This window comes from Amycolatopsis echigonensis (assembly GCF_014174495.1).
GTDB lineage: Bacteria > Actinomycetota > Actinomycetes > Mycobacteriales > Pseudonocardiaceae > Amycolatopsis > Amycolatopsis echigonensis.
In genome coordinates this window covers 57,672-114,846 of sequence record NZ_JACJHR010000003.1, presented here as the reverse complement: position 1 = coordinate 114,846, position 57,175 = coordinate 57,672, and the positions used below count along the sequence as shown (strand labels likewise).

At 70.0% G+C, this 57,175-nt stretch carries 54 protein-coding genes (2 of these 54 only partly in view); 26 read left to right on the top strand and 28 right to left on the bottom strand.

Features of this window, described 5'->3' with window-relative positions; all coding sequences use genetic code 11:
- From H5411_RS03455 to H5411_RS03440, 4 genes are all read left to right on the top strand, one after another.
- On the top strand, positions 1–1,020 hold the 3' portion of the coding sequence (locus H5411_RS03455) for a sugar ABC transporter substrate-binding protein (protein WP_101434701.1). 117 nt of this gene lie to the left of the window's left edge; 1,020 of the gene's 1,137 nt are visible here — the last part of the coding sequence; its start codon lies off the left edge, out of view; the stop codon is at positions 1,018–1,020.
- 91 nt (positions 1,021–1,111) lie between these two features.
- A complete protein-coding gene (locus tag H5411_RS03450; protein ID WP_183122926.1) occupies positions 1,112–1,885 on the top strand; it encodes an ATP-binding cassette domain-containing protein in 774 nt (257 codons plus the stop codon).
- Between the two features lie 20 nt (positions 1,886–1,905).
- Entirely contained in the window at positions 1,906–3,339 is a 1,434-nt protein-coding gene (locus H5411_RS03445; RefSeq protein WP_183122925.1) for a sugar ABC transporter permease, read from the top strand.
- 22 nt (positions 3,340–3,361) lie between these two features.
- Entirely contained in the window at positions 3,362–4,531 is a 1,170-nt protein-coding gene (locus H5411_RS03440) for an ROK family protein (RefSeq protein WP_183122924.1), read from the top strand.
- Positions 4,532–4,996: 465 nt separating this feature from the next.
- Here the strand turns inward: H5411_RS03440 and H5411_RS03435 are convergent, their stop codons facing one another.
- Positions 4,997–5,176, bottom strand: a complete 180-nt coding sequence (locus H5411_RS03435; RefSeq protein ID WP_037358805.1) for a DUF7455 domain-containing protein — start codon at positions 5,174–5,176, stop codon at positions 4,997–4,999.
- A 341-nt stretch (positions 5,177–5,517) separates the two neighbouring features.
- On the opposite strand from H5411_RS03435, the gene H5411_RS03430 reads away from it, so the two are divergent.
- The 3 genes from H5411_RS03430 (at position 5,518) to H5411_RS03420 (ending at position 8,481) form a co-directional block, all read left to right on the top strand.
- Positions 5,518–6,318, top strand: a complete 801-nt coding sequence (locus tag H5411_RS03430; protein ID WP_183122990.1) for an EamA family transporter — start codon at positions 5,518–5,520, stop codon at positions 6,316–6,318.
- Between the two features lie 64 nt (positions 6,319–6,382).
- Positions 6,383–7,735, top strand: a complete 1,353-nt coding sequence (locus tag H5411_RS03425; protein WP_183122923.1) for a type I glutamate--ammonia ligase — start codon at positions 6,383–6,385, stop codon at positions 7,733–7,735.
- Positions 7,723–8,481 carry a DUF6885 family protein gene (locus H5411_RS03420; RefSeq protein WP_183122922.1) on the top strand — a complete coding sequence of 253 codons (759 nt, stop codon included), beginning with the start codon at positions 7,723–7,725 and terminating at the stop codon, positions 8,479–8,481. Before H5411_RS03425 ends, H5411_RS03420 begins: the two co-directional genes overlap by 13 nt.
- On the opposite strand, the gene H5411_RS03415 is transcribed toward H5411_RS03420, so the two are convergent.
- Positions 8,448–8,837 (bottom strand): winged helix-turn-helix transcriptional regulator, encoded by a 390-nt coding sequence (locus H5411_RS03415; protein WP_183122921.1) that lies wholly within the window; start codon positions 8,835–8,837, stop codon positions 8,448–8,450. The two genes, H5411_RS03420 and H5411_RS03415, sit on opposite strands and share 34 nt — an antisense overlap.
- Before the next feature lie 83 nt (positions 8,838–8,920).
- Between H5411_RS03415 and H5411_RS03410 the strand changes: the two genes are divergently transcribed.
- Positions 8,921–9,541 (top strand): NAD(P)-dependent oxidoreductase, encoded by a 621-nt coding sequence (locus H5411_RS03410; protein ID WP_101434696.1) that lies wholly within the window; start codon positions 8,921–8,923, stop codon positions 9,539–9,541.
- A gap of 2 nt (positions 9,542–9,543) precedes the next feature.
- Here the strand turns inward: H5411_RS03410 and H5411_RS03405 are convergent, their stop codons facing one another.
- Genes H5411_RS03405 through H5411_RS03395 form a run of 3 tightly spaced genes read right to left on the bottom strand, consistent with a single transcriptional unit; the run spans position 9,544 to position 12,849 of the window.
- Positions 9,544–10,977 (bottom strand): APC family permease, encoded by a 1,434-nt coding sequence (locus tag H5411_RS03405; RefSeq protein ID WP_183122920.1) that lies wholly within the window; start codon positions 10,975–10,977, stop codon positions 9,544–9,546.
- Positions 10,978–11,017: 40 nt separating this feature from the next.
- On the bottom strand, positions 11,018–11,671 hold the full coding sequence (locus tag H5411_RS03400; protein WP_101434694.1) for a response regulator: 654 nt from the start codon (positions 11,669–11,671) through the stop codon (positions 11,018–11,020).
- Positions 11,668–12,849 carry a sensor histidine kinase gene (locus H5411_RS03395; protein ID WP_183122989.1) on the bottom strand — a complete coding sequence of 394 codons (1,182 nt, stop codon included), beginning with the start codon at positions 12,847–12,849 and terminating at the stop codon, positions 11,668–11,670. The genes H5411_RS03400 and H5411_RS03395 overlap by 4 nt, the downstream gene beginning before the upstream one ends.
- A gap of 124 nt (positions 12,850–12,973) precedes the next feature.
- Here H5411_RS03395 and H5411_RS03390 point away from each other — a divergent pair, with 124 nt between their 5' ends.
- From H5411_RS03390 to H5411_RS03375, 4 genes are read left to right on the top strand one after another with little or no spacing between them, the layout of a single operon-like run.
- Complete coding sequence (locus H5411_RS03390) at positions 12,974–13,540, top strand: hypothetical protein (protein WP_183122919.1); 567 nt, start codon at positions 12,974–12,976, stop codon at positions 13,538–13,540.
- Positions 13,537–13,743: a hypothetical protein gene (locus tag H5411_RS03385; RefSeq protein WP_183122918.1), complete on the top strand. Its 207-nt coding sequence runs from the start codon at positions 13,537–13,539 to the stop codon at positions 13,741–13,743. Before H5411_RS03390 ends, H5411_RS03385 begins: the two co-directional genes overlap by 4 nt.
- Before the next feature lie 10 nt (positions 13,744–13,753).
- Positions 13,754–14,131: a hypothetical protein gene (locus H5411_RS03380; RefSeq protein WP_183122917.1), complete on the top strand. Its 378-nt coding sequence runs from the start codon at positions 13,754–13,756 to the stop codon at positions 14,129–14,131.
- Positions 14,132–14,152: 21 nt separating this feature from the next.
- A complete protein-coding gene (locus tag H5411_RS03375; protein WP_183122916.1) occupies positions 14,153–15,127 on the top strand; it encodes a phosphotransferase family protein in 975 nt (324 codons plus the stop codon).
- Here H5411_RS03375 and H5411_RS03370 read toward each other — a convergent pair.
- From H5411_RS03370 to ppgK, 7 genes are all read right to left on the bottom strand, one after another.
- Positions 15,119–16,054: a hypothetical protein gene (locus tag H5411_RS03370; RefSeq protein ID WP_312877459.1), complete on the bottom strand. Its 936-nt coding sequence runs from the start codon at positions 16,052–16,054 to the stop codon at positions 15,119–15,121. The genes H5411_RS03375 and H5411_RS03370 overlap by 9 nt on opposite strands.
- Positions 16,055–16,134: 80 nt before the next feature.
- Complete coding sequence (locus tag H5411_RS03365; protein ID WP_183122914.1) at positions 16,135–17,823, bottom strand: ABC transporter family substrate-binding protein; 1,689 nt, start codon at positions 17,821–17,823, stop codon at positions 16,135–16,137.
- A gap of 40 nt (positions 17,824–17,863) precedes the next feature.
- Entirely contained in the window at positions 17,864–19,996 is a 2,133-nt protein-coding gene (locus H5411_RS03360) for an ABC transporter ATP-binding protein (protein ID WP_183122913.1), read from the bottom strand.
- Between the two features lie 34 nt (positions 19,997–20,030).
- Positions 20,031–21,047, bottom strand: a complete 1,017-nt coding sequence (locus H5411_RS03355) for an ABC transporter permease (RefSeq protein ID WP_101434686.1) — start codon at positions 21,045–21,047, stop codon at positions 20,031–20,033.
- Positions 21,047–22,024 carry an ABC transporter permease gene (locus H5411_RS03350; protein ID WP_101434685.1) on the bottom strand — a complete coding sequence of 326 codons (978 nt, stop codon included), beginning with the start codon at positions 22,022–22,024 and terminating at the stop codon, positions 21,047–21,049. The genes H5411_RS03355 and H5411_RS03350 overlap by 1 nt, the downstream gene beginning before the upstream one ends.
- Positions 22,025–22,625: 601 nt before the next feature.
- Positions 22,626–24,047 carry an RNA polymerase sigma factor gene (locus H5411_RS03345; protein ID WP_101434684.1) on the bottom strand — a complete coding sequence of 474 codons (1,422 nt, stop codon included), beginning with the start codon at positions 24,045–24,047 and terminating at the stop codon, positions 22,626–22,628.
- A gap of 222 nt (positions 24,048–24,269) precedes the next feature.
- Positions 24,270–25,031 (bottom strand): polyphosphate--glucose phosphotransferase, encoded by a 762-nt coding sequence (gene ppgK / locus H5411_RS03340; protein WP_101434683.1) that lies wholly within the window; start codon positions 25,029–25,031, stop codon positions 24,270–24,272.
- A 64-nt stretch (positions 25,032–25,095) separates the two neighbouring features.
- Here ppgK and H5411_RS03335 point away from each other — a divergent pair, with 64 nt between their 5' ends.
- Positions 25,096–25,932, top strand: coding sequence for an inositol monophosphatase family protein (locus tag H5411_RS03335; protein ID WP_101434682.1), 837 nt, complete (start codon positions 25,096–25,098; stop codon positions 25,930–25,932).
- A gap of 33 nt (positions 25,933–25,965) precedes the next feature.
- On the opposite strand, the gene cei is transcribed toward H5411_RS03335, so the two are convergent.
- The gene (gene cei / locus H5411_RS03330) at positions 25,966–26,649 is read right to left on the bottom strand and encodes an envelope integrity protein Cei (protein ID WP_183122912.1); all 684 of its coding nucleotides are present in this window, start codon (positions 26,647–26,649) and stop codon (positions 25,966–25,968) included.
- A 507-nt stretch (positions 26,650–27,156) separates the two neighbouring features.
- Here cei and H5411_RS03325 point away from each other — a divergent pair.
- Positions 27,157–27,465: a DUF4193 domain-containing protein gene (locus tag H5411_RS03325; RefSeq protein WP_013224476.1), complete on the top strand. Its 309-nt coding sequence runs from the start codon at positions 27,157–27,159 to the stop codon at positions 27,463–27,465.
- Between the two features lie 326 nt (positions 27,466–27,791).
- On the opposite strand, the gene H5411_RS03320 is transcribed toward H5411_RS03325, so the two are convergent.
- The gene (locus H5411_RS03320; protein ID WP_183122911.1) at positions 27,792–28,277 is read right to left on the bottom strand and encodes a DUF3093 domain-containing protein; all 486 of its coding nucleotides are present in this window, start codon (positions 28,275–28,277) and stop codon (positions 27,792–27,794) included.
- A gap of 24 nt (positions 28,278–28,301) precedes the next feature.
- On the opposite strand from H5411_RS03320, the gene dut reads away from it, so the two are divergent.
- Both dut and H5411_RS03310 read left to right on the top strand, forming a co-directional pair.
- Positions 28,302–28,805 carry a dUTP diphosphatase gene (gene dut / locus H5411_RS03315; RefSeq protein ID WP_101434679.1) on the top strand — a complete coding sequence of 168 codons (504 nt, stop codon included), beginning with the start codon at positions 28,302–28,304 and terminating at the stop codon, positions 28,803–28,805.
- Positions 28,805–29,467 (top strand): DUF3710 domain-containing protein, encoded by a 663-nt coding sequence (locus H5411_RS03310; protein ID WP_101434678.1) that lies wholly within the window; start codon positions 28,805–28,807, stop codon positions 29,465–29,467. The genes dut and H5411_RS03310 overlap by 1 nt, the downstream gene beginning before the upstream one ends.
- Positions 29,468–29,692: 225 nt before the next feature.
- Here the strand turns inward: H5411_RS03310 and H5411_RS03305 are convergent, their stop codons facing one another.
- Entirely contained in the window at positions 29,693–30,448 is a 756-nt protein-coding gene (locus H5411_RS03305; RefSeq protein ID WP_183122910.1) for an alpha/beta hydrolase, read from the bottom strand.
- A 104-nt stretch (positions 30,449–30,552) separates the two neighbouring features.
- On the opposite strand from H5411_RS03305, the gene H5411_RS03300 reads away from it, so the two are divergent.
- Positions 30,553–30,933, top strand: coding sequence for an OB-fold nucleic acid binding domain-containing protein (locus tag H5411_RS03300; RefSeq protein ID WP_009075573.1), 381 nt, complete (start codon positions 30,553–30,555; stop codon positions 30,931–30,933).
- 9 nt (positions 30,934–30,942) lie between these two features.
- Positions 30,943–31,689 (top strand): DUF3159 domain-containing protein, encoded by a 747-nt coding sequence (locus H5411_RS03295; protein ID WP_376772086.1) that lies wholly within the window; start codon positions 30,943–30,945, stop codon positions 31,687–31,689.
- A 60-nt stretch (positions 31,690–31,749) separates the two neighbouring features.
- Here H5411_RS03295 and H5411_RS03290 read toward each other — a convergent pair whose 3' ends face one another.
- Together H5411_RS03290 and H5411_RS03285 are read right to left on the bottom strand one after the other, a co-directional pair.
- Positions 31,750–32,406 carry a potassium channel family protein gene (locus H5411_RS03290; RefSeq protein WP_101434676.1) on the bottom strand — a complete coding sequence of 219 codons (657 nt, stop codon included), beginning with the start codon at positions 32,404–32,406 and terminating at the stop codon, positions 31,750–31,752.
- Complete coding sequence (locus H5411_RS03285; protein ID WP_101434675.1) at positions 32,406–33,071, bottom strand: potassium channel family protein; 666 nt, start codon at positions 33,069–33,071, stop codon at positions 32,406–32,408. Before H5411_RS03285 ends, H5411_RS03290 begins: the two co-directional genes overlap by 1 nt.
- Before the next feature lie 151 nt (positions 33,072–33,222).
- Between H5411_RS03285 and H5411_RS03280 the strand changes: the two genes are divergently transcribed.
- Together H5411_RS03280 and H5411_RS03275 are read left to right on the top strand one after the other, a co-directional pair.
- Complete coding sequence (locus tag H5411_RS03280; RefSeq protein WP_183122909.1) at positions 33,223–35,271, top strand: APC family permease; 2,049 nt, start codon at positions 33,223–33,225, stop codon at positions 35,269–35,271.
- Positions 35,268–36,458 (top strand): class I SAM-dependent RNA methyltransferase, encoded by a 1,191-nt coding sequence (locus H5411_RS03275; RefSeq protein ID WP_183122908.1) that lies wholly within the window; start codon positions 35,268–35,270, stop codon positions 36,456–36,458. Before H5411_RS03280 ends, H5411_RS03275 begins: the two co-directional genes overlap by 4 nt.
- Position 36,459: 1 nt before the next feature.
- On the opposite strand, the gene H5411_RS03270 is transcribed toward H5411_RS03275, so the two are convergent.
- From H5411_RS03270 to H5411_RS03255, 4 genes are all read right to left on the bottom strand, one after another.
- Complete coding sequence (locus H5411_RS03270; protein WP_183122907.1) at positions 36,460–36,879, bottom strand: hypothetical protein; 420 nt, start codon at positions 36,877–36,879, stop codon at positions 36,460–36,462.
- A gap of 458 nt (positions 36,880–37,337) precedes the next feature.
- The gene (locus H5411_RS03265; RefSeq protein WP_183122906.1) at positions 37,338–38,891 is read right to left on the bottom strand and encodes a GMC family oxidoreductase; all 1,554 of its coding nucleotides are present in this window, start codon (positions 38,889–38,891) and stop codon (positions 37,338–37,340) included.
- Entirely contained in the window at positions 38,888–40,414 is a 1,527-nt protein-coding gene (locus H5411_RS03260; protein ID WP_220816451.1) for an APC family permease, read from the bottom strand. The genes H5411_RS03265 and H5411_RS03260 overlap by 4 nt, the downstream gene beginning before the upstream one ends.
- Positions 40,415–40,446: 32 nt before the next feature.
- On the bottom strand, positions 40,447–41,916 hold the full coding sequence (locus H5411_RS03255) for an aldehyde dehydrogenase family protein (RefSeq protein ID WP_183122904.1): 1,470 nt from the start codon (positions 41,914–41,916) through the stop codon (positions 40,447–40,449).
- Positions 41,917–42,125: 209 nt separating this feature from the next.
- On the opposite strand from H5411_RS03255, the gene dxs reads away from it, so the two are divergent.
- Positions 42,126–44,042: a 1-deoxy-D-xylulose-5-phosphate synthase gene (dxs, locus tag H5411_RS03250; RefSeq protein WP_183122903.1), complete on the top strand. Its 1,917-nt coding sequence runs from the start codon at positions 42,126–42,128 to the stop codon at positions 44,040–44,042.
- Between the two features lie 345 nt (positions 44,043–44,387).
- Here the strand turns inward: dxs and H5411_RS03245 are convergent, their stop codons facing one another.
- From H5411_RS03245 to H5411_RS03220, 6 genes are all read right to left on the bottom strand, one after another.
- On the bottom strand, positions 44,388–45,014 hold the full coding sequence (locus H5411_RS03245) for a hypothetical protein (RefSeq protein ID WP_312877458.1): 627 nt from the start codon (positions 45,012–45,014) through the stop codon (positions 44,388–44,390).
- A gap of 106 nt (positions 45,015–45,120) precedes the next feature.
- Complete coding sequence (locus H5411_RS03240) at positions 45,121–46,569, bottom strand: purine-cytosine permease family protein (RefSeq protein WP_183122901.1); 1,449 nt, start codon at positions 46,567–46,569, stop codon at positions 45,121–45,123.
- A complete protein-coding gene (locus tag H5411_RS03235; RefSeq protein WP_183122900.1) occupies positions 46,569–47,966 on the bottom strand; it encodes an aminobutyraldehyde dehydrogenase in 1,398 nt (465 codons plus the stop codon). Before H5411_RS03235 ends, H5411_RS03240 begins: the two co-directional genes overlap by 1 nt.
- Positions 47,963–49,606 carry a thiamine pyrophosphate-binding protein gene (locus H5411_RS03230; protein ID WP_183122899.1) on the bottom strand — a complete coding sequence of 548 codons (1,644 nt, stop codon included), beginning with the start codon at positions 49,604–49,606 and terminating at the stop codon, positions 47,963–47,965. Before H5411_RS03230 ends, H5411_RS03235 begins: the two co-directional genes overlap by 4 nt.
- The gene (gene speB / locus H5411_RS03225) at positions 49,603–50,556 is read right to left on the bottom strand and encodes an agmatinase (protein ID WP_101434664.1); all 954 of its coding nucleotides are present in this window, start codon (positions 50,554–50,556) and stop codon (positions 49,603–49,605) included. The genes H5411_RS03230 and speB overlap by 4 nt, the downstream gene beginning before the upstream one ends.
- Positions 50,553–52,013, bottom strand: coding sequence for a sodium:solute symporter family protein (locus H5411_RS03220; RefSeq protein WP_183122898.1), 1,461 nt, complete (start codon positions 52,011–52,013; stop codon positions 50,553–50,555). Before H5411_RS03220 ends, speB begins: the two co-directional genes overlap by 4 nt.
- A 106-nt stretch (positions 52,014–52,119) precedes the next feature.
- Here H5411_RS03220 and H5411_RS03215 point away from each other — a divergent pair, with 106 nt between their 5' ends.
- The 5 genes from H5411_RS03215 to H5411_RS03195 are packed head-to-tail and all read left to right on the top strand — an operon-like array spanning position 52,120 to position 55,873.
- The gene (locus tag H5411_RS03215; RefSeq protein WP_183122897.1) at positions 52,120–53,604 is read left to right on the top strand and encodes a PucR family transcriptional regulator; all 1,485 of its coding nucleotides are present in this window, start codon (positions 52,120–52,122) and stop codon (positions 53,602–53,604) included.
- Between the two features lie 59 nt (positions 53,605–53,663).
- On the top strand, positions 53,664–54,335 hold the full coding sequence (locus tag H5411_RS03210; protein ID WP_009075614.1) for a response regulator transcription factor: 672 nt from the start codon (positions 53,664–53,666) through the stop codon (positions 54,333–54,335).
- The gene (locus H5411_RS03205; RefSeq protein ID WP_183122896.1) at positions 54,332–55,456 is read left to right on the top strand and encodes a sensor histidine kinase; all 1,125 of its coding nucleotides are present in this window, start codon (positions 54,332–54,334) and stop codon (positions 55,454–55,456) included. The genes H5411_RS03210 and H5411_RS03205 overlap by 4 nt, the downstream gene beginning before the upstream one ends.
- A 5-nt stretch (positions 55,457–55,461) precedes the next feature.
- Entirely contained in the window at positions 55,462–55,665 is a 204-nt protein-coding gene (locus tag H5411_RS03200; protein ID WP_246368700.1) for a type II toxin-antitoxin system prevent-host-death family antitoxin, read from the top strand.
- Positions 55,643–55,873, top strand: a complete 231-nt coding sequence (locus H5411_RS03195; RefSeq protein WP_376772085.1) for a PIN domain-containing protein — start codon at positions 55,643–55,645, stop codon at positions 55,871–55,873. Before H5411_RS03200 ends, H5411_RS03195 begins: the two co-directional genes overlap by 23 nt.
- Before the next feature lie 18 nt (positions 55,874–55,891).
- Here the strand turns inward: H5411_RS03195 and H5411_RS03190 are convergent, their stop codons facing one another.
- Positions 55,892–57,175, bottom strand: partial view of a PHP domain-containing protein gene (locus tag H5411_RS03190; RefSeq protein WP_183122895.1) — the 3' portion only. Its footprint extends 318 nt past the window's final position; only the last 1,284 of its 1,602 coding nucleotides appear in the window; its start codon lies off the right edge, out of view; its stop codon occupies positions 55,892–55,894.

The window sequence follows — 57,175 nt, the reverse complement described above, 5'->3', positions numbered from 1 at the left end:
TCCGCTCCCGCGGGCGGCGGCGCCAGCGGCAAGGTCGGCGTGATCCTGCCGGAGACCGCCACTTCCGCCCGCTGGGAAGCCTTCGACAAGCCGATGCTGCAGGCCGCGCTCTCCGCGCAGGGCTTCAGCGCCGACATCGAGAACGCCCAGGGCGACAACCAGAAGTTCTCCACCCTCGCCGACGGCTTCATCAGCCAGGGCGTCAAGGTGCTGATCATCGCCCCGTCCGACCCGGCGGTCGGCGCGGCGATCGAGGCCAAGGCCAAGACCGCGGGCATCCCGGTCATCGACTACGACCGCCCGAGCCTCGGCGGTTCGGCCGACTACTACGTCTCGTTCGACAACGAGAAGGTCGGCGAGATCCAGGCGCAGGGCCTGGCCGACGCGCTGAAGAGCAAGCCGGGAGCCAACGTCGTCCAGATCGAGGGCGCGCCGACGGACAACAACGCGACGCTGTTCGGCAACGGCCACGACAAGATCCTCAAGCCGCTGTACGACGCCAAGACGCTGAACCTGGTGCAGAAGCAGGCCATCGACAACTGGGACGCCCAGGTCGGCGGCACCACCTTCGAGCAGATCTTCACCCGGGTCAACGGCAAGGTCGACGGCGTCGTCGCGGCGAACGACGAGCTCGCCGGCGCGGTGATCACCGTGCTGAAGAAGAACGGGCTCAACGGCAAGGTCCCGGTCACCGGCCAGGACGCGACCCCGGCCGGCCTGCAGGCGATCCTGCGCGGCGACCAGACGCTGACGATCTTCAAGCCGATCAAGGAAGAGGCCGAGAACACCGCCAAGCTGGCCGCCGCGCTGGCCAAGGGCGACAAGGCGGCCGCGGACGCGATCGCGACCGGCAAGCTGCACGACCCGAAGAACAACCGCGACCTGAAGTCGGTGCTGCTTCAGCCGCAGCTGATCACGATCAAGGACGTCAAGACCGTCGTCCAGCAGGGCTACGTCAAGGCGTCCGACATCTGCACCGGCGACCTCGCCGCCAAGTGCACCGCAAACGGCATCTCCTGACGCCGTAACTCCCCGCCAGAGCAGCCGGGCCGGGACGCGTTCCCCCGACACGCGTTCCGGCCCGGCACCCACGCGAGAGACAAGCGAAACCATGAGCGAGCCCATTCTCGACATCACCGGCCTGAACAAGAGCTTCGGCCCGGTCCACGTCCTGCACGACGTGGACTTCGGCGTGCGGGCGGGCGAAGTGACCGCGCTCGTCGGCGACAACGGGGCCGGCAAGTCCACTTTGGTCAAATGCATCGCGGGCATTCACCCGTACGACACGGGTTCCGTGCGGTTCAACGGCGCGGACGCGCACATCCGCGGTCCGAAGGACGCCGCCGAACTCGGCATCGAGGTCGTGTACCAGGACCTCGCCCTCGCCGACAACCTCGACATCGTGCAGAACATGTTCCTCGGCCGCGAGCGCGGCAGCAGCTGGCTGCTCGACGAGGCCAGCATGGAGAAGGCCGCGCGCGAGACGCTGGCGTCGCTGGGCGTGCGCACGGTGAAATCGGTCCGCACGCCCGTTTCCGCGCTCTCGGGCGGGCAGCGGCAGACCGTGGCGATCGCGAAATCCGTGCTGTGGAACAGCAAAGTCGTCATCCTCGACGAGCCGACCGCGGCGCTCGGCGTCGCGCAGACCAAGCAGGTGCTCGACCTGGTGCGCAGGCTCGCCGAACAGGGCCTCGGCGTCGTGCTGATCAGCCACAACATGGCCGACGTCTTCGAGGTCGCCGACCGGATCGACGTGCTCTACCTCGGCCGGCTCGTCGCGGACGTCCAGACCAAGGACGTGACGCACAGCCAGGTCGTCGAACTCATCACCGCGGGCCGTTCCGGCGAACTCGGCCTGGCCCGCCCCGAAGCCGTCGCGCTGTGAGCAGCGAGAAAGAACCCGCCATGACCGAAACTTCCGCGAAGCCGGAGAAGCCGGAGGCCCCCGCGGGGGCGATCGCCGACTTCGGCATCGACACCACCTCGATGTCCACCGGCGAGGCGATCAAGGACTACTTCGCGCGGATGAAGGACGGGCAGCTCGGCTCGATTCCCGCCGTGCTCGGCGTGATCGCGCTCGCCGTCCTGTTCAGCGCGCTCTCCGGCGACTTCTTCACGCTCCGCAACATCGCGAACCTGCTGGAGCAGGGCGCGGGGCAGACCATCATCGCGATGGGCATCGTGTTCGTGCTGCTGCTCGGCGAGATCGACCTGTCGGCGGGCACCGCGTCCGGCGTGTGCGCGTCGCTGATGGCGCTGCACTACGTCCGCAACGGAAACCTTCTGGGCGTCATGGGAACCGGCGTCTTCATCACGTTCATCGCGGTGCTCGTGCTCGCGGTGGTGCTGGCGCTGCTGCAGAAGATCTGGGCCGGGGCGGCGGTTTCGCTGGTCGGCATCGTGGTGATCCTGATCGGCGCGCCGGTGAACGCGTGGGTCGAAATGGTCATCGCGATCTGCACCGGCACCGCGATCGGCTGCATCACCGGTTTCCTGGTGTCGAAGATCGGCATGCCGTCGTTCGTCGTCACGCTGGCGCTGTTCATCGTGTGGCAGGGCGTGATCCTGCAGTTCGTCGGCGAAGGCGGCACGCTGCCGATCAGCACGAGCGACACGCTCAACGCGGTCGCCAACGGCAACCTCTCGATCGTCGGCAGCTGGGTGCTGTTCGTGGTCGCGGCAGGCGGATACGCGGTGCTCGCGCTCGGACAGCATTTCTCGCGGCTGAAGCGCGGGCTGGTGGTCCAGCCGACGCCGATCGTGCTGGCGAAGGTGGCCGCCGTCGCGGTCCTCGCCGCGGTCGCGACTTACCTGCTCACCGTCAACCGGGCGTCGAACGACCTCGTCGTGATCTCGGGCGTGCCGTACGTGGTGCCGATCGTCCTGGCCCTGCTGGTGGCGGGCACGTACGTGCTCAACCGCACCAAGTACGGCCGGCACCTGTACGCGGTGGGCGGCAACAAGGAAGCCGCGCGCCGGGCCGGCATCAACGTGCCGAAGCTGCGCACCAGCGTGTTCGTGATCAGCTCGTCCTTCGCGGCGATCGGCGCGATCGTGTACTCGTCGAAGGTCGGCTCCGTCAGCGGCCAGTCCGGCGGCCTGAACACGCTGCTGTTCGCGGTCGGCGCTGCGGTCATCGGCGGCACCTCGCTGTTCGGCGGCAAGGGCCGGATCATGGACGCGGTGATCGGCGGCGCGGTGCTGGCGATCGTGAACAACGGGCTCGGCCTGCTCCAGCAGAAGGCCGCGGTGGTCAACATCATCACCGGTCTGGTGCTCTTGCTGGCCGCGACCGTCGACGCGCTGTCGCGACGGCGGGCTGAGGCGTCGGCCCGCTGAGGGCTGATGGGAAGATGAGCCGGTGAGCAGCCCGCCCGTCGCCCGTCCGGACGAGGTGCGCCGGCACAACCGCACGACCCTGTTGCGCCTGCTGCACGTCGGCGGGCCCAGTACGCGGGCCGCACTGGCCACCGAACTGGGGCTCAACCGGAGCACCATCAAAACCCTCGTCGACGGTCTCGCCGAGGCGGGCGTGGTCGAGGAGAAAGTGCCGAGGCCAGGGCGAGGGGCGGGCCGCCCCTCGCTCCTGGTCCTGCCGCAGCCGCACGCCGCGGTCGTGCTCGCGGTCGACCTGCAGGTCGAACACGTGGCGATCGCGCTGGTCGGGCTCGGCGGGCAGATCCTCGGGCGCAACAGCTGGAACCTGCACGGCCGGACGCGGACGGCGGACGAGGTCATCACCCACGTGATCGAGTCGACCCGGGTGCTGGCCGGGGACCTCGGCGTGGAGCCGGTCGCGGCCGGGGTGTCGGTGCCCGGGGTGGTGCGGCGGGCCGACGGCCTGGTGCACGAAGCGCCCAACCTGCGGTGGACCGACGTGGCGCTCGGGGACCGGCTGTCGGCGGTGCTGCGGATTCCGGTGCTGGTGGCCAACGACGCCGAGCTGGGCGCGGTCGCCGAGCATTTGCGGGGTGCGGCTCGGGGGTCTTCGGATTCGGTGTACGTCTCCGCGGACGTCGGCGTCGGCGGCGGGGTGATTTCGCAGGGATCGTCGCTGCGCGGGGGCGCGGGGTACGTCGGCGAGATCGGGCACATGGCGATCCGGCCCGGCGGGCGGGCTTGCTATTGCGGGAGCCGGGGGTGCTGGGAGACCGAGATCGGCGAGGCGGCGCTGTGCCGGGCGCTGGGGCTGCCGGAGGACACGCCTCGCGGGGCGATCCTGGTGGAGCTGCGGGAACTGAGGCTGGATCCTGACTCGGCTGCTTCCCGGCTCGAGGAGTACGCGGAGTGGCTCACGCTGGGGCTCGTCAACGTGGTCAACCTGCTGGGGCCCGAGCTGGTGGTGCTGGGGGATTTGCTCACCGTGCTGCCGGAGACGGTGATGCGGTCGGTCGCCGACGAGGTGCGGCGGCGAAGCCTGGTGTCGCGGGCGGTCGGCGGGACTCGGATCGTGAGTTCGGCGCTGGGGGCGGATGTGAAGCTGCTGGGGGCGGCTGAGGTGGCGTTCGAAGTGGTGCTGGATACGGTGTGAGGTTTTTCTCGGCGGCCGTGAGGCTGTTCCCGGCGGTGCGGGTGGGCACCCCGGAGCCGGATTGTGCAAGGAGGCTTCGTATCGGGGCGCTGGGAGGGGGCTGGGTGCCCCGGCTGGGTGAAGTGCGCTGGTGCACGTTTAGGGCCGTTGCCGGGGAGGCGGGCCGGTGGGCGGACTCTGAAGAAAGCGGCTCGCCTGGTGGATGGCCGGGATGCGTCGAGGCGGCAGTCGTGGTGCGCGGGCAGAGTCGGCTAGTGCCCTGCGGTCGACGCGAGGGCAGCCCGCGCCCAGCGGCACGCGAGAGGCCAAGATCCGGCAGGCCAGCCTGCGCCGAAGCTCGGCGCAGGGCACCGGGGCCGCACAAAATCTGAGAGCGAGAAGCGCCGGTCGCCCGGCCGGGAAAACGCCGGAGGCGGCAAGCGCGTGCGCCTGCCGCCTCCGGAGCGAATCTGTCGGTGAGCGAACTTACTTCTGGATCTCCGCGGCCAGTTCCTTGAGCTTGGCCTCGTGCTCGCGGGCGTGGTGCCCGCAGAAGAGCAGCTCGCCTCCGGAGCTGAGGACAGCGCGTACCTGAGCTGCTGCTCCGCACCGGTCGCATCGGTCGGCTGCGGTCAATTCGGGGCGGGTGAGCGTGGGTGTTGTCATGGGGGTCTCCCTCCGTCCCGGCACCGGTCGCCCGGTGCCTCGATCCAGCTACGCCCACTTCGGTCTCGATGCCTTCGGCGGGGATCGCTTCCGGCTCCGCGGTGTTCGTGCTTCCACTCTTGCAGACGTTTGGCGGCCCGCAAGTGTTCCCGCGCCGGTGGGAGGTGCGTCACGCCGAATTAGCCCGGATGCCGCAGCCGCGTCCCAACCCGTAGGACCAGACCACCCGGCGCAGGGCGTTTTCCGTGGTCAGGCACCATGCGGGAGTGGGCATTGCACTCTCCTGGAAACGCGTGAACGCGATTCCGGCACCGGTCTTGTTCGTTCTCAGCGGAATTTCGATGTATGCCGGTGCGGCCATCGCGGTCGACCTTTTCGGGCACGCCACGCCGTCTGGGGTTGCGTGGCTCCGCTGTCTCGGGGCGGCCGTCGTGCTGTTGCTGTGGCGGCGGCCGCCGAAAGCCGCTTGGCGGGGCAAACGGCTGCTGCTCGCGGGCGCTTTCGGGGTCGTGACGGCCGGGATGAACGTGGTCTTTTACGAGGCCATCGCGCGATTGCCGCTGGGCACGGTGGTCGCGCTGGAATTCGCCGGTCCGGTGGTCGTCGCGGCGGTCGGGTCGCGTACGCGGCGGGACCTGATCGCGCTGGTCCTGGTGGCGGTGGGGGTGGTCGCGATCGCGGACGTGCGGATCGCGGGCAGTCCGCTCGGCGTCGTGTTCGCGCTGGCCGCGGCGGCTGCTTGGGCGGGGTACATCGTGCTCGGCAAACGGGTCGCGATCGGCGGGGACGGACTGGATTCGCTGGCGGTCGGGTTCGCGGTGGCGACCGTCGTGCTGTCGCCGCTCGCGCTCGGCACCGGGGAAGTGTGGGCTTCGCCACGCATGCTGCTGCTCGGGATCGGCGTCGGCGTGCTGTCGACCGTTGTGCCGTACGCGCTCGACCAAGTGGTCCTGCGCCGGCTCGGCCAGGCCCGGTTCGCCGTGCTGCTGGCGTTGCTGCCGGTGACGGCCGGGGTCGTCGGGTTCCTGGTGCTCGCGCAGGTGCCGAGCGTCGGCGAAGCGCTCGGGACGCTCGCGGTCGTCGCCGGGGTGGCGTTGCGCAGCAGGGAAGACGCCGGACCGGTCACTGAGCCGCCCGGGTGAACATCCGCGGATGGCCCGGGCGGCCCCGGCCCGCGATACTGGTCCCGAGCCCGAGGAGGTTGCCATGACCAAGGCGGCGTCGGCGGCGGCGAAGGACCTCGCCGCGGCGGGGGTCGTTGGCGTCCACCTGACCTGGGCGGACAACAACGGCATCCCGCGTTCGCGCGTGGTCCCCATCGGTGGGCTGGCCGACGCGGCCGTCCGCGGCGTGGGCGCGACCTCGCTGTTCGCGGTCTTCGACAGCCACGACGCCATCACCTACGCCCATTGCGGCCTCGGCACCCCGTCCGGCGACATCCGGCTCGTGCCGGTCATGGAACGGCTCCGCCGGCTCGCCGGACAGCCCGCGCTCGCCTGGGCTCCGGTGCGACAGCTCGCCGCGGACGGTTCGCCGTGGCCGTACTGCCAGCGTTCCGTGCTGGAGCGGCAGGTCGCCGAGGCGGCGAAGCGTGGTCTCGAGTTCCGTGCCGGGTATGAGCTGGAGTTCTCCGTCGCGCCGGCGGGCAGCGAGGACGTCGTGTCCGCGCCCGGACATCGCGGTCCCGCGTACAGCCCGCACGCGCTCATCGGCCTGGACGAGTTCATTGCCGCGCTGCTGCACGATTTCGCCGCGAACGGCCTGGAGATCGGCCAGCTGCACGCGGAATACGGCGTGGCACAGCTGGAATTGTCGCTCGCCGCAACGGATCCGGTCTCCGCGGCGGACGATCAGCTGCTGGCGCGCCAGACCATCCACGCCGCCGCGCACGCACACGGACTCGTGGTGAGTTTCGCGCCGATGATCGGCCTCGCGGCTGCCGGGAACGGCTGGCATTTGCACACTTCGGTCCGTCGCAAGGGCCGCAACCTCCTGGCCGGTGACGGCGTGCCGGAAGGCGATGGCGCGGCCTACGTCGGCGGGCTGCTGCGGGATTTGCCTGCGCTGACGGCGATCACGGCACCGAGCGTGCCTTCGACGATGCGGTTGCGGCCGGGGTTTTTCGCTGGTGCGTACGCGTTTTGGGGCGTGGAGAACCGCGAAGCGCCGCTGCGGTACATCCCGGGCACGGCGTTGCTCGGCGTGGAGCACGCGAATGTCGAGCTGAAGACGTCGGACGCGTCGGCCAATCCGTATCTCGCGCTGGCCGTCGTGCTCGCTGCCGGGATGGCCGGGATCAAGGATTCGGCCGTCCTGCCGGAGCCGATCGCGGAGGACCCGGGCGGCTGGAGCGAAGGGGAACGGAACACCGCGGGCGTGCTCCCGCTCCCGGCGAGTCCGTCCGAACAGGACACCGCGCTGCTGGCGAATCCGCGTGTGTCCGGGGCGCTGGGGGACGAGCTGCTCGGCGCGTTCCGCGCGGTGCGTGCCTCGGACGCGGCGTGGGCCGCCGAGCGGGCGCCCGAGGAGATCGTGGCGGCGCATCTGTGGCGGTACTGAACACGGGGCTTTCCGACGTCCACTGGCTTCCCGGCGGTGCGCGCCTGGTCGCCGAAGCCAGAGCGGAACTGCCGCAGAAGGACGGTTTGGCGGCGGCCTTCGCCGGACTCGTGACGCTGCGAGCGGCCGACATCGCGGTGCCGGACCAGGACGAGGTCGCGATCGCTGCCGGGACGGTGCGCGGATCGACCAGCCGCCCGGAAGGTGCGTTGTCCCGCACCGACTTCCGTCTTCCCGTGCCCTTCGACGAGACTGCTGCGGGCACCTCGCTGGACGGATTGGCCACAGCTATCCGGACGCTGTCGGCGGAGAGCCTGGCAGTGGTCCCGGCGGTGGGGCAGTGGCACCCTTCGACCGTGTCGGATCTGTTGCTGGGCCTGTGGGAATTGCCGCGGGTGGCGGTGCTGGCGCGGGTCGACCCGGCGGAACTGGGGTCGCCGGACACCCCGGAACGCGCGCTGCTGGACTACCTCGACACCGGCGTCCCTCCACTGTGGACGAACCGGTGGCGGCCGCCCGCGCCGCATCACGTGCTGATCGCCGGAGTGCGGCTCGGCGCGGAGGGAACTTTGCTGTCCGTTGTGGACACTTACCGCGAGCTGGGCGACGACGGCGTGCACGACCAGCCGGTGGAATGGATCGCGGCGGGGCTGGAATCGGTGCTGCTGGTGGCGGACGCCCGGCACGCGGAGGCGTTGGCGCAGGCGGTTTCCTACGCGGGGCTGCGCAGCTGCGGTGCGTCGTAGCGCTCCTGGGCGTCCAGCAATTCCTCCCAGTGCTCAGCGACCCAGCCGTACACCACCCGCATCGGCTCCAGCAGGCTGCGGCCCAGCGGGGTCAGCGCGTACTCGACCCCCGACGCGGGGTCGGCGTGCGCCGTGCGGGACACCAGCCCGGAGCGTTCGAGGCCGCGCAGCGTCTGGGTCAGCACCTTCGGCGTGACCCGGTGCAACGGAACCCGCAGTTCGGAGAACCGGCGCGGCCCGCCTTCCAGGCAGCGGACGACCAGCGCGGACCACTTGTCCCCGAACCGGAACGGCACCAGCGAGGACGGGCACAGCTCCTCGAACAGGTCGGGAGGCAATGGCTGCCGGACGGTCATCGCGGTCTCCTCTCAGTATCCCGGAGGGAACCGGCCCCCTGGCTACCTTCCAGAGCATCGACACGCCAGGAGGTATTCCCACGATGAGCAAGATCGTCATTTTCGGCGCGGGCGGCCGGGCCGGACGCCAGGCGGTCGCGGAGGCACGACGGCGCGGGCACGACGTCACCGCCGTGGTCCGCGATCCCGAGCGCTACCGCGACTTGGCCGATGTCGTCGCTGGCGATGTCACCAACGCGGTGGACGTCGCAGCGCTCGCCGCCGGGCACGACGCGGCCGTCAACGCGGCCGCGGTCTACGGCGAGGGCACCGACCCGGACGCCTTCTTCACCGGCGCCGCCCGCGCTCTCGTCACCGGGCTGCGGCAGGCCGGGGTGGACCGGCTGGTCGCGGTCGGGCTGTCCGCGCTGCTGCCCGCCGCGGACGGAACCCCGGTGCTGGACGCGATTCCGGCCGAGTTCCGGCCGTTCTGCCTGGCACACGCGGCAGGGCTCGAAGTGTTGCGCACCGAGGGCACCGGGCTGGACTGGGTGTACGTCAGCCCGGTCGGCGACTTCGACCACGACGGCGAGCGCACCGGTCGCTACGAAATCGGCGAGCACGGCGACCTCTCCGTCACGATCTCGTACGCCGATTTCGCCGTGGCGCTGCTCGACGAGGTCGAGAACCCGCGGCACGTCCGCGTCCACCTCGCGGTGGCCTGAACCTACTTGGCGAAGCGGGAGTGCTTTCGGCCGTAGAAGAAGTAGATCAGCAGGCCGATCACCAGCCAGGCGGCGAACCGGATCCAGGTCATCACGTCGAGGTTCAGCGTCAGGTAGAAGCACGCCAGCGCGGTGATGATGGGGAGGACCGGCGAGAACGGCACGGTGAAAGGCCGCTTCAGGTCCGGGCGGCGTTTGCGCAGCACCGGCACCGCGACCGCGACGATGACCATCGCCGACAGCGCGCCGATGCTGACCATGTCGGCCAGCGCGGAGATCGGCACGAACGCCGCCAGCACCGCGATCAATGCGGCCCCGCCGATGGTCATCCGGTGCGGCGTGCCCCAGCGCGGGTGCGCCGTGCCGATCGCCTTGGGCAGCAGGCCGTCGCGGCCCATCGCGAAGCCGATCCGGCCGATCGTGACCAGTTCGACCATCATCACCGACGTCAGCCCGGTGACCGCGCCGAGCGAGATCAGCGCGCCGACCCAGTGCTGGCCGACCCGGTCGAACGCGTCCGCGAGCGGCGCGCCGGAGTCGATGTCGGTGTAGTGGACCATGCCGGTGAGCACGATCGACACGCCGATGTAGAGCACCGCGCACACGGCCAGCGCGCCGAGGATGCCGACGCGGAGGTCCTTGCGCGGGTTGATGGTCTCCTCGCCGAGGTTGGCGAGCGCCTCGAAGCCGGTGTAGGCGAAGAACACGACAGCCGCGGCGGTGACCATGCCCGCGATGCCGTACACCGACTGCTCGAGCCCGAGAGCGGCCTGGACCACCGGCTGGTGCAACGCGCTGGAGCTGCCCGACGGCGGCTGCGCGGTCGGGACGAACGGGGTGAGGTTCGAGCCCTTCACGAAGAACACGCCCACGGCGAGGATGAGCACGCAGACCGCGACCTTGACCAGCACCAGCAGGTTCGTGAGCCACGAGGACTCCTTGATGCCGACCACGGCCACGACCGTCAGCACCGCGATGATCAGCACCGCGCCGACGTTGACCGTCGCGTCCTCCCCGAACCGCTCCGGCGACAGCCCGAGCAGGTTCGCGAGATACCCGGACCAGCTGCGCGACACCACGGCCGCGCCGAGCGCGAACTCCAGCAGCAGGTCCCAGCCGATGATCCAGGCGAAGATCTCGCCGAGCGTGGCGAAGGCGTAGGTGTAGGCGCTGCCCGCGGTCGGCACGCTCGAGGCCAGCTCGGCGTAGCAGAGCGCGGCGAGGCCGGCGACCACCGCGCCGATCACGAACGACAGCGTGACCGACGGCCCGGCGTGCGTCTTCGCCTCGACCCCGGCGAGGGTGAAGATCCCGGTGCCGATGATGATGCCGACGCCGAAGCCGACCAGGTCGCGCCCCCTGAGCCGCCGCTTCAGCTCGCCGGATTCCTGCCGCTTGAGGACTTCGTCGACGTCGAGAGTTCTCCGCTCGCCCATGGGGGAACGTTAGAAGGTCACGCCCGGATGCGCAGATCGGCTATCCGGGTGGCTCGATGCCGTGGTCCTGCGCGAGGATCGCGGCCTGCACGCGGGAACGCAGGCTGAGCTTGGCGAGCACGCGGGAAACATGCGTTTTCACCGTCGCCTCGCCGATGCGCAGCCGGGTGCCGATTTCGGCGTTCGAGAGCCCGGCGCCGAGGCAGCCCAGCACCTCGCGTTCGCGTTCGGTGAGGTCCGCGAGCCCGGCCGGCGCGGGCGACGGCCCGGCCGGGGTGCTGGCGAACGCGGCGATCAGCCGTTTGGTGACCTGCGGGGCGAGCACGCCCTCGCCCGCCGCGACCAGCCGGACGGCCTCGATCAGCCGCGGCGCCTCCACCGACTTCAGCAGGAACCCGGCGGCCCCGGCGCGCAGCGCGGCGTGCACGTACTCGTCGAGGTCGAAGGTGGTGAGGACCAGGACTTCGGCGAGCCCCTCGGCGATCAGCCGCCGGGTGGCGGTGATCCCGTCGGTGCCGGGCATCCGGACGTCCATCAGGACCACGTCCGGCCGCAGCGCGCGGGCTTGGCGCAGCGCGACCTCGCCGTCGGCGGCTTCGCCGACCACTTCGATGCCCTCGGCGTTGCCGAGGATGAGCGCGAGCCCGGCGCGGATGGCGCCGTGGTCGTCGGCGACGAGGACTCGGATGGTCATGACGGCTCTCCGGCGAGGGGAAGTTCGGCGTGGACAAGCCAGCGCGGGCCGGACGGACCTACTCGCAGGGTGCCGCCGACGGCGTGTGCGCGCTCGCGCATGCTCAGCAAACCGTGCCCGCCGCCGTCGGACCGGCCCGGCGCGCCGAGCAGTTCGTTGCCGATCTCGACGGTCAGCGTGCCGTCGGCGACTCGCAGCCGCACGGTCGCCCGGCCGCCCGGAGCGTGTTTGACCGCGTTGGTCAGCGCCTCCTGCGCGATCCGGTACGCGGTGAGGTCGACCGCTGTCGGCAGCGTGAGTTCTTCGTCCACAGTGGAATCCACCGTCACCGTCATGCCCGCCGCTCGCGCCGACTCCACCAGCCGGGCCAGTTCGGCCAGCCGCGCCGGGGCGGTCACCTCGTCCTCCGCGGATTCCGAACGCAACAGGCCGATCATCGCGCGCATTTCTTCCAGCGCGCGCACGCTGTTCTCCCGCACCGCGACGAGCACGGTCTGCGCGGTCTTCGGATCGTCCGCCATGGACAGTGCCGCCTCCGATTGGATGGCAATCGCGGACAGATGCCCGGCGACGACGTCGTGCAGGTCGCGAGCCATCCGCGAGCGCTCAGCCGCCACCGCCGCCTTTCGGTCGAGCGCGGCGATCGTCGCGAGCTGCTCGGCGTTGGCGCGCTCGCTCGCCGCGATGTCGCTCTGCTGGCGCACGTTCGCGCCCCACCACACCGGGACCAGCAAGAACGACAGCATGCTGAACGCGCCGAGCGCCGCCGTCCGCCAGCCCGCCACGGCCAGGAACACGAACAGCACGGTGAGCGTGACCGTGGCGGTCACGCCGACCAGCACCCGGGTCGTCCAGCGGGAGCCGTACAGCATGGCGGAGTACAGGAAATCCGTGTACGCGATGGCGATCGGCAGCGACAGGCCCAGCGCGACGTCGACGCCCACGATGCCGGTGGCGACCAGCAGCCCCCACGGAACTTTCCGGCGCAGGAACGCGGCGAGGCAGATCGCGCCGAGTTCGGCGAACCGGATCCACAGCGGGAACGGGTCGCCGTTCGGCAGCAGGCGGTGGCTGTCGGTGAGATACAGCATCGTGCCGCCGGCGAACACCGCGAGCGCGACGAGGCCGTTCTGCTGCCACGGCGGCAGTTCGCGCGGCCGGGGGAGGGCGGAGCGCAGGTCTCGCAGGCGCACCCGACCATGACAGCACACCCCGGCGGCGCGGTCGTCCTACGAAATGATGACCCCTCGATCGTGCCGTCCGGTGACGCGCGCGGCCGCCCGCGCCCGAGATCATGAAGCCATGGACGAGCTGCTGAACAGTCCGATGACCGCCGCTATCGTGGCGTGCGAGATCGGGTTCTGGGTCTTTATCGCGGCCGGGCTGCTGAGCCGGTACGCGTTGCGCAAGCAGAAGGCGAGCACCGTGCTGCTGGCGCTGGTGCCGGTGGTCGACCTGGTGCTGCTGGTGATCACGGTGATCGACCTTCTCAACGGCGCGGCGCCGAACGTGACGCACGGGCTGGCGGCGGTGTATCTGGGCTTTTCGGTGGTGTTCGGGCCGTCGATGGTGCGGTGGGCCGACGTCCGGTTCGCACACCGGTTCGGCGGCGGTCCGCGGCCGGAGAAGCTGTACGGCCGCGCGAAAGCCCGCGAGGAATGGCGAGAATGGGGCAAATGCGTGCTGGCGTCCGCGATCAGCGCCGGGCTGCTGTTGCTCGCGATCGCGGTGGTCGGCGGCTCGGGCCACGTCGAGCCGCTGTGGGCGTGGCTGCCGCGGCTGGGCACGCTCACCGGCCTGTGGTTCGTCTTCGGGCCGCTGTGGCAGGAGATTTTCGGCTCCTCCGCGCCGAAAGAGGCGTCGCGATGATCGAGCTGCTCGGCATCCTTCTGGTGGTGCAGGGCGCGGGCGGGCTGATCAACCGGCTCGCCGGGGAGGGGCACCCGAGCTGGTTCGTCCAGCTGCGCATATTGCCGCCGCAGTCGCACGTGATCGCCAGCGTCGTCCTGCTCGGGGCGGGGGTGGCGGTGCTGTTCGCACATCAGGCACGCAAACGCCGCCTTCGCGGCTAAACTCGGGAGCATGGCGGCCGGTCCGGTTCTGCTGTTCGCCGTGGTCAGCGTTGCCCCCTCGGCGTTGTTCTGGGCTGCCCTCCGCGTTCCGGCGGCTTGCCGCTGGCTGCGTCGGCGCCGCGCCGCTCCCGTGCCGTCCGAACCGCCGGTGGAGCAGGTGGCCGCCGACCTGCGCCGGGTGCGCCGGACCCTCGCGCAGCTTCCCTCCGGAACGCCCGCTGCCCGTCGTATCGGCACCCGGCAGGCGTACGACGAACTGCTCGTCACCGCGTGCCGCGAGGTCGGCGTCGAGCACCGGCTCGACGGATTGCGCGAGGGTGCGGACCGGGATCTCGAACGGTTGCGGATCGAGGATGCGCTGAGCCGTAAAGGATTCGTGCTGTCCTGAGCGGAGTGGCAGGATGCCCGGGTGGACTTCCAGCCGAAAGACCGGCCTCCGGACGCGTTCCAGCAGCCCCTCACCGCCGACCAGATCGAACTGCTCTGCCGCCGCGCGCTCGGCAGCGGTGTGCGGTCCGCGGCCGAAATCGGATGGGGCGGATACAACAACACCTACCGGGTGGAGCTGACCGACGGCCCGGCGATCCTGCGCGTCGCCCCGGAACCGGCGCGGCAGACGCGGATCGAGCCCCAGTTCATGCGCAACGAGTACCTTGCCGCGCCGTACTTCGCGCCTATTGCGCCGCTGATGCCGCGCACGCTCGCCGCCGATTTCACGCATCAGGTCATCGGCCGCGATTACGTGCTGCAGGCGGTTCTGCCCGGAGAGCCCGGTCCGGAAATCCTCTCCGGTCTGGAGCCGGACCAGCGGACGCCGTACTTCCACCAGCTCGGCGAAATCACCCGCGCCGTCCACGACGTGCGCGGGCCTGGTTTCGGCCTCGTGGCCGGGCCGCATTTCGCGACCTGGAGCGAAGCGCTGATCGCGTACTTCGAGGACAACGCCGCTGACGTCGAGGACTTGGGCCTGGACGGATCGGACCTGCGCGCCGTGGCCGCGTGGGCGAAGCGCGACGCCGCGCTGCTCGACGAGATCACCGAACCGCGCCTGCTGCACGGGGATCTGTGGCACGTGAACGTGATGCTGACCCCGGAGCTGGAGATCGTCGGGGTGTTCGACCACGACCGCAGCTGGTGGGGCGACCCGGCGGCGGACTGGACGATCCGGATGGCCTCGATGAAAGCGGGCTCGAAGCGCGACGCGTTCTGGGACACCTACGGCCCGCTGGACGCGTCCCCGGCGGCTCGGCGGCGGGCGTTGTACTACGAAGCCCGGCACCTCGGCGCGGTGCGATTGGAACGGCACCGGCTCGGCAAGGAGGGGGAGGCCAGCGAGTCGTACCCGGAGCTGGCGGAGATCCTGGCGGCGCTGGAGTCAGAGTGACGGATCCGAGCCGCGCAGAGCGGCCCACCAGAACCCGAACGCGGCGATCAGCACGCTGACCGTCAGCCACCCCGCGAAGCCGCTCCCGTCGACCAGCGCCCAAAACGCGCCCACGACCGGCGCGACCGCCAGCACCGGCAGGTCAGCGCGGAACTGCCGCGCGAGCCGTACCGGCGTGGCCGCGGCGAGCGAGCGTTCCTCGTCCGGCTCGGAAGGGTTGTCCAGCCGGCCGCCGCGAGGCTCGCCGGTGCGCACCGAACCCGCCGGGTACAGCACCTCGCCGTCGATGCGGACGGCGATATGCCGGTCCGTGCGCAAGTCGCCCAGCACCTCGACCCGCGACGGTGACGGCAGCCCGATCAGCGTCGGAGAGAAGTACACGGGGATCCATCGAGGCGTCGCGGTGTCGGTCTCCAGCCACGACCGCGTCAGCAGTCCGCGCTGCACCTTCACCCGGCGCATCGGCACCGGAGAGCCCACCTTGCGCCGAGAGGGCTGCACGAAACGCGTGAAGAGCAGGAATCCGTTCACCGCAAGCATCGCGAGCACCGCGACCACGGTGACCGTCGCGTAGGTCGAGGCCCGGTCGGCCGTCACCAAAGCCGAAGCCCCGGTCGTGACTGCCCGCGAAGGCGCTGACGGGTCGTAGCGCACCGGAACTTTCGTGCCCAGCGGCGGGGGAGTGGTGTCCAGTTCGACCGCCGCGCTCGCCTCCGGCTGGTTCGGCACCGGGAAGCGCACCGTGACGGTGGACTCGTCGACCCGCGCTACCACGCCGGTCGCGCTCGCGGTGAGACCTTGCAGCCGTGGGCGGGTGCCGGCGAACTCCAGCAGCTGCACCGCGAACACCGCGGCGCACGCGACGAACACGACGACACTCGTCACCAGGATGTGCCGTACCGGCCGCAATCGCAGGAAATTCCGCACAACGCTCACCTTAACTGTCCAAAATGGAAGGAGCGGCGCGGGGAGTCCGCGCCGCTCCTTCGTTTCCCGCTAGGGGAGGATTACTTCACGAACCCGATCTTGGGGTAGTCGTACGGGTTGTTCGCGTAGCCCGGCGAACCGTAGTTGGCCACCGTCTTGCGGACGGCGAAGGCGCCGACCGACTGGAAGATCGGAAGCTGGTGGCCCAGCGCCCAGATCTCCTTGTCCGCGGCGTTGATGTCCGCGGCCCGCTTGGTGTCGTCCAGTTCCTGCGCGGCGGTGTCGAGCAGCTGGTTTTCCTTGTCGCTGCCGATCCGGCCGTAGTTCTGGTTGATGTTCTTCGGGTCCAGGTAGTAGATGCCCTTGCTGCCGCCGATCGGGAACGAGTTCGAGATCCAGCGGAACAACGTCAGGTCGAAGTTGCCGACGTTCACGTAGTTCTTGAAGAACTCGGTCGACGGGACGGCCACGATGTCGATGCCCACGCCGATCGCCTTCAGCTGCGACTGCAGGATCTGCGCGGTCTGCTGGCTGATCGGGGTGCCCGACGGGATCACCAGGCGCAGCTTCAGCTGCTTGCCGTCCTTGGCGCGCAGGTCGCCGGACTGCTTCCAGCCGAGCTTGTCCAGCTCCGCCTTGGCCGCGTTCTGGTCGAACTTGTACGGGCCGCTGTTGTCCTCGTAGGTCTTGGAACCCTTGAGGTACAGGTGGTTGCCGATCGGCGTGGTGTCCTTCTGCATCTGGCCGAGGATCGACTTGGCGATGGTCACCGTGTCGACGCCGCGCATGATCGCCAGCCGCAGGTCCTTGTCCGCGAGGATCGAGGACGAGGCGCCGTTGAGCGTCATGTGCGTGTAGTCGGGGTAGGCCGACTGGCGCACGACCGCGTTCGGGTCCGCCTGGGCCCGCTTGAACGCGTTGATGTCGTTGTTCAGCGGGTAGAAGTCGATCTGCCCGTTGGCGAACGCGTCCGCCAGCGCGGGACGGTCCACGACCTTGTAGGTCACGGTGTCCAGCTTCGGCTTGTCGCCCCACCAGTTCGGGTCGCGCTCGAACACCGCGGTCTTGGCGGTGTAGTCGACGCTCTTGATCTTGAACGGACCCGCGGTGATCTGCGCCTTCTGCGCCCAGCCCTTGTTGAAGGTGTTGGCGTCGGCCATCGCCTCCTTCGGGTACAGCGGCGAGAACAGCGACTTCCACTCCGCGAACTTCTTCGCGAAGGTGATCTTGACGTCGAGGTCGTCAGTGCCCTTCTCGACCTTGGCGATGTCCTCGTAGCCGGTGGTGCTGGAGACCTGGTAGGCGGTGTCCTTGCCGTTCAGTGCCTTCGCCATCGCGGCGAAGTCCTCCCAGGAGAACTGGCGGCCGTTGCTCCACTTGGCCTTCGGGTTGATCTTGTACTCGATGACCTGCGGGTCCTGGCTGACGATCTCGGCCGAGGTCAGGTAGTTCTTGTCGATGCCGACCGTCGCGTCCGCGTTCTGCGGGAACGGGTAGGGCAGGATCGCGCCGAACATGTTGGCGCCGTCCAGGACGGTGCCGTCGACCTCGTAGTAGTTCCAGTTGTCCGGCAGCTGGTCGACCGGCCACTTGAAGTCGCCGCCGTCCTTCACCTTGTCCAGCGGCTGCTCGTTGATGTCTGCGGTCTTGACGGCCGACGAGCCGGTGTCCTGCAGATTGCCGCCGCCGCCGCTGCCGCCGCCGCAAGCGGCGAGCAGGAGCCCCAGAGCGGCAACGGGGGCCACGAATGCGGCCATTCTCCGTCGCATGTGTCTACCTTTCTTCTTCTGGTGTGCCAACGGATCGTGGCTACACGACTTCGCGGGTCTTGGCGTAGTGGCACGCCACGTCGTGGTCCTGCGCGCGGGATTCGCGCGGCGGCTCGACGTCGACGCACTTCTTCCTGTCCTCTTCGGACAGTTGGGAGAAGACGAAACACCGGGTGCGGAACCGGCAGCCCGACGGCGGGTTCGCCGGGCTGGGCAGGTCTCCGGTGAGGATGATCCGGCCGCGCTCGCGTTCCTTGGCCGGGTCCGGGATCGGGATCGCGGACAACAGCGCCTGCGTGTACGGGTGCTGCGGCGCGTCGAAAACCGTGCGGACGTCGCCGATCTCCACGATCTTGCCGAGGTACATCACCGCCACGCGGTCGGCGATGTGCCGGACCACCGACAGGTCGTGCGCCACGAACAGGTACGACAGGCCCAGCTTGGCCTTCAGCTCGTCCAGCAGGTTGATCACGCCGGCCTGGATCGACACGTCGAGCGCGGACACCGGCTCGTCGAGCACGATCAGCTTCGGCTCCAGCGCGAGCGCCCGCGCGATGCCGATGCGCTGGCGCTGGCCGCCGGAGAACTCCGCCGGGTACCGGTCGGCGTGCTCGGGGCGCAGGCCGACCAGCCCGAGCAGCTCCGGCACCCGCTTGTCGATGCGCTCCTTCGCGAACCCGTGCGTCACCATCGGCTCGGCGATGATGTCGCCGATCGGCAGCCGCGGGTCGAGCGCGGCCATCGGGTCCTGGAAGACCACCTGCAGGTCGCGGCGGATCGCCTTGCGGTCCTTGCCCCCGAGCTTCGCCACGTCCTTGCCGAGCACCGCGACCGAACCGTGCGCCGGGGCCGCCAGCTCGAGGATCTCCATCAGCGTGGTCGACTTGCCGCAGCCGGATTCGCCGACCAGGCCCAGGGTTTCGCCCTCGACGATGTCGAAGGTGATCCCGTCGACCGCGCGCACCGTGCCGACCTTGCGCTTGAAAACGGTGCCCTTGCTGACCGCGTAGTGCTTCTGCAGGTCCCGCACGTCCAGCACGGTGGTGCGCTGTTCGCGCGGCACGGACGCGACGGCGGCCTCCTCGATCACCTCGGCGCCGTAGACCTCGGCGGCGTCCGCTTCGGGACGGCCGAGTTCCTCGGTGCGGATACAGGCGGCCCGGTGCGTCGTGTCGACGGGCGCGTTCGGGTTGCCCGGCGTGATCGTGAACAGTTCCGGCTCGGCCGTGCGGCAGGCGTCGATCGCCAGCGGGCAGCGCGGCGCGAACGGACAGCCCTGCGGCAGGTTCACCAGCGACGGAGGCTGACCTTCGATCGGCACCAGCGGCTGCTTCTCCCGCGCGTCGACGCGGGGAATCGAACCGAGCAGGCCCAGCGTGTACGGCATCCGCGGCTGGGCGTAGATCGTGTCGACCGGCCCCTGCTCGACCGCGCGCCCGGCGTACATCACCATCAGCCGGTCGGCGAACCCGGCGACCACGCCGAGGTCGTGCGTGATGATCACGATGCCCGCGCCGGTGACCTCCTGCGCGGTCTTCAGCACCTCCAGCACCTGCGCCTGCACCGTCACGTCGAGCGCGGTGGTCGGCTCGTCGGCGATGATCAGGTCCGGGTCGTTGGCGATCGCGATGGCGATCACCGCGCGCTGGCGCATGCCGCCGGAGAACTCGTGCGGGAACGCCTTCGCGCGCGCCGCCGCGTTCGGGATGCCGACCAGGTCGAGCAGTTCGACCGCGCGGTTGTTCGCCTGCTGCTTGGTGATCGTGCCCTTGCCGTGCACCAGGAGCGCTTCGGCGATCTGCGCGCCGACGGTGTACACCGGGGTCAGCGCGGACAGCGGGTCCTGGAAGACCATCGAGATCTTCTTGCCGCGGATCTTCGACAGCTCGGTGTCGGACTTGCCGATCAATTCGCTGCCGGAGAACCGGATCGAGCCCGAAACCCGCGCCTGCGGCGGCAGCAGCCCCATCACGGCGAGCGACGACACCGACTTGCCCGAACCGGACTCGCCGACGATGCCGAGCACCTCCCCCGCGGCGACCTGGTAGTTCAGCCCGCGCACCGCGTGCACGCGGCCGGACTCGGACGGGAAGGACACTTCGAGGTTCGAGACTTCCAGCACGGTGCCGGTCGGCTTCTCGGTGTCCACGGTCAGCTCGAGTGCCCTGCTCATGCCGCCTCCGCGGTGAAAAGTACGTCGGCGGTGCTCATGCTTCTGCTCCCACGGTCTGCTGCGTCTGCGTCGAGGCAGTCGACTTGGTCTTTTCTTCGATCCGCTTCCGTTCCTTGCGCCGCGAACGGCTGGACGACGGGTCGAGCGCGTCGCGCAGGCCGTCGCCGACGAAGTTCACCGCGAGCACGGTGAACACCAGGAAGCCGGCCGGGATGTAGAACAGCCACGGGAACGTGCGGACCGCGTCGGAACCCGCCGAGATCAGCGTGCCCAGCGAAACGTCCGGAGCCTGCACGCCGAAGCCGAAGAACGACAGCGACGTCTCCATGATGATCGCGACGCCGACGTTGATCGTCGCGTCGATGATCAGCAGCGAAGCCATGTTCGGCACGATGTGCTTGAAGATGATCCGCCACGGGGACTGGCCCATGAACTTGGCGGCCTTGACGAACTCGCGCTCGCGCAGCGTCAGCGTCATGCCGCGGACGATGCGGGCGGTGATCATCCACTGGAACAGCGCGATCAGGCCGACCAGGATCAGCCACGTCTTGCCGCGGAAGGCCGGCGACAGGATCGAGATGATCAGGAACGGCGGCAGGATCAGCAGCAGGTCGACGACCCACATCGACACCCGGTCGGTCCAGCCGCCGAAGTACCCGGCCGCGGAGCCGACGATCGAGGCCACGCCGGTGGAGAACAGCGCGGCCAGCAGGCCGATGGTGAGCGACTTCTGCAGTCCGCGCATGGTCTGCGCGAACATGTCGCCGCCGATCTGGTTGGTGCCGAACCAGTGCGTGCCGTCCGGCGGCATCAGCGTCGAGGCCGGGTCGAGTTCGTCGTAGCCCCACGGCGAATACCAGCTGTAGGTGAACGCCAGGACGTAGAACAGCAGGATCACGACGAGACCGGCCAGGGCCAGTTTGTTGCGGAAGAACCGGCGGGCGACGAGCCTTCCCCGGCTGGAGGACTTCCCGGTCTGCTGCTCGGTCTGGGTTTCGGTGGCTGCGACGGCCGAGTCGGCGAGGTCGGCCTCGTTCAATGGGGCGGCCATCAGATCCTCACCCTCGGGTCGAGCGCGGCGTAGAGCACGTCCGCGAGCCAGCCGGCGAGCAGCACGCAGATCGCGATGAACAGGGTCACGGTGGTCACGATGTTGGTGTCCTGCTTCTGGATGCCGGTCACCAGCCAGTCGCCCATGCCGTACCAGCCGAAGATCTTCTCGGTGAAAACGCCGCCGGTGATGAGAAGGCCGAAGCCGAACGCGAACAGCGTCGCCATCGGGATCAGCGCGGTGCGGAGGCCGTGCTTGAACAGCGCGCGCCTGCGGGTGAGGCCCTTGGCCTGCGCGGTGCGCAGGAAGTCCGAGCCGAGCACGTCGAGCATCGCCGAGCGCTGATAGCGGCTGTAGTAGGCGACCTGGGTCAGCACGATCGCCAGGGTCGGCACGATGATGTGCTGCAGCCGGTCGAGCAGAGCGTCGCCGAAACTGCCGTCGACGGCGCCGCCTTCGCCCTGCACGATGAAGAACTGGTATCCGTCGAGCAGGTTGTCATTGACCGACTGCGCGCCCGCTTTGAGGATCGTCGCGATCACGAACACCGGCGTCGACAGCACCACGAAGGAGAACGTGGTGGCGAGGTAGTCGCTGATCTTGTACTGCCGGATCGCGCTGACCACGCCGACCAGCACGCCGATGATGATGCCGATCGTGATGCCGAGCAGGAACAGCCGCAGGCTCACGCCCGCGCGGCGGAACAGCTCGTCGGTGATCGCCTGATCGGCGACGGTACGGCCGAAGTTGCCTTGGAAGACGCCGCCCAGCCAGGTGATGAACCGATGCGGGATCGCCTGGTCCAAGTGGAGTTCGGCGGCCTTCGCGTCGATCGTCGCCTGCGGGGCGGGCGGATTGCGCAGCTTGAGCGCGTCCAGCGGGCTGAAGGACAGCGATGCCAGGGAGAACGCCGCGAAGGTCGCGACGAGGCACAGGGCGATGTAGTTGACGAGTCTGCGGAGGAGGAACCCGATCACAGGTGCCTCGCTTCACCGGGGACGGAGGATCCGCTCCGTGCCGCCGGACATCCCTGGCTCGCTCGCGATTGAGTTTTCGTCGAAAACACTGGGCGGTGCTGCCTTCCAATACTGACGCTCGTTGTGGGCGCAGCCTAATGGCGATCAGCCGTTGCGATCTTCGTTTCCAGGCAACCAAACAATCACGATTTCCGCGTTCTGGCGGAGAACAACCGACTTTAGCATCTTGTCCGCGCCCCATTGTCGCGGTAAGTGCGCGGCCGTGCACCGGCGATGAGTATTCCGGAACGGTTCCGGGGGTTCCGCGTGAACGGTTGTGAACGGGAAACGGACAGGCATTCGATCCCCTCGCTTGAGGTTCGGCCGAGTCGCACGTTCGCCTGCGTGGGATTCGCCTCGCGGATTCCGTTGTGCCGCAGCGTAATTCGCGTCGGGCCCGCGCGCCGCCGAGTTTTCGGGACTTGTCCGGTCCACTGTGGTCAGCCGAAAGAAGGATTTCGCGGAAATGCCCGGCCGGCTCCGCGCGCGTTGTTGTCGGTAAACGCAGAAACCCCGCCGCCGCGTAGTGCGGGGCGGGGTTTCTCGCGGGAACCTGAGAAGCTCAGTCCAGGTAGTCGCGCAGCACCTGCGAACGCGACGGGTGGCGCAGCTTCGACATCGTCTTCGACTCGATCTGCCGGATCCGCTCGCGCGTGACCCCGTAGACCTGGCCGATCTCGTCGAGGGTGCGCGGCTGGCCGTCGGTGAGGCCGAAGCGCAGCCGGACCACGCCCGCCTCGCGCTCGGACAGCGTCTGCAGCACCGACTGGAGCTGGTCCTGCAGCAGCGTGAACGACACCGCGTCGACCGCGACGACTGCCTCGGAGTCCTCGATGAAGTCGCCGAGCTGCGAGTCGCCCTCGTCGCCGATGGTCTGGTCCAGCGAGATCGGCTCGCGCGCGTACTGCTGGATCTCCAGGACCTTCTCCGGCGAGATGTCCATCTCCTTGGCGAGTTCCTCGGGCGTCGGCTCGCGGCCGAGGTCCTGCAGGAGCTCGCGCTGGATGCGGCCGAGCTTGTTGATGACCTCGACCATGTGCACCGGGATGCGGATGGTGCGCGCCTGGTCGGCCATCGCGCGGGTGATCGCCTGGCGGATCCACCACGTGGCGTACGTGGAGAACTTGTAGCCCTTGGTGTAGTCGAACTTCTCCACCGCGCGGATCAGGCCGAGGTTGCCCTCCTGGATCAGGTCCAGGAACGCCATGCCGCGGCCGGTGTAGCGCTTGGCCAGCGACACGACGAGCCGGAGGTTCGCCTCCAGCAGGTGGTTCTTGGCCCGCTCGCCGTCGCGCACGATCCACTTGAGGTCGCGGCGCATCTGGGTGACGAGCTTCTCGCCCTCCTCCTCGGCGGTGCGCACGCGCTCGGCGGCGTAGAGCCCCGCCTCGATCCGCTTGGCGAGCTCCACCTCCTCCTCGGCGTTCAGCAGCGCGACCTTGCCGATCTGCTTGAGGTAGGCGCGGACCGAGTCGGCCGACGCGGTGAGCTCGGCGTCCTTGCGCGCCTGGCGCAGCGCCTCGGACTCCTCCTCGTCCCACACGAAGTCCGGGTTGTCCGAGGACTTGCCGCCCTTGTCCGCCTGGCTCGCGCGACGGCGCGCGGCGGTGGACGTGGCCGCGGCCCCGTCGGTCGCCTCGGCCTCGTCGTCGGAGTCGTCCTCGTCGTCGTCGGCCTCGTCGTTGACCGTCTCGTCGACGACGTCGACCTCGACCTCTTCGAGATCGGACAGGTCCGGGCTGTCGAGTTCGGCCTCGTCGAGGTCGACCGGGCCGTCGGGATCGCCGTCGTCGGTCTTCGGACCCTTCGCGGCGGCCTTCTTCGCCGGAGCCTTCTTGGCCGGAGTCTTCTTCGCGCCCGCCGGCTTCGCGGCGGTCTTGCGCGCCGGGGACTTCGCCGCTCCGGTGGCTGCCTCGTCGGCCGGCTCGCCGGCTTCGGTCGCTGTCTTCGTCCCGCCTCGGGTTGCGGTTCTTGCGGCTGCCACTTACGCCCTTTCGCAGCGGTCGATCATGACGAGCCGAGATGTCGCCACCTCAGCTGCCTCACATTCGGGGAACACGCCTCGGCCTGCGGTTTTACCTCCGCAGCTCCTGCGCCGTGTTCCATTGTAACGACGTCGGCCCACTGCGTCGCGAAGCGATCACCCTCCGGCCCCCTACCCGGCGCCTGGCGGTGACCGGTCCGAGACCCGGCGCGGACCGGTCGTTCAGTGCCCGGCGCCCTCTGCCGCGGCCGCCGCGGCCCCGACGATGCCCGCGTTGTTCTGCAGCGACGCGACGACCACCGGCGTGCGGATGTCCAGCAGCGGCACCCACTTCTCGGCCTTCTTGCTGACGCCGCCGCCGACGATGAACAGATCCGGCCAGATCAGGTTCTCCAGCACCGAGAGGTACCGGTGCACCCGCTTGGCCCACTCCGGATACGACAGGCCCTCGTTGTCCTTGATCGAAGCGGCGGCGCGCTTTTCCGCGTCGTGGCCGTCGACCTCCAGATGGCCGAATTCGGTGTTGGGCACGAGCTTGCCGTCGTGGAACAGCGCGCTGCCGATGCCGGTGCCGAAGGTGAGCAGGGCGGTCACGCCGGTGCGCGCGGCCGCGTCGCCGAAGCGGATCTCGGCGAGGCCCGCGGCGTCCGCGTCGTTGAGCATCGTGACCTCCTCGACGCCCTTGCCGAGCCGCTTCGCGAAGAGCGCTTCGGCGTCCGTGCCGATCCATTTGTGGTCGATGTTGGCCGCGGTGTGCGCGGTCCCCCTCTTGACCACCGCGGGAAGCGTCACGCCGACCGGCCCGTCCCACTCCGCCGCGCGCACGATCTCGGCGACGACGTCGGCCACCGCGTCCGGCGTCGACGGCTGCGGCGTTTCGATCCGGTGCCGGTCCCCGATGAGCTGTCCCTGTTCCAAATCGACCAGCGCGCCTTTGATCCCGCTGCCGCCGATGTCGATTCCGAAGCCTCGGGTCGCCGTCACTGACGTGGTCCCTTCTCGCACGATTCAGAAGTCTGCTGCGGAGACTTTAACCGGATGTGGTGACATGGCGGGCGTGGGAGTTGACGAGGCGATGCTGAACGACCTGAAAAACACCGCCGAGCAGGTCGCGGTCGAGGCCGCGCACCTGGTCCGGACGGCCTGGGTGCGGATGCAGTCCGGCGGCGAGGTCGCGGTGGACACGAAGTCGGGGGAGACCGACGTGGTCACCGCGGTGGACCGGGAGTCGGAGGAACTGGTGCGGGCCCGGCTGAAGCGGATCCGGCCCGGGGAACCGGTGCTGGGGGAGGAGGGCGGCGGGGCAGGCAACGACGCCGCCGGCGGGGTCACCTGGGTCGTGGATCCGATCGACGGGACGGTCAACTTCCTGTACGGCCTGCCGACCTTCGCGGTGTCGATCGCGGCTCAGGTGGACGGGGTGTCGGTCGCGGGAGCGGTCGTGGAGCCGGTGAGCGGACGGCGCTGGACGGCCGTGCGCGGCGGAGGTTCGTGGCTCGACGGCACCCGGCTGTCGGTGTCGGCGGCGGACCGGTTGGAGCTGGCGCTCGTCGGGATGGGGTTCGCCTACGGGCAGGACCGCCGCGTCCGGCAGGGCAAGCTGACCGCGGATCTGATCGGGCGCGTGCGCGACATCCGCCGCCGGGGAGCGGCTTCGCTGGACCTGTGCGCCGTCGCGGCCGGCTGGCTGGACGGGTACTTCGAGCACGGTCTGCACCGCTGGGACTGGGCCGCCGGAGCGCTGGTGGCCCAGGAGGCGGGCGCGACGGTGCTGCTGCCGGGCGAAGCGGCCGATCTGGGGGAGGACGCGACGTTCGCGGCGTCGCCGGGGATCGCGGCGGAACTGCGCGCGGCGCTGTCCGCGGGCGGTGCGGCAGAGGTGTGACCGCGGGCCGTGCCTGCTGACCTCGTCGCGGGGTCAGCAGGTGACGGCGCGAGCGGAAGCCAGGAGCGCCTGGTCGATCACCGGCGCGCCGGGGCTGGCGGACTGCTCGCTGCTGCCGCCGCCCTGGTGCGCCTGCGACCAGGCGGTGAGCTGCTTGAGAATCTTGACCGCCTCGGGACGCGGCTGGATGTCGGTGAAGAGCTTCCCGGTGGCCAGGTCGACGGAGGCGTCCTTGCGGGTGTCGTGGACCAGCTCCGCGCACGGGATCACCAGGCTGACCGTGCGGGCCGCCGAAGCGCCGTTGTCGCCGTAGCGGATCTGGCCGCGGCAGCGCGCGTCGCCCTTCGGGTACGCCGGGTCGTTGTCGGGATTGCCGATCGCGGTGAAGCCGAGTTCCCGCAGCGCGTTGGTGGCGATGCTGCCCTGCCCGCGCGTGCTGCTCGCGTTGAGCACCTTCAGCGCGATCCTGTCCGGCGGCATCGGCGAGCGGTCGTCCAATCCGTTGTGCGGGACGGACGTGTAGGTGACTCCCGGCGGCGCTTTGGGCTCCGGGGTGCAGCGGACCGCCTCGTCGACGTCGCCGCGGCCGACCACGGCGTGGACCCACACGAACACCGCGCCGAGCGCGAGCACGCCGATCACGATCAACGCGGGCAGCGGACGGTGCTTGCGATAAGGCCGCGCACCACGGTTCCCCGACCCGTTCCCCGACGCCACCTGCCCCGTCCCTTCCCCTCGCAGAACCGGCCGCGGTCGCCCCGCCGCGCCTCGCGGTAACCGCCAGCGTACGCACCGGCGTGGTAGCCGGTGAGCCTAGGCGCTGACCGCGGCGCGCGGTGTCGCGGGTCACCTTCACCCGTTCCGCGTAATGCCCCTCCGCGGCGATCGCACCACGGACGGCTCCGCGGGAGCAAGCGGACGCGGCCGCGAGGTGAGGTAACCGACGCCGGGGCAACCCGATCGGAGGACAGGCGTCTCACCTGCGCGTTCCCCCTCCCGGGTGACGCTGGCACAGCAATGTCCGACTCGGTGCGAGGCGCGCCCGGCGGTGAGCTACCCTTCCCGGGCTCCGGCCGCCGGACGAGGTCAACCGGGTTGAGACCTGGGTCACTCGCAGGCCGGGCACAAACAGGGGCGCTGGAACGTTGACCAGCGGCACGACCGGTATCGGGCGCCTCCGGAACCGGTGCAGGACGAGATGCTGAATCGCAGGGGTGAGGGACAATGGCTACCGACTACGACGCTCCGCGCCGCAGCGAAGCCGACGAGCTGGCCGAAGACTCGTTGGAGGAGCTGAAGGCCCGGCGGAACGAGAACCAGTCCGGCGTCGTCGACGTCGACGAGGACGCGACCGCGGAGAACTTCGAACTTCCCGGCGCGGACCTCTCCGGGCTCTCCGGGGAAGACATGACCGTGAAGGTCGTGCCGAAGCAGGCGGACGAGTTCACCTGCTCGGTGTGCTTCCTGGTGCACCACCGCAGCAGGCTCGCCGAGGACAACGGCGGCCGGCTGATCTGCCGCGACTGCGCCTGACCTGGGGATTTTCGAGGGGAACCACAGGGAGATTCACGGGGTTTCGCGGTCTGGTGTGACCGGGTAGCAGGGGGGTCGGCCTTCGGGGCGGCCCCCTTACTCGTGTTCGGGGTGTGTCGTGGGTTCGGCTCGTCGCCTGGCGGCGACATTGCTGTGGGTGGGGCGTAGGGGCACCCCGAAGCTTGATTGTGCTGACGGTCGGTGGGTGCTTGTCAAGGCGGGAAAGATGCCTTGACAAGCACCCACCGACCGCAGGGAAGGCTTCGTATCGGGGTGCAGGGCGGGGGCTGGCTGCCTCGTGCGTTGGGTGTGCTGGCGGCGGTTTGTCAGGCGGTGCCGCGGAGGAGTTCGACTACTCGTTGTGGCTTGCGGGTGCTGAAGAGCCAGTAGGGGGTGGGGTCGGCTGGGTCGGTCAGGGTGAACCGGACGGCGGGGCCTATCCAGCCGCGGTGCAGGACGAAGGCGGCGGGGTCGCCGTCGCGGCCCAGGGCGTGGCGTTTGGCGTCTTTTTCCACGACGGTGATTTCGCCGACGTAGCGCAGCGGGAGGTGGGCGTCGCCGACCCAGAGTTCGGGGTCGTCGCCGCTGGTGATCTTGATTTTCGCCCTGCCCAGCGAGAGCAGGAGCGCGGCCATGACCGGCACGGCGACCGCGAGCGGGATCCACATCGGGATCGACGGGTAGCCCAGGTGGACCTCGACGCCCAGCAGGATCGCTCCGGCCATCGGCAGGGGCCAGCCCCACCATGGCAGGTAGAGCCGTTCTGAGTGTGCGACGACGCCCGTCGCGGCGGTGTTCACGCGGTCAGCCACACGACAAGGGTAGTCTCGCCGCCCGTGTCCAGCGTTCAGGTCCTCCTTCAGCGGCTCGACCCGCAAGTCCCGCCGCCCGCCTATGCCCGGCCCGGCGACGCCGGGGCCGATCTCGTCACCACCTCGGATATCGTGCTCGGGCCCGGCGAGCGCGGGGTCGTCGGCACCGGGGTCGCGATCGCGCTGCCTTCCGGGTACGCCGGGTTCGTGCACCCTCGCTCGGGGCTCGCGGCGCGCGTCGGATTGTCGGTGGTCAACACTCCGGGCACGATCGACTCGGGCTACCGCGGCGAGATCAAAGTCTGTCTGGTCAATCACGACCCGCGCGAGAAAATCGTGCTGGCGCGCGGCGACCGGATCGCGCAGCTGGTGATCCAGCGGGTGGAGCACGCGGAGTTCGTCGAGGTCGCCGAACTCGACGGGACCGAACGCGGCGCGGGAGGTTACGGCTCGACCGGCGGGCACGCCACACTGGCAGCTGGCGCCGGAGACACCGGCGCGGGCACCGGGGAAGGAACGGAACGATAGTGGGGATTTTCGGACGCAAGCGCCGGTCCGGCGACGACGAGACCGGGGGCGTCGCCGCTCAGAGCGGAGAAAGCGCCGAAGCCGGCACCGACGACGCGCTCGAACCCGAGGACCAGCTGTCGGAGACCACCGACGGCCCGTTCGACGTCGCCGAGGCCGAAGAAGACGGCATCCCGCGCATCGACCTGGGCTCGGTGCGCGTACCGGTGCCCGACGGTTCGCAGGTGCAGGTCGAAATGGACCCGGAGGAAGGCGGCGTGCGCGCGGTGCACGTCGTGACCGAAGTCGGGCAGATCACCGTCAGCGCCTACGCGGCGCCGAAATCCGGCGGCCTGTGGCGCGAAGTGAGCAACGAACTCGCCGACCAGCTGCGCGCGGACGGCGCGAAGGTCAACATCGGCCGAGGCGAATGGGGCATGGAACTGTCCGCGATCGTCGGCGACGTAGCCCTGCGGTTCGTCGGAGTGGACGGCCCGCGCTGGATGCTGCGCGGCGTGATCGCCGGCCCGCAATCGACCGCCTCGCAAGCCCCCGAGGTGCTCCGAGCGATCGTGCGCCGCACCGTCGTAGACCGAGGCAACTCCCCGATGCCGGTGCGCACCCCGCTCCCCATCACCCTCCCCGACGCAGTGGCACAGCACATCGCCGAACAGCAAGGCTAAAAACAAGCTCCAGCTCCCCAAGGCCCTCACGGACGCACTCCGTGAGGGCCTTTTTCACCCCACCCGACGACCCGCAGCCAGCGCACCCAACTCACCCAGGCAGCCAGCCCCGCCCTGCACCCCGATACGAAGCCTTCCCTGCGGTTCGAGGGTGCTTGTCAAGGCATCTTTCCCGCCTTGACAAGCACCCTCGAACCGTCAGCACAATCCAGCTTCGGGGTGCCCCTACGCGCGACCCGGCGCAATGTCGCCGCCAGGCGACGAGCCGAATCCTCCCAACGCCCGCAAAAACGCCAAAACAGTCACCCTCCCCAGCGTCTCCCGATCCTGCCCCACCGCCTCCAGCGACGTCTCCCCGCACACCCCGCGAGGCAACGCCCGTGCCCACTCCCGGGCAACCGAAACGGGATGCACCGGATCGTCCACACACCCCCCGACCCCAGCCGGAACCCCCACCCCCCGCAACGCCTCCACCGTCGGTGCCGCCCTCCCGGCCGCCACCCGCAACCCAGCCTCCAACCCCGCCCCATGCCGCCGCCACGCCCGCCCCAGCTCCTCCGCGAGCCACCCCGGGCTCCCGCCGGCAGCCTGCGCCAAAGCCCCCTCCACCCCAGAGGAAGCCACCAGATCCGCTGTAACCGTCGCAGCCACCGCCGCGGGTGCTTGCGCGGATTCCCCGTTCCAGGCCGGGAGCGCCGCCAGCAGCCCCCCGCAACGCCCGGGATTCGCCACCGCCCACTCCGCCGCGAGATGCGCCCCGAACGAAATCCCGCCCACCAGCAAGGTCCCGTACCGGTCAGCGAGACGGTCCAGCTCAGCCAGAAACCCCTCGGCGAGACCCGCCCCGGGAGAAGGCGCGGGCGTGATCATCGGCACGCCGAGCGCCGCGAGCGGCCCGCCGAACACCGAGCGCACGAAGACCTCGTCAGAGCCAGTCCCGGGCAACAGGACAGCGGCCGGGAGACGGATTGCGGACGTCACGTTGCGATCTTGCCGCAAACCCGTTTCCCTAGCTGGGACCGCAGCTACGCTGGAACACGCACGGGCCGAACGAAGTCGGGGGCCCCGGAGCACAGGAGCACACCATGTCCGCCAAGGACGGCGGCTACTTCAGCCGGTTGGTTCGCAAGCTGACCAGCGACGTCGAGGACCTCGACGCCGACGAGATGTCCGAGAGGTCGGGTGCCGAAGGCGCGCAGCGCGCGTGTGACTGCCGGTCCGGCGAAGAGGTGACAGTGCTCGGAAGGCTGCGCAGCGTCGAGCTGTCGCCGACCGACGGGCCCGCCTCGCTGCAGGCGGAGCTGTTCGACGGCACGCAGGGCGTGACGTTAATCTGGTTGGGCAGGCGCCGGATTCCCGGCATCGAGCCCGGCCGTACTGTCAAGGTGCGCGGCCGGATGGCCGAACGGGACGGGCAGAAGGTGCTCTACAACCCGTATTACGAACTCCAGAGCCCGGTAGGGTGATCAACGCTCGTGAATGAACCCGCTGCTCCCCGCGACGAGAAGGACGCGCCCGGACCGGGCGACGACGAAGAGCGGCAGCCGACGCTGATGGAGCAGATGGGCGGGGTTTCCGGCCTGTTCTACTCCTCGGTGCCGGTCATCGTGTTCGTCCTACTGAACGCGTTCTTCGGGCTCACCGTGGCGATCTGGGGCTCGATCGGCAGCGCGGTGGCCATCACCGTCCTGCGCGTGGTGCGCAAGGAGCCGCTGCAGCCGGCCATCTCGGGATTCTTCGGCGTCGCGATCGCGGCGTTCATCGCGTTCCGCACCGGATCCGCGAAGGGGTTCTTCCTCTTCGGCATCTGGGCGAGCCTCGCGTACTGCGCCGTATTCGTGGTCTCGGTGCTGGTGCGCTGGCCGCTGGCGGGCGTCGTGTGGAACGCGCTCAACGGCAACGGCACCGCCTGGCGCAAGGACAAGCCGTCCCGCTACGGCTACGACGTCGCGACGCTCGCGATGGCCGTCATCTTCGCGGCCCGCTTCGTGGTGCAGCGCTGGCTCTACGACGGCGACCAGACCGGCTGGCTCGCGTTCGCCAAGATCGCGATGGGCTACCCGCTGTACGCGATCGGGCTGCTGGTGGTCGTCTGGGCGGTGCGCCGCTCCGACAAACGGCTGAAGGCGCTTGCCGAGGAAGAACCGGAGCCGGAAACCGACGCGCAGATAGAGGCGCGGCTGCGGAAGAAATACGCGCAGGCGCCGACGCCCGAGACCTGATCCGACATACGTACGCGAAAAGGGGCGGACCCGCCGCGGGCCGCCCCTTTTCGCGTTGCGTCAGTAGCCGAGCGCCGTGCGGATCTCCGGTTCGACGTCCGAGGTCGCGACGAACAGCAGCTCGTCGCCCGCCTCCAGCGGATCCTCCGGCTGCGGCACGATCACCCGGTCGCCGCGCAGGATGGTCACCAGCGCCGCGTCGCGCGGCAGCTCCAGTTCGCTCACCGGCTTGCCCGCCAGCGGCGTCTCCTCCGGCAGGGTGAGTTCCACCAGGTTCGCCTGCCCCTGCCGGAACGTCATGAGCCGCACCAGATCGCCGACGCTCACCGCCTCCTCGACCATCGCGGCGAGCATCCGCGGCGTCGACACGGCCACGTCGACGCCCCACGCGTCGGTGAAAAGCCATTCATTGGCCGGGTTGTTCACCCGCGCCACCACGCGCCGCACGGCGAATTCCGTCTTCGCCAGCAGCGACACCACGAGGTTCGCCTTGTCGTCGCCGCTCGCCGCGATCACGACGTCGCAGCGTTCGATGCCGGACTCCTCGAGGATCGACACCTCGCACGCGTCGCCGAGAACCCAGTCGGCCTGCGGAACGGATTCCGGCTCGAACTGGTCGGCGTCGCGCTCGATCAGCATCACCTGGTGGCGCGCGTCGATGAGCTCGGCGGCGATGGACTGCCCGACGGCTCCCGCGCCCGCGATCGCGACCCGCATCAGTTCTCCTCCTCGGGGGCGCGAGCGGCCAGGCTCGTCACGTCTCCGACGGTGCCCGAGCGCGCCGCCACCCACACGTCGTCGTCGGCCTGCACGACGGTTTTCGCGTCCGGCAGCACCGCGGTGCCGAAACGCATCATGAACGCCACCCGCGCACCGGTGGCCTCCTGCAGTTCGCGCACGCTGCGGCCGACCCAGCCCTCGTGCAGCGGCAGCTGCAGCAGCGCGACGTTGCCGGACGGATCGCGCCACGCGGAGGCGACGCCGTCGGGCAGCAGGGTGCGCAGGAACCGGTCGGTCGTCCACGGCACGGTCGCGACGGTCGGGATGCCCAGCCGTTCGTACACCGCGGCGCGCTTGTGGTCGTAGATCCGCGCGACCACGTGCTCGACGCCGAAGTTCTCGCGCGCGACCCGCGCGGAGATGATGTTGGAATTGTCGCCGCTCGACACGGCCGCGAAAGCGCCCGCGCGCTCGATCCCGGCCTCGACGAGCACCCGGCGGTCGAATCCCGCCCCGACGACCTGCTGGCCGCGGAAGTCGCTGCCCAGCCTGCGGAACGCCTGCTGGTTCTTGTCGATGACGGCCACGTCGTGGCCGAGCCGCTCGAGCGCCGCGGCCAGAGACGCGCCGACGCGGCCGCATCCCATGATCACCACGTGCACGCTTAGCCTCCTCGCAGGGGTGCGGATGACCCGTTGGTGGGTACCCTCGGACACCAGCGCCGAACCTACCTTGCCCTCTCTCGGTCAGCGCCACCGTCCTCCCCTCCACCGCCCTCAGCGGAGGAGCCGCGCCCCGCTGTACATTCTGCAGGTGTCGAAGTTCCCGACAGTGCTGAAGCGGCTGGTCCTCGGACGTCCGTTCCGCAGCGACCGTCTCTCCCACACTCTGTTGCCCAAGCGCATCGCGCTGCCCATTTTCGCCTCTGACGCGCTGTCCAGCGTGGCGTACGCGCCGGAGGAGATCTTCCTGACGCTGAGCGTCGCGGGCCTGTCCGCGTACGCCTTCGCGCCGTGGATCGGCGTCGCGGTCGCGCTGGTCATGCTCGTCGTCGTGGCGTCGTACCGGCAGAACGTGCACGCGTACCCGAGCGGCGGCGGCGACTACGAGGTCGCGACCACCAACCTCGGCGGGAAGTTCGGTCTGACGGTCGCGAGCGCGCTGCTGGTCGACTACGTGCTGACCGTCGCGGTGTCCACTTCGTCCGGTGTCGCCAACATCGGTTCGGCGATCCCGTGGGTGGCCGACCACAAGGTGCTGACCGCTGTGGTGATCGTCGCGGTGCTGACCGCGCTCAACCTCCGCGGGGTGCGCGAATCGGGCAAAGCCTTCGCTATCCCCACGTACGGGTTCATCGCGGGCATTCTGATCATGGTGGTCTGGGGGCTTTTCCGCACCGCCACCGGCACCGAGATGCGCGCCGAGAGCGCCGGTTTCACGTTGCACGAGGAAGGCAACTGGGCGGGCTTCGCGTTCGTGTTCCTGATCCTGCGGTCCTTCTCGTCCGGCGCCGCGGCGCTGACCGGGGTCGAGGCGATCAGCAACGGCGTGCCCGCGTTCCGCAAGCCGAAGTCGAAGAACGCGGCCACCACGCTGCTGCTGATGGGCGTGCTCGCGGTGACGATGCTCGTCGGGATCATCACGCTCGCGGTCGTCACGAAGGTGAACTTCGCCGAGGACCCGGCGCGGCAGCTGGCCGGCGCGCCGGCGGGCTACGAGCAGAAGACGATCGTCGCGCAGATCGCGCACGCGGTGTTCTCCGACTTCCCGCCCGCGTTCTACTACATCTCGTTCTCCACCGGCATCATCCTGCTGCTGGCCGCGAACACCGCGTTCAACGGCTTCCCGGTGCTCGGCTCGATCCTCGCCCAGGACCGCTACCTGCCGCGGCAGCTGCACACCCGCGGCGACCGGCTGGCGTTCTCCAACGGCATCCTGTTCCTCGCGGCCTTCGCGCTGGTGCTGATCATCGCGTTCGACGCGGAGGTCACCCGGCTGATCCAGCTGTACATCGTGGGCGTGTTCGTGTCGTTCACGGTGAGCCAGGCGGGCATGATCCGGCACTGGAACCGGTTGCTGGCCAAGGAGACCGACCCGGCCGCGCGGCGGCGGATGCGCCGCTCGCAGACGGTGAACGCGATCGGCCTGACCATGACCGGCACCGTGCTGGTGATCGTGCTGATCACCAAATTCCTGCTCGGCGCGTGGATCGCGATCGCCGCGATGTTGGCGATTTTCGCGCTCATGACCGCGATCCGGAAGCACTACGACCGGGTGTCCGAGGAACTCAAGGACATGGGCGACGCGCCGACCGTGCTGCCCTCGCGCAACCACGCGATCGTGCTGGTGTCCAAGCTGCACCGGCCGACGCTGCGCGCGGTGGCCTACGCCAAGGCGATGCGCCCGGACGTGCTCGAGGCGGTCACGGTCAACGTGGACGACGCCGACACCCGGGCGCTCACCCAGGAATGGGAAGAGCACAAGTTCAAGGTGCCGCTGAAGGTCGTCGAATCGCCGTACCGGGAAATCACGAAGCCGGTACTGGATTACGTGAAACGCGTCCGCGGCGCGAACCCGCGCGACGTGGTCACCGTGTTCATTCCGGAGTACGTGGTGGGGCACTGGTGGGAGCAGGTGCTGCACAACCAAAGTGCGTTGCGGCTCAAGGGCAGGCTGCTGTTCCAGCCGGGTGTGGTCGTGGCGAGCGTGCCGTGGCAGCTGGCGTCGTCGCAGAAGGCGGCCGCGCGGATGCGCAAGGCCCGCCCGTCCGCCGGTGACGTCCGGCGCGGGTTCACCCCCGGCACTCCTCGACCTGCCGACGCGAAGAAGCCGGCCCCTGCGACAAAGGAACCATCAGAATGACCGAGAGCTGGCTAGGCCGGATCCTGGAACTGGAAGTCGGCCCAGTCGCGCACGGCGGGCACTGTGTGTCGCGTGTGGACGGACGAGTGCTGTTCGTACGGCACGCGCTGCCCGGCGAACGCGTGCGGGCCGAGGTGACCGAGGACAAGGGCGGCTCGTTCTGCCGGGCCGACGCGATCGAGGTGCTCAGCGGGTCCGAGCACCGCGTGACGCCGCCGTGTCCGCTCGCCGCCCCGGGCGGTTGCGGAGGGTGCGACTGGCAGCACGCCGAACCGGCCTACCAGCGGGAGCTGAAGGCCGCGGTGGTGGCCGAGCAGCTGCAGCGGCTCGCCGGGATCACACGCGAAGTGGTCGTGGAACCGCTCGAAGGCGGTCCGCTCGGCTGGCGCAGCCGGGTGCGGCTGGTCGCCGGACGGGACGGTCAGGCCGGCTTGCGGGCGCACCACAGCCACCGCGTCATCCCGATCGACGACTGCCCGATCGCGGTGCCCGGCTCGCTCGACACCGCGCTGAGCAAGCGCTGGCGGCCGGGCACCGAACTGGAAGTGACCAGCGACGGCGACAACCACCTCCACCTGCGCGAACTCGCCACGGTGCGCGGGCGTACGCAGGGCAAGCAGTTGTCCGGCGGCATGGCGATCCAGCACGCGGCCGGACGGGACTGGCGGCTCGACGCGCACGGATTCTGGCAGGTCCACCCGCACGCGGCGGACACGCTGGCGGAGCTCGTGCGGGAGTGGGCCGACGCGCCGAGCGGCGGGGTCGCCTGGGATCTGTATGCCGGGGTCGGGCTGTTCGCCTCGGTGCTCGCCGCGCAGGTCGGCCCGGACGGCCAGGTGCTGGCGATCGAATCCGGACGGCGCGCGGTGTCCGACGGCGAGCGCAACCTTTCCGATCTGCCGCAGGTGAGCTGGCGTTCCGGACGGGTGGAGCACCTCATCGGGGACGCGCCGACCCCGGTCGACGTCGTGGTGCTCGACCCGCCGCGCAAGGGTGCCGGCCGCGATGTCGTCAACGCGATCGCCGCGGGGGAGCCGGACCGGATCGTCTACGTGGCTTGCGACCCGGCGGCGTTGGCGCGGGACGTGCAGTTCTTCTCCGAGCACGGCTACTCGCTGACGGATCTGCGGGCTTTCGACGCGTTCCCGATGACGCATCACGTGGAGTGTGTCGCGCTGTTGCAGTGACCTATCGGGCTCGCTGCGCACCAGCCGCCGCGGCGAGCCCCGTCGCGGCGGAAACCAGGCCGGACGCCAGCAATACCCACGCGCCCAACGCGGGCTGCACGTTGGCGGACGGTGCGAGCTGGTCCGCTCCGGGGAGCGTAATGACGAGGTAGCGCAGGAGGATTCCCGTTACCGCGATGCCGGTCAGAGTGGTGAAGGCCAAGGGCTCGGCTTGGTGCCGGCGGAGGGTCAGGATCGCCAGCGCGAACGTGAGCGCCAACGCTCCGGCGCAGGCGAGGCGGAGGCTGAGATCCAGGTCGGGTTCCGCGGTGCCCGGCGGCAGACGCGACGAAAGGTAGTGCGCGGTCGGCAGGGCAAGCCCGACGCCGCCGCCCACCGCGGCGGTCGCCCCGGCCCACGCGAGCGCCCGATTCCCTGCCACGCAAGGAAGTCTACGTCGGGGAGCCGTCTCGGCGGCTTTGCTTTTCCGGTGCCGGCCGGATGGCTGGGGGTGCGGATCTGGCTCCACGCGGACCTGCGGCCGCGCTGCCTCGCCCTGGCGTCCCATCGCTTGCTGCGCAACTATTTCTGCGCCTTGACTGCCGCATCGGGCAGGCTGGCTGTCGCCCCATTGGTCACGATTTGGTCACGCGAGAACCTCAGCGCTCTCGCGGGCGACTGACCGGATGTGCATCGCGGAAGATGCGCGGTTCTCCGGCCTCGGGCCGGAAGACGAAGCGAGGGGCGGACATGATTTTGCGCGCGACGCGGTCACTGGCAGGCGTTCTGCTGGCGGGCCGCCGGACCGGTACCCGGCGGAGAATCGGCGGGCCGGACGATCCCGTCGGCCGGGAAGAGCGGGTGGCCGCGCCCATCGGGACACCACCACCCGCCGGATGGTCAGGCCCGGTCTTCCTTGAGCAGGTCCGCGCACTTCTCGCCGATCGCCATCGTCGTGATGCACGGGTTCACCGTGACGAGGAACGGCATCACCGAAGCGTCGGCCACCCGCAGGCCGTCGACGCCGCGGACGCGGAGACGCGCGTCCAGGACCGCCTCGGGATCGCCGTCCGCGCCCATCCGGGCCGTGCACGCCGGGTGGTACACGGTGTTGTGCGTTTTGCGCAGGTAATCGGCGATCTCGTCGTCGGTCGTGCAGTCGCGGCCCGGCGCGAGTTCCACGCCCGCCCACTCGTCGAGAGCGGGCTGGGCGGCGATCTCGCGGGCGAGTTTCACGCCGTAGGTCATCACGCGCATGTCGTACTCGTCGGTGAAATACCGCGGGTCCACGCGGGGCTTGTCGCGGAAGTCGCGGGTGCGCAGCCGCACCGTGCCGCGGGAACGGCTGCGCGTGACGTTCGGCGTGAGGCAGAAGCCGTTCTCCGTCGTCGGGTAGCCGTGCCGGACGGTGTTCAGGTCGAACGGCACCGAACCGTAGTGGAACATCAGATCCGGGCGGTCCAGGCCGTCCTCGGTCATGGTAAAGATGCCGATTTCCCACCACTGCGTGGATTCGGTGACCATCGGCTGCAGGGCGTCCCACATCACCAGGCCCTCGGGGTGGTCCTCGAGGTTCGAACCGACGCCCGGCGAGTCCACGAGCACCTCGACGCCGACCTCGCGCAGGTGCTCGGCGGGCCCGATCCCGGACAGCATCAGCAGTTTCGGCGTGTCGATCGCGCCGGAGCTGACCACGACCTCGCGGCGCGCGGCGATCCGGCTGTGGTGGATGAGGTCCGGCTCCAGCACCTCGACGCCGGTGCAGCGGCGGCCGTCGAACAGCAGCCGGCTCGCGCGTGCGCCGGTGCGGATCTCCAGGTTCGGGCGCTTGCCCATGATCGGGTGCAGATACGACACCGACGCCGAAGACCGGGTGCCGTCCTCGCGGGCGTTGATCTGGAACCAGTTCGCGCCGTGGGTGACGGTCTTGCCGGAGTTGAACTCCGTGGTCGGGATGCCCGCCTGGGCGCACGCGGACAGCAGCGCCGCGCCGGCCGGGTCCTTCGGCGGGACCGACCGGATGGTGACCGGGCCGGAGCGGCCGTGGTGGTCGCCGGGGCCGTCGTTGGTCTCCAGCCGTTGGTACAGCGGGAAAACGTCCGCGGCCGACCAGCCGGGCAGGCCCATCGAGGCCCATTCGTCGAGGTCCTCGGCCGGTGCCCAGAACGCGATGCACGAGTTGTGCGACGAGCAGCCGCCGAGCACCTTCGCGCGGGCCTGGCGCAGGTAGGAGTTGCCCGCTTCCTGCGGCTCGACCAGGTAGTCCCAGTCGTACCCGGATTCCAGCAGGCCCATCCAGCGGGTCAGCTCCAGCACCTCCGGCACGTCGGTGTCGGACGGTCCGGCCTCGAGGAGGCAGACGGTCACGTCCGGATCCTCCGACAGCCGGGCGGCCACCACCGATCCGGCCGTGCCGCCGCCGACCACCACGTAGTCGAACTCGCTTGCGCTCACCGGGAAACCTCCTCCTCAGGCGCGGGTGCGGCGGCGTGGTCCGCCAGCACCCCGACCTTGTGCCGTTGCGCGAACCAGTAGTAGGCGAAGCCGCCGGCCGCGCACACGCCGACGAACAGCACCGAAATCCACTTCAGATACCAGTGGAAGGGCGGGGAAGCGTTGTAGATCTCGTTGCGGGGCCAGGCCAGGTTGACCGTCATCGCGCCGCCCCACAGCACCGCGAGCACGTTCACCGGGAGACCCCAGCGGCCGAGGGAGAACCGGCCGGCCGGGGCGCCCTCGCGCGGCCAGCGCCCGCGCAGCCTGCGGATCAGCATGGGCACAGTCACGAGGAGGTAGGACAGGTAGATCAGGATGATGGCGAGGCTGGTGACCGCCGAGAAGATCTGCGTGGAGTTGACGTTCAGCACCAGGAGCGCGATCGCGAGCACGCCGATCACGATCGCGGGCAGCACCGGGGTGCCGGTCGTCTTGTTGACCCGTGCCAGTTTCCGGCCGCCGGGCAGCGCGTTGTCCCGGGCCATCGCGAACGCGATCCGGATCGCCGCGGTGTGCACGGCCAGCACGCACACGGTGATGGCGACGAACACGACGAACAGGAATACCCGCCCGATCGCCGGGCCGAGCGCGTCGGTGAGCACGTACTGCAGACCGACCGTGCCGAGTTCCGGCGCGTTGATGTTGCCCACGGCCATGAGCGCGAACAGGATGATCAGGCCGCCGAGCACGAAGGAGGCGACCAGCGCGCGCAGAATCGCCTTCGGCGCGTTGCGGTGCGGGTTCAGCGATTCCTCGCCGAGCGAGGCCGCGGTGTCGAAGCCGTACATCACGTACGACGAGGCGATGCCGGCGATCAGGAACGCGCCGAGGTAGCCGGACGAATGCCCGGCTTCGGTGCCGTTCGTCTGGGTCACCACGGACGGGCCGCGCACGAAGTGGAAGGCCAGGAACACCACCAGCAGCACCGCGAACAGCAGCTCCACGAACACGCCCGCGCTGTTGATCCGGGCCATCAGCTTCACGCCGAACGCGTTGACCAGCGTCGTGAACACGATCAGCACGGTGGCCAGCAGCACGCCGTTGGCCGCGTCGCTGGTGCCCGTGCCGTCGCCGACGAACTGGAAGAACGACGTGATCTGCGGCAGCGTCCGCTGGTAGGCGAGCGCGGTCGCGGAGATCGAGACGATCGAGGCCAGCAGCATCATCCAGCCGGCCATCCACGCGATGTGCGGGTTGCTGAGCTTCTTCGCCCAGTTGTAGACCGACCCGGCGACCGGATACTGCGCGGCCAGTTCGGCGAAGCAGAGAGCCACCATCAGCTGGCCGGCGAACACCGCGGGCCAGGACCACCAGTAGGCGGGCCCGCCCTCGGACAGGCCGAGATAGGACAGCTGGAACACCCCGGTCAGCACGGAGATGTAGCTGATGCCGGCAGCGAAGGTGTGGAAACTGCCGAGCGTTCTCTTGAGCTGGTTGGTGTAGCCGAATTCGCCGAGTTCGCGATCGCCGGCGTCGCTCAAGGGCACGAGATCCTTTCGGTGAGAGGCGGGGATCAGCCGGAGAACCAGCGCTGGGGGCCGGGCTTCAGGTTCTGGTGGATGTGCTTGACCTCGGTGTATTCGGCCAGCCCGGTCGGGCCGAGCTCGCGGCCGAACCCGGACTGCTTGTAGCCGCCCCATTCGGCCTGCGGCAGGTACGGGTGGTAGTCGTTGATCCACACCGTGCCGTGCCGGAGCCGGTTCGCGACACGCTGGGCGCGGGCGGCGTCCTGCGTGAACACGCCGCCGGCCAGGCCGTAATGGGTGTCGTTGGCGATGCGGACCGCGTCGTCCTCGTCGGTGAACGTCTCCACGGTCAGCACCGGGCCGAAGGACTCCTCGACGACCGCGGTGCTGCCCTGCTTGACGTTGTCGAGGATCGTCGGCAGGTAGTAGAAGCCGTCCTGCAGTGCCGGGTCGTACGGACGCTTGCCGCCCGTGCGCAGGACCGCGCCCTCCTCGATGGCGGTGGCGACGTAGCGCTCCACCTTCTCGCGGTGCGCGGCGGAGATGAGCGGCCCGGTCTCGGCGTTCTCGTCGAACGGTCCGCCGAGGCGGATCCGTTCCGCGCGCCGCACGAGTTCGTCGACGAACTCGTCGTGCCACTCCCGCTGGATGATCAGCCGCGCGCCGGCCGAGCAAACCTGCCCGGAGTGCAGGAATACCGCGGTGAGCGCGTAGTCGACGGAGGTCTCGAAGTCCGCGTCGGCGAACACGACGTTCGGGTTCTTGCCGCCGAGTTCCAGCGCGACCTTCTTCACCGTCGCCGCCGCGTTCGCCGCGATCACCCGTCCGGTGGCCAGCCCGCCCGTGAACGACACGAGGTCGACGTCCGGATGCTCCGACAGCGGCGCGCCGGCCGTCGGACCCGCGCCGAGCACGAGGTTCGCGACGCCGCCGGGCAGCCCGGCCTCGGCGAGCAGCCGCATGAACAGGATCGAGGTGTGCGGCGTCAGCTCGCTCGGCTTGAGCACGAACGTGTTGCCAGCGGCCAAGGCCGGGGCGATCTTCCACACCGTCTGCAGCAGCGGGTAGTTCCACGGGGTGATGAGGCCGCATACGCCGACCGGTTCGTGCACGATCCGGCTGAACGAGTCCGCGCTGCCGGTGTCCACGACCCGGCCCGCGTCGTTGCCCGCGAGCTTGCCGAAATAACGCAGGCAAGCCGCGATGTCGCTCATGTCGTAGCGGCTCTCCACCAGGCGTTTGCCGGTGTCGAGTGATTCGGCGCGAGCGAATTCCTCGGCGTCGCGGTCGAGCAGGTCGGCCGCGCGGAGCAGAAGGTTGCCGCGCTCGCCGGCCGGGGTGCCCGGCCACGGGCCGGTGTCGAACGCCCGGCGCGCGGCGGCGATGGCGGCCTCGGTGTCTTCCGCGGTCGCTTCGGCGACCTCGGCGACCAGGCTGCCGTCCGCGGGGCACCGGATCTCGCGTCGCCCGCCCGCGCGCGCGTCCACCCATTCGCCGCCGATGTACAAGTCCGCCATGGGGTCCTCTCGAGCTCGGGGGTCCGTCCGGGATTATCACGGCCACTCGGGGTGACCGCGACTTGACTGACCGGACTCGTGATCTTCCCCGCTCGTGGAGTTGCGTTCGCGCCGGAGCTGTGATCCGGGACGCGGGCGGCCGGACCGGAGTGGCGGCCGTCCGTAGACTGGCCGGAACCGGCGGAGGCAGAAACGGACGGGGTGGAGCGGTGACCATGCTGGACTCGGTGCACGGACCGGCGGACCTGAAGCGCATGAGCGTCGAGGACCTCGGCGAGCTTGCGGCCGAGATCAGGGACTTCCTCGTGGACAAGGTCCGCCGCAGCGGCGGGCACCTCGGCCCCAACCTGGGCGTCGTCGAGCTGACGCTGGCGTTGCACCGGGTGTTCGATTCGCCGCGCGACGCGATCGTGTGGGACGTCGGGCACCAGGCGTACGTGCACAAAATCGTCACCGGACGGCACGGCGGCTTCGACAAACTGCGCCAGCAGGGCGGCCCCACCGGCTACCCCTGCCGCGGCGAGAGCGAGCACGACCTGGTCGAGAACAGCCACGCGTCCACCGCACTGTCCTATGTGGACGGGATGGCGAAGGCGTTCGAGCTGGCCGGCGGCCCGCGCAGGCACGCGGTCGCGGTCGTCGGCGACGGTGCGCTCACCGGCGGCATGTGCTGGGAGGCGCTCAACAACATCGCCGGCCGCAAGGACCGTCCGGTCGTGATCGTGGTCAACGACAACGGCCGGTCGTACTCGCCGACCATCGGCGGGATGGCCGACCACCTGGCGTCGCTGCGGTTGCAGCCGGGCTACGAGCGGCTGCTGGACGGCGGGCGCGAGCTGCTGCGCAGCACCCCGGTCGTGGGCAAGCCGATCTACGCCGCGCTGCACGCGGCCAAGGCGGGCATCAAGGACGCGCTGAGCCCGCAGGTGATGTTCTCCGACCTCGGCTTGAAGTACCTCGGTCCGGTCGACGGGCACGACCTCGTCGCGCTGGAGAAGGCGTTCCAGAGCGCCCGGGCGTTCGGCGGCTCGGTGATCGTGCACGTGGTCACCGAGAAGGGCCACGGCTACGCGCCGGCGGTGAACCATCAGGCCGACCAGATGCACCAGACCGACCCGATCGACCCGGAGACCGGCCTGCCGCCGGTGAAGGGCCCCAGCTGGACCGGCGTGTTCGGCGACGAGCTGGCGAAGATCGGCGAGGAGCGCGAGGACGTCGTGGCGATCACCGCCGCGATGCTGCGTTCGACCGGGCTGGAGAAGTTCTCCGAGCGCTTCCCGGACCGCTGGTTCGACGTCGGCATCGCCGAGCAGCACGCGGTGACGTCCGCGGCCGGGCTCGCGATGGGCGGCTGTCACCCGGTCGTCGCGCTGTACTCGACGTTCCTGAACCGGGCGTTCGACCAGGTGCTGATGGACGTCGCGCTGCACCGCCAGCCGGTGACGTTCGTGCTGGACCGCGCCGGCATCACCGGCCCGGACGGCCCGAGCCACCACGGCATGTGGGACCTGTCGCTGCTGGGCATGGTGCCGGGCATGCGCGTGGCCGCGCCGCGTGACCCGGGAACGCTGCGCGAGGAGCTGCGCGAAGCGGTCGCGGTGCAGGACGGCCCGACCGCGCTGAGGTTCTCGAAGGGCAGCGTCGGCCCGGACGTGCCCTCGATGGAACGCATCGGCACGGTCGACGTGCTGCGCCGTCCCTCGGGTTCGACGGACGTGCTGCTGGTCGCGGTGGGTCCGTTCGCGCAGCTGGCGCTGTCGGCCGCGGACCGCCTGGCGGACCAGGGCATCGGCGTGACGGTCGCCGACCCGCGCTGGGTGGTGCCGGTGCCCGCGGAGCTGGTGGCGCTGGCGGAGCAGCATAAACTCGTGGTGACAGTCGAGGACAGCGGCCGCCACGGCGGTTTCGGCTCGGCACTGGCGGCGGTGCTCCGGGACGCCGAATGCGACGTCCCGTTGCGCGATCTCGCGGTGCCGCAGGCGTTCCACGACCACGGGACGCGGGCCGAGGTGCTGGACCGGATCGGCCTGACCGCCCAGGACGTAGCGCGGCGAATCACGGAGTGGGCCTCGGGACGGCTGGGCGCCGACGTCGAGGCGACCGCAGGGGAGAAGCCGCGCGCCTGACCGGGACTGGCCGGGCGGAACCGCGCGCCTGTGCGGCACCCGCCGGGCGGCGGCATGCGGCTGGGTGTCGAGGTGGCGGAGGCTGCGGGGGGAGAAGCCGCGCGCCTGAGCGAAGCTCCGTGAGCCGGGCGTAGGCATGCGGCTGGGTGCCGAGGTGGACAAGACTCCGAGGCAGAAGCCGCGCGCCTGAGCGGCACCCGCGGGCGGAGGCACGCGGCTGGGAGCCGATGTGGCGGAGACCGCGGGGGAGAAGCCGCGCCTGACGGGAGTTCCGCGGCTAAGCGCTTGAACCCGGCGGGTTCCCGGAACTGAACCCGCCCTTTTCTGCCTCGGCGGGCTCGCCCGCTAGCCCGCCGCCGGAGCTTCGGCGGCGAAGGTCTGGTCGATGTCCGGAATCCAGTAGCAGATCTCGAGCGTCTTCATCCGGGACATGTGCCAGACTTTCCGGCTGCTGCCCAACGCCCCGGCCGCGCCGAGCACCGCGAGCGCGGCGGCCCCGGCGGCGACCATCCGATGCGGTCCGGTCGCGGTCTGGACGAGTGCGACCACCGAGGCCAGCGTGAACGCGAAGGCGATGTTGCGCAGCATCACCGACTGCGCGCGCATCCGGACTATTTCTCCCGCGGCGTCCTTGTCGTGCAGTTCAGCTGCGGCGACGAGCAGCACCGGGTTGGCCTGGACGTAAGCACGGTCGCGAGCCTGCGGAACCTGGGCGACGAACTCCTGTCGGGCCTCCTCCGCGTCCCGTCGGGGGCGCACCCGCTCCAGCAGTGCGGCCAGCGGGTGGAAGAGATGCCCGAGCAGATAACTGGCCACCACCGCACCGGCGACCAGCAGCGCTCCCGGGGCGGAAGTCAGCGCGGCGACGTGCAGGATCCCCAGCCGGTCGAGGACGTAGACCAGCAGCGACAACTGGACGGCTCCGGGCACGGCGAAGCTGAACAAGTCGAAGATGCCGACTGCGAACGTCACGAATTGCCTCCCGGACAACGGGTTTCGGGGACAGGATCGTCCCACAGCCCGCCCGTGCGCGTACCGCGTTGCTCGCGTCTCCCCAGGACTGGCGGGAAGCCTCCGCTCACGCCTCGGCGGACACCGCTTCCTCAGCGACAGCCGGAGAAGGCCCGAAGCCCTCCCGCGGCTCCGGGAACACCTTCACCAGCACCGGATACGCCACCGCGGCCGTGCACAGCGTCACCACCAGGCTGATGTCCACGCCGCCCGCGACGCCCGCCAGCGGGCCGGTGATCATCGGGGTGTTCGCGCACAGCAACCCCAGTCCGGTGGCCGGGATCCAGGCCGCCATCGCGCGCCAGTTGACGCCCCGGTGGAACCAGTACCGTCCGCCGGTGCGGCCTTCGTTGAACACCTGCAGGTCAGCCGGGTCGTAGTAGCCGCGGCGCTGCACGTAGCCGATCATCATGATCACCATCCACGGCGACGTGCACAGCACGATCAGCGTCGCGAACGCGTTGATGCTGGAGACCATGTCGAGCACGAAATTGCCCACGAAGATGAACAGCACGCTCAGTGTTCCGATGAGCAGCGTCGCCTGGACCCGGGACAGCCGGGGGAAGATCGAGCTGAAGTCCAGGCCGGTGCCGTACAACGCGGTGGTGCCGGTGGACAAACCGCCGATCAGCGCGACCACGATCAGCGGGATCGCGTACCAGAGCGGGGAAATCGCGGTCAGGCCGGTGACGTAGTCGGCCGGGTCGGCGACCAGGGTCGCGGTCGCGATGCCGAAGCCGAACGGCAGCAGCGTCGCCAGTTGCGCGAGGAACGGCGCGGCCAGCAGCGAGCGCCGCGAGTGGGTGGCGGGGATGTAGCGCGACCAGTCGCCCAGGAACGCACCGAACGAGATCGGGTTCGCCATCACGGTCAGCACGGCGAGGATCCACGTCGGCCAGAAGGTGCCGAGGGCGAAGTGGCCGCTGCCGGCGAACGACGGGTCGAACGAGCCGCCGTAGGCGAAAATCCCGATCAGCATGATGAGCGTGCCCAGGGTCACCGCGACGCGGTTGACCAGCAGCATGAAGCGGTAGCCGTAAATGCAGACGACGAGCACGGCGATCGCGATCACGCCGTAAGCGACCGCGCGCAGGACCGGTCCGCCGTGGATGCCGAAAAGCCGTTGTGCCGCACCGGCTACCGCGTCGCCGCTCACCCACACCGAGATCGCGAAGAAGGTGATCGCGGTGAGCAGCGACAGGAACGAACCGACGCACCGGCCGACCACGCCGAAGTGCGCGCCGGACGAAACCGCGTTGTTGGTGCGGGTGGTCGGCCCGAACAAAGCCATCGGGGACAGCACGAGCGCGCCGAGCACCACGCCCACGACCGTCGCCGCGAGTGCCGCCCAGAAGCTCAGCCCGTACGCGATCGGCAGCGTGCCGAGGATGATCGTGGCGAACGTGTTGGCCCCGCCGAACGCGAGCCGGAACAGGTCGCGCGGCCGGGACGTCTGCTCGGCGGGCGGGATCGGCGCGATGCCGTGTTGTTCGACCTCGGTGACCTTGTCGCTCATTACTCGAACCTCGTCATCACGTGCTTGACGCGGGTGTACTCGGCGAACGAGTACGCCGAAAGATCCTTGCCGTGCCCGGAATGGCCGAACCCGCCGTGCGGCATTTCGGCGGTCAGCGGGCCGTGCGTATTCACCCACACACAGCCGAAATCGAGGTCGCGCGACACTCGTGCGACGCGGGCGACGTCGTTCGTCCAGACCGAAGAAGCCAGGCCGTACGGGACGCCGTTGGCCAGCTCCAGCGCCTCGGTCTCGTCGGTGAACGACTGGACGGTGATGACCGGTGCGAAGATTTCCTCCTGGACCAGTTCGTCGTCCTGGCGGAGGCCGGACACGACGGTCGGCGCGAGCTGGAAGCCCGGCCCGGTCGCGGTGCCGCCGGTTTCGACGCGGCCGTGCGACGGCAACCGCTCCAGCAGGCCGAGCACGCGGTCGAGCTGGGCACGGCTGTTGAGCGGGCCGTAGTCGACGTCTGGACGGCGGGTTTCGGCCGTTTTCGTCAGCGCGGCGACGAATTCGTCGTGAATGCTCTCGTGCACCAGCACGCGGCTGCCCGCCGTGCAGTCCTGTCCGGCGTTGTAGAACGCGGCGTCGGCGATCCGATCCGCGGTGTCGGCGAGGTCGGTGTCCGGGAAGACCAGCAGGGGAGCGTTGCCGCCCAGCTCCAGGTCGGTGCGCTTGAGATCGGCCGCGGCGACGGTGGCCACGTCGATGCCGGCGCGCGTCGAGCCGGTGATGGACACCAGGTCGGTACTCGGGTGCCGGACCAGCTCGCGGCCGGTATCCCGGTCGCCGCACAGAACGTTGAACACGCCCGCAGGCAGGAATTCCGCCGCGGTTTCGGCCAGCAGCACCGCGGTGGACGGCGTGGTTTCCGCGGGCTTGAGCACCACGGTGTTGCCCGCGGCGAGCGCGGGGCCGATCTTCCAGACCGCCATCATGAGCGGGTAGTTCCACGGCGCGATCTGCGCGCACACCCCGATCGGCTCGCGGCGGATCACCGACGTGTGCCCGGGCAGGTACTCGCCCGCGCCAGTGCCTTCGAGCTGCCGGGCGGCACCGGCGAAGAACCGCAACGTGCTTACGCACTCCGGGATTTCCTCGTCCAGCATGACCGAGCGGACCTTGCCGGTCTCGCGGACCTCGGCGTCGGCGAACTCTTCCGCGCGGGCTTCCAGCGCGTCGGCGAGCTTGAGCAGCGCTTCCTGGCGCTGCGCGGGCGTGCTGCGCCGCCACGACCGGAACGCGCGCGCCGCCGACTCCATGGCGAGGTCGATTTCGTTCCGTCCGGAAAGGACACTGGTGCCGAAGACCTTGCCGGTGGCCGGGTTCGTCAGCTCGAGGGTCGCCTCGGCATCGACCGAAGCGCCGCCGACGAAGTTGCGGATGTGGGTCACGAGTGCTCCAGATGGGTGGGGGCGAACATCTTCAGCAGCGCGGGAAGCACGACGACCGACGGGCCCGGGGTGCGCAGCGCGTCGGCGAGATCGGTGCGGACAGTGTCCACAGTGGTCTTCCGGGCGGGGATGCCGAACGACTCGGCCAGTGCGACGAAATCCGGTCGCGGCAGTTCGGTCGCGGTGGTCTGGCCGAACGCGCCGGTCAGGTATTCGCGCAGGATGCCGTAGCCGCCGTCGTCGATCACCAGCCAAGTCACATCGAGTTGATGCTGCACGGCAGTGGCCAGCTCGGCCAGCCCGTACATCGCGCCGCCGTCGCCGGACACCGCCAGCGACCGCACGCCTGCCGCGGCGGCCCCGAGCGCGCCGGGAAGGCCGTAGCCGAGACCGCCCGCACCTTGCGCGGTGTGGATCGGCGCGCCGTCCGGATTCCACGCCGACCACGCCCAGTAGGCCGCGATCGTCATGTCCCAGAAGGTTTGCGTTCCTTCGGGAAGCGCGGCGCGGACGTCGTCGATCAGCTTCCGTTCCGCGGCGAGCGGCTGACTGTCCAACCTGGACTCCACGCGCGCGAGGAGGTCCTTCACCGCCGCTTCGGCTCGTCCGTCCGCAGCGCGCGGGGTGAGCTGATCCAGCAACGCGCGGAGCGTGTGCCGGACGTCGGCGTGCAGCGCGAGCGCGGGGTAGTTCGACTCGAGTTTCCCGAGATCCGCTTCCACCTGCACGATCCGCCCGTTCGGCGCGAAATCGCGGTAGTTGCTGGACAGCTCGCCCAGTCCGGAGCCGAGCACCAGCAGGACGTCGGCGTCGGAGAGGAATTCGGTGGTGTGCCAGTCTTCCATCCACGATTGCGCGGACAGCTCGTGGTCCCAGGCGAAAACGCCCTTGCCGCCGAACGTCGACACCACCGGCGCGCGCAGGGTTTCCGCGAGCCGCCGCAGTCCGTCGTGCGCCCCGGACCGCAGCGCGCCGCCACCGGCGAGGATCACCGGATTCTTCGCTGCATCAAGGAGTTTCGCGGCTTCGGCCACCAGCTCGGGCAGCGGTTCGAGCGGTGCCGGAGCCGCGGTTACCGACGTCAGCCGCGGCAGGTTCGCCGTGGCGAGCAGCACGTCCTGCGGGATTTCCACCCAGACCGGCCCGTACGGCGCGGTCGCGGCGGATTCCCACGCCTCGCGCAGCGCGGTCGGGATCTGGCTGATCGACCGGACCACGTGCACCGACTTCACGACATCGCGGAAGCTGGCCTGCTGGTCGGGCAATTCGTGCAGGTAGCCGTGCCGTCCGCCGCCGAGCCCGGCGACCGGGATCTGGCTGGAGATCCCGAGCACCGGCACCGAAGCCGCGCGCGCTTCCTGCAGCGACGCCAGGGTGAGCAGCGCGCCGGGACCGGTCGACACGATCATCGGCGTGACCGGCACCGGGCCGTGCGGATCGGCGGCGAGCCGGGCGCGTGCGTGGCCGTCCGCGGCGAAGGCGAGATTGTTCTCCACGCGCGAGCTGACCACACGCAGGTCGTCCGCCCGGCGCAGCGCCTCGAACAGGCCGAGCGCGTGCTGTCCGGGAAGGCCGAACACGGTGTCCGCACCGAGCGCCCGCAGCGTCTCTACGACAACGTCGCCGCCGATCCGGGTCATGCGCCGCGCCCCAGCGCCAGCAGGCTGACCAGGTCGTAGGCGACGTGCGAGGCGGCGACCGCGGTGATCTCGGCGTGGTCGTAGGCCGGGGCCAGCTCCACGACGTCCGCGCCGACCAGGTTGAGCCCGCGCAGGCCGCGTAGGATCTCCAGTAGTTCGCGGCTGGTCATGCCGCCCGCTTCCGGGGTGCCGGTGCCGGGAGCGTGCGCGGGGTCGAGCACGTCGATGTCGACGGACACATACAGCGGACGGTCGCCGATGCGCTGCCGAAGGGCGTCCACCGTCTCGTCGATGCCGCGGCGCAGCACGTCGCCGGAGGTGACGATGCCGAAGCCGAGACGACGGTCCTCCTCGAGGTCACGCTTGCCGTACAGCGGGCCGCGCGTGCCCACGTGCGACACGGCGCTGGTGTCGAGGATGCCTTCTTCGACCGCACGACGGAACGGCGTGCCGTGGGTGTATGGCTCGCCGAAGTAGGTGTCCCAGGTGTCGAGGTGGGCGTCGAAGTGAAGCAGCGCAACGGGACCGTGCTTCTTCGCCGCCGCGCGCAGCAGCGGGAGCGCGATGGTGTGGTCGCCGCCGACGGTCACCAGCTTCGTCTCACCCGCGGTAAGCGCTTCAGCCTCCTGCTGCAGCTTCTCGATCGCTTCGCCGATGTGGAACGGGTTGATCGCGATGTCCCCCGCGTCCACGACCTGCTTTTCCGCGAACGGGGAAACGTCCAGCCCCGGGTGGTACGGCCGCAGCAGCCGGCTCGCCTCGCGCAGCGCCGAAGGACCGAACCGCGCGCCGGGGCGGTACGACACGCCGGAGTCGAACGGCACGCCGACCACGGCTACGTCGGCGCTCGGCACTTCGTCGATCCGCGGCAGCCGCGCGAAGGTCGCGAAGCCGGCGAAACGCGGGATCTGCGACGAGTCGAGCGGGCCGACCGGACGCTGTTCACTCACTGGGGCAACTCCTGTCGGATTTCGGATGCGCTGAGATCTTCAGCGGCTGTGGCGGTTTCGGAGCCATGCAGACGTTGAGTCCACACGGAAAGAATGCTGTCCGGCGTACGCGGTGTCGCGAGGCTGACGCCGACGTACACGATCAGGCTGACGCCGAGGCCCCAATAAATCGGACTGTTGGCCGCGACTCCGTCGATGATCATGAAGGCGATCACGGAGACCGTGCCGGTCACCATCGACGCGTACGCGCCTTCGCGAGTGCCGCGCTTCCAGAACAGCGCGCCGATGATCGTGACGAGCAGGCCGCCGACGAGGATGTCGTACGCGATGGTGAGCGCGTTGACAACGTCGTCCACGAGCATTGCGATACCGATGGCCACGATGCCCAGCACAAGTGTCGTCACTCGGTTACGCAAGACTTCGCCACTCTTAAGGCCGACCTTGCGCAACAGGTCCGAAGTCGTCGTGGTGGCGCACGCGATGAGCGCACCGCTCGAAGTCGACATCAGCGCCGACAGTGCCGCGGCGAGCACGAGACCGCGTACACCGGTGGGCAGCAGGCGCTCGGCGATGGTCGCGAAGGCGTCCTGCGCGCTGCCGAGATCCGGGTACAGCACCTTCGCCGCCGTACCGATCAGCGCGCCCGCGATGCCGTAGACGAGGCAGTACACGCCGGAGATGACGCCGCCGCCGGTCGCGACGCGCGGCGTGCGCGCGGTGAACACGCGCTGCCAGATGTCCTGCCCGATCAGCAACCCGAACGTGTAGATCAGGAAGTAGGTCAGGATCGTCTCGCCGCCGATCGAGGTGAACTCGAAGTACGACGCGTCCAGTTTCTCGGCCATCCCGCTGAAGCCGCCCGCCGAGACGAGCGCGACCGGCAGCAGGACGAACAGGATGCCGATCGTCTTGATCACGAACTGCGCGATGTCGGTCAGCGTGATCGACCACATGCCGCCGAGCACCGAGTACAGCACGACGATCGACCCGCCGATCGCGATCCCGGCCCAGCTGGGGATCGAGAACAGCACCTTGAAGATCGACGCGAACGCCAGCGTCGAGGTGACGGTGAGCATCAGCGTGTAGCCCCACATCACCACGCCGGACACCGCGCTCGCGCGCCCGCCGTAGCGCAGGTCGAGCATCTCGCCGACGGTGTAGACGCGCAGTTTCACCAGCCGCCGCGCGAACACCGCGTGCAGCACGAGGATCCCGGCGCCGATGGTGATCACCAGCCACGCGCCGGAAATGCCGTAGGTGTAGCCGAGCTTCACGCCGCCGACGGTCGACGCGCCGCCGAGCACGACGGCCGACATCGTGCCGGAGTACATGAACCAGCCGAGCCGCCGTCCGGCGACCAGGTAGTCGGATTTGGTCTTGGCCAGCCGGAGGCCTATCCAGCCGACCCCGATCATGCCCGCGATGTACAGCGCGATCACCGCATAGTCGCCGCCCACGGGTCCTCCTTGAAACGGGGTGGGTACTTGCGGGACACCGTAGGGTCGGGCGACCTCGCGACGGCATGGGACGATGTATCCAAGACTTCGCCGAAGATTGGTTTAAATGACCCAGCAGGACGTGCTGTTGCCCGCGGAGGTGACAGTTCCACTACGCACCGTCGCCGGCAACCCGGACCTGGCGCTCGACGTCGTGCCCGAAACGCTGCGCCCGGGCGCGCTGGACCGGCCGGTGCGGTGGGCGCACGTGAGCGAACTGGCCGACCCCGCGCCGTATCTGGTCGGTGCCGAACTCGTGCTGACCGCGGGCGTGAACCTGCCGAAGGACGCCGACCGCTACGTCCGGGGGCTGCGCGACGCGGGCGTCACCGCGCTCGGCTTCGGCCTCACCCCGACGGTCTCGGAAACCCTGCCGTCCTCGTTGCGTGACGCCTGTGCGGAGCACGGTCTGCCGCTGCTGGTGGTGCCGCCCGCGACGCCGTTTCTGGCGATCAACCGCGCCGTCGCGGTCGCGCTGGCCGAGGCGGGACGGCACGAAGAGCGGCGGCTGGCGGAGGGTCGCGAGGCGTTGACGCGAGCCGCGGGCGGCGGCCTGGGGGAGTTGGTCGCCGCGCTCGCCGGACGCTTGCACGGGTGGGTCGCGATGGTCAGCGCCGGGGACGTGCTGGCGGCGGGCTACGACGCGCCGCAACCCCTGCCGTCGCCGGTCACGGAATTGCTCGCGACCCTGCGCTCGCGCTCCGGAATCCGCATCGCCTCGACGGAATTGCCGGACGGCACGCACGTCGTCGCGCAACCGGTCTATCCGCAGGCGACCGCCGCGCACCTGGTCGTGGTAGGCCGGGCGCAACGGTTCGACAGCGGAGACCGGGCGATCCTGGCCGTCGGCGCGGCGCTGCTGGGGCTCGTCGGCCGTGCCGGATCGGACAGCGCGGAACTCGGCGCCGCGGCCACCGCGTTGCTGCTCGGCGGTCCCGGCGCGGACGCGCTCGCCGGAGTCGTCGGCAGCGACGAGGCCCGGCTCGTCGCCGGAGTCGCCCACCGGCGCGGCCCGGACGCACTCGCCCGGCGGCCGGACTGGCTGCGCGCCCGGCTCGACACCCCGCTGGTCCAGGTCCTGCCCGGCCCCCGGTTCTACGCCATCGCCGGCGAGCTCGGCGACCTGGACGGCCTCCTCGACCACGGCTGGCTCGTCGTCGCCAGCCAGCCGCACCCCGCCGCGGGCCTGCCCGCCGCCGTCGCGGAAACCGAACTGCTGCTGGCCCGCGCCCGCGCACTGGCCCGTCCGCTGACCGCCAGCGCCGACCCGCTCGGCTTCGACGAACTGATCCCGCCCGCCGCGGCCGGCGCGTTCGCCGAACGCCTGCTGGCCCCGCTGCGGGAACTGGACCGCGCGCACGGCCGAGAGCTGGTGCCGACCCTGCGGACCTGGCTGGCGCACCACGGAAGCTGGGACCGCACCGCCGCCGAACTCGGCGTGCATCGCAACAGCGTGCGCCACCGGATCGGACAGGTGGAACGGGCGCTGAACGTCCGGCTGGCGGATCCGGAAACGCGAATGCGGCTGTGGTTCGCGTTGCGGTGGGGGTGATGCCGAGTGTCCACTCAGGTCTCTCAGGTGCTCTCAGGAAACTATGGGATTGTGGTCTCGTGCGAGTTCTGGTAGTCGAAGACGAAGAGCCGTTGGCCGACGCGATCGCCCGCGGGCTGCGGCGGGAGGGCATGGCCGTCGACATCGCGCTCACGGGCGACGACGGGCACGAGAAGTCGTCCGTCACACGGTACGACGTGGTGCTGCTCGACCGCGACCTGCCCGGGATGTCCGGCGACGACCTGTGCCGCGAGATCGTGACGTCCGGCGAGCTGACGCGTGTGCTCATGCTCACCGCGAGCAGTTCGGTGTCCGACCGGGTGGACGGGCTGTCCCTCGGTGCGGACGACTATCTCGCCAAGCCGTTCGCTTTCCCCGAGCTGGTCGCGCGCGTACGGGCACTGGGCCGCCGCGCGACGCCCGCCGCGCCGCCGCTGCTCACCGCGGGCGACGTCGAGCTGGACCCGGCGAAGCGGACCGTGCGGCGCGCGAGCGGGCCGGTCGAGCTGACCCGCAAGGAGTTCGGTGTGCTCGAGGTGCTGCTGTCCGCCGGCGGGTCCGTGGTCAGCAGCGAAGAACTGCTCGAACGGGTCTGGGACGAGAACGCCGATCCGTTCACCACGACGGTCCGGGTCACCGTGATGACCTTGCGCAAGAAGCTCGGCGAACCGGGCATCATCGAGACCGTGGTCGGCTCGGGCTACCGGGTGTCGGTCGCCGGTTCCGAGTGAAGCTTCCCGGTGCCCGCAGCCTGCGGGTGCGCGTCACCGTCCTGGCGACCGTCCTGGTCGCCGCGGCGGGGTTGCTGCTGCTGTGGCTGGCCTGGACGCTCGTCGGCGACGCGGTCGACGCCGTGCCGCACATGCCGCCGGGCACGATCGTGCGGGTCGACGGCGTCGACGTGGACGCGTCCACGCTCGCGCAGCACCTGCGCACGCACGCGGTCACCCGGGTGCTGATCTTCGGCTCGCTGGCGTTCTTCTTCGTGGTCGCGGCGGCGGCGATCCTGGCCTGGACGTTCACCTCCCGGGTGCTGCGGCCGCTGCGCGAGATCACCGGGACCGCGCAACGGCTGTCGATCGAGTCGATGGGAGAGCGCATCGGCGAGATCCGCTCGCGCGACGAACTGGCCGAGCTGGCCCGGACGTTCGACGCCATGCTCGACCGGCTCCAGGACGCGTTCGATTCGCAGCGGCATTTCGTGGCCAACGCGAGTCACGAATTGCGCACGCCGCTGTCGGTGATCCGCACGGAATTGGACGTCACGCTGTCCGACGAACACGCCGACGAGGCCGAGTTCCGCCGGATGGCCGGGGTGGTCCTCGACGCGACGAACCGGGCGGGCCAGCTGGTGAATTCGTTGCTGCTGCTGGCGAGAACCGACGGGGCCGGGCTCGCGACGCGGGAACTGGTCGACCTGACGGTGCTCGTGGAACGCGCCTGGTCCGCGGTGCGAGGCGAGGCTGAACAACGGGGCCTGCGCGCGGATTTCTCGATGCAACCGTCGCCCGCGATCGGGGATCCGGCGTTGCTGGAACGGATTGCCGGGAACCTGGTCGAGAACGCGGTACGGCACAACGTCGACGGCGGCTGGATCGAGGTGTCGACCGAGCCGGGCGCGCAGTGGTCGACGCTGCGGGTGCGCTCTTCGGGCGGGTTGCTGGACCCGGCGGCGGTGCCGGAACTGTTCCAGCCGTTCCGCCGAGCAGGGGTGGCCCGGACGGCGCGTTCCGGTGCCGGGCTGGGATTGTCGATCGTGCGCGCGGCGGTGCAGGCACACGGCGGGACGGTGTCCGCGGAGCCGGTGGTCGGTGGCGGACTGGCGGTGACGGTGCGGTTGCCAGCCGCGTAGCACGCGTGACCCGCAACGGAAAACCGGTCGCCGACCTGGTGCCGCACCGCGCCCAGGAAGAACCGCGGCGAAACCGGACACTCGGCGAGATCCAGGAAACTTTCCGCGGGCTCCTGCCCATGGACAGCGCCGAATGGCGCCGCGAGCGAGAGGCCGACGACGCTGTCTTCGGCAAGGACGGCCTGGGTGAGCTCGGGGAAGAGCGGTGACAGTCCCGGCACGGCTGCCGCACTGGTCCGCCGGTTCGGGCGGGATCCTCGTCCCCGCCGCACGGACCTGCAGATCGCCGCGACGGCGGCCGTGCAGCGGTTCCCATTGCTGACCAGAAACCCGAAGGACTTCGTCGGGCTCGACCGGCTGCTCACTGTCGTCGGCGTCGGACTCCGGCCTGGCAGGCGCGGCCGGAACCGCGCCTGACCTGACTCTGAACTGTCCTCAGCGGACGTCGACGAACGTCGGATTCCCGTACAGCCAAAGGTCTTCGTACGGATTCGCCTGCCCGATCACGTCCATCGCCGGTTCGATCCCGCAAGCGACCTGCCGGTTCCCGTCCGTTCCGCGGACTCGCACGTAGAACTGCTCCCGCACATTGCGGAACGTGTGCTGAAAGGTCACCCGCCGACCGGCGTATCCGCGCGAAGGCGTGAACGACTCCACCACTCGCGTACCCGGCGCAGTCATCGTGTCGCGATCCGCCGCCGGGCCGGTGACCGGGCCCGCGATCACATCCAGCCGACCGAGCCGCGGCACCGAACCTGACCCGTTCGGCCGGTACGCGGTCACCGCCGACACGACGACCGTCACCGTCGAGCCGCGGCGCACGCGCAGTCGTCCGCCAAAGGTCGCGCAGTCACCATCGCCGTGGACGCCGACTTCCAGCTGCTGCACCAAACCGCCGTGAGACAGCCAGATCCGCCCCGCGCGCAGACCCTCCAGCACGCCCTCGAAACCCGGCCGCCGCACGCCGACCACGGTGCGGCTGAACTCGCCGGGGTAGAAATCCGCGTACGGCGCGGACAATTGCGGGACCCCGCTGTCGACCGGGTCCGGGTACTTGCCGGTCTGCTCGTACCAGCCGTCCGGCACCGCGGGCCGCACGAGCTGGTCGCCGCGGTTGTAGTGCGAGTCGGAGTTAGTAGTGATCCACCACGGTTTTCCTTCGGCCAGCAGGGAATCCCACAGGCCGCCGACCTTCGCGGTGGTCCAGTCCCAGCCGCCGAACGTGCGGTACGCCTCGGCCGGGAAGCCGGGCCACGAGTTCGCACCGGGGTTGTTGGCGTAACCGCCCCGCGCACCGCCATTGCCTTGCGGCTTCGGGAATCCGTCGGCCTGTGCGCCGGGCGCGCCTTCCATGCCGATCACGATTCCGGGCGCGGTGTCGCGGTAGTTGCGCAGTTCGTGCGGCGACACCCGGCCGTTGCGCAGCGGGTGGTTGATCAGCACGACCGGCGCGTGGATCCGACGCGTGCGTTCCTGTTCGGCGAGCCACCGCAAACCGTTGAGCGCCAACGCTTCGTGCTCCGGGCTGGAGGATTCGGAACCCGTCAGCCGCCAGTCGAAGCTGCGCTCGAACTCGCGCAGCACGCTCGCCTGCTCGCGCCCCGCCTGGAAGAACAGCGTCGCGTGCTCCGCGCCCGGCACGTTCCACTCCATGCCCTGCCACAGCAACAGATCCGGATGCCTCCGCTGCGCGGCAAGCACGTCACGGCTGGTCGGCTC

What these genes read in the sequence shown, in the direction of transcription:
- H5411_RS03450 (WP_183122926.1), top strand. Translation starts at nt 1,112, where the DNA reads ATGAGCGAGCCCATTCTCGACATCACCGGCCTGAACAAGAGCTTCGGC.
- H5411_RS03445 (WP_183122925.1), top strand. Translation starts at nt 1,906, where the DNA reads ATGACCGAAACTTCCGCGAAGCCGGAGAAGCCGGAGGCCCCCGCGGGG.
- H5411_RS03435 (WP_037358805.1), bottom strand. Translation starts at nt 5,176, where the DNA reads ATGACAACACCCACGCTCACCCGCCCCGAATTGACCGCAGCCGACCGA.
- H5411_RS03430 (WP_183122990.1), top strand. Translation starts at nt 5,518, where the DNA reads ATGTATGCCGGTGCGGCCATCGCGGTCGACCTTTTCGGGCACGCCACG.
- H5411_RS03425 (WP_183122923.1), top strand. Translation starts at nt 6,383, where the DNA reads ATGACCAAGGCGGCGTCGGCGGCGGCGAAGGACCTCGCCGCGGCGGGG.
- H5411_RS03415 (WP_183122921.1), bottom strand. Translation starts at nt 8,837, where the DNA reads ATGACCGTCCGGCAGCCATTGCCTCCCGACCTGTTCGAGGAGCTGTGC.
- H5411_RS03410 (WP_101434696.1), top strand. Translation starts at nt 8,921, where the DNA reads ATGAGCAAGATCGTCATTTTCGGCGCGGGCGGCCGGGCCGGACGCCAG.
- H5411_RS03405 (WP_183122920.1), bottom strand. Translation starts at nt 10,977, where the DNA reads ATGGGCGAGCGGAGAACTCTCGACGTCGACGAAGTCCTCAAGCGGCAG.
- H5411_RS03400 (WP_101434694.1), bottom strand. Translation starts at nt 11,671, where the DNA reads ATGACCATCCGAGTCCTCGTCGCCGACGACCACGGCGCCATCCGCGCC.
- H5411_RS03390 (WP_183122919.1), top strand. Translation starts at nt 12,974, where the DNA reads ATGGACGAGCTGCTGAACAGTCCGATGACCGCCGCTATCGTGGCGTGC.
- H5411_RS03385 (WP_183122918.1), top strand. Translation starts at nt 13,537, where the DNA reads ATGATCGAGCTGCTCGGCATCCTTCTGGTGGTGCAGGGCGCGGGCGGG.
- H5411_RS03380 (WP_183122917.1), top strand. Translation starts at nt 13,754, where the DNA reads ATGGCGGCCGGTCCGGTTCTGCTGTTCGCCGTGGTCAGCGTTGCCCCC.
- H5411_RS03365 (WP_183122914.1), bottom strand. Translation starts at nt 17,823, where the DNA reads ATGCGACGGAGAATGGCCGCATTCGTGGCCCCCGTTGCCGCTCTGGGG.
- H5411_RS03360 (WP_183122913.1), bottom strand. Translation starts at nt 19,996, where the DNA reads ATGAGCAGGGCACTCGAGCTGACCGTGGACACCGAGAAGCCGACCGGC.
- H5411_RS03355 (WP_101434686.1), bottom strand. Translation starts at nt 21,047, where the DNA reads ATGGCCGCCCCATTGAACGAGGCCGACCTCGCCGACTCGGCCGTCGCA.
- H5411_RS03335 (WP_101434682.1), top strand. Translation starts at nt 25,096, where the DNA reads ATGGCGGGCGTGGGAGTTGACGAGGCGATGCTGAACGACCTGAAAAAC.
- H5411_RS03325 (WP_013224476.1), top strand. Translation starts at nt 27,157, where the DNA reads ATGGCTACCGACTACGACGCTCCGCGCCGCAGCGAAGCCGACGAGCTG.
- H5411_RS03300 (WP_009075573.1), top strand. Translation starts at nt 30,553, where the DNA reads ATGTCCGCCAAGGACGGCGGCTACTTCAGCCGGTTGGTTCGCAAGCTG.
- H5411_RS03290 (WP_101434676.1), bottom strand. Translation starts at nt 32,406, where the DNA reads ATGCGGGTCGCGATCGCGGGCGCGGGAGCCGTCGGGCAGTCCATCGCC.
- H5411_RS03275 (WP_183122908.1), top strand. Translation starts at nt 35,268, where the DNA reads ATGACCGAGAGCTGGCTAGGCCGGATCCTGGAACTGGAAGTCGGCCCA.
- H5411_RS03255 (WP_183122904.1), bottom strand. Translation starts at nt 41,916, where the DNA reads ATGGCGGACTTGTACATCGGCGGCGAATGGGTGGACGCGCGCGCGGGC.
- H5411_RS03240 (WP_183122901.1), bottom strand. Translation starts at nt 46,569, where the DNA reads ATGAGCGACAAGGTCACCGAGGTCGAACAACACGGCATCGCGCCGATC.
- H5411_RS03230 (WP_183122899.1), bottom strand. Translation starts at nt 49,606, where the DNA reads ATGACCCGGATCGGCGGCGACGTTGTCGTAGAGACGCTGCGGGCGCTC.
- H5411_RS03215 (WP_183122897.1), top strand. Translation starts at nt 52,120, where the DNA reads ATGACCCAGCAGGACGTGCTGTTGCCCGCGGAGGTGACAGTTCCACTA.